The sequence below is a fragment of the Pseudochrobactrum albidum genome (genome assembly GCF_051851455.1).
Taxonomy (GTDB): domain Bacteria; phylum Pseudomonadota; class Alphaproteobacteria; order Rhizobiales; family Rhizobiaceae; genus Pseudochrobactrum.
Window position 1 is genome coordinate 345673 of record NZ_JBPVTR010000023.1, and the last position, 57306, is coordinate 402978.

General features: G+C 51.9%; 54 protein-coding genes and 1 riboswitch (2 of these 55 cut by a window edge). Of the genes, 25 read left to right on the plus strand and 29 right to left on the minus strand.

Annotation, left to right across the window (positions count from 1 at the left end; genetic code table 11):
* The 6 genes from ACSTTO_RS10640 to ACSTTO_RS10665 all read left to right on the plus strand — a co-directional run.
* Nucleotides 1-566, plus strand: partial view of a DEAD/DEAH box helicase gene (locus tag ACSTTO_RS10640; RefSeq protein ID WP_439273162.1) — the 3' end only. The gene continues 1264 nt to the left of window position 1, outside the view; the window shows 566 of its 1830 coding nt (coding positions 1265-1830); its start codon lies off the left edge, out of view; the stop codon is at nt 564-566.
* 142 nt (nt 567-708) lie between these two features.
* Nucleotides 709-1719, plus strand: coding sequence for an Ldh family oxidoreductase (locus tag ACSTTO_RS10645; protein ID WP_439273163.1), 1011 nt, complete (start codon nt 709-711; stop codon nt 1717-1719).
* Between the two features lie 97 nt (nt 1720-1816).
* Nucleotides 1817-2018, plus strand: a riboswitch (cobalamin riboswitch).
* Between the two features lie 168 nt (nt 2019-2186).
* On the plus strand, nt 2187-4070 hold the full coding sequence (locus ACSTTO_RS10650; protein WP_439273164.1) for a TonB-dependent receptor plug domain-containing protein: 1884 nt from the start codon (nt 2187-2189) through the stop codon (nt 4068-4070).
* 2 nt (nt 4071-4072) lie between these two features.
* On the plus strand, nt 4073-4984 hold the full coding sequence (locus tag ACSTTO_RS10655; protein ID WP_439273165.1) for an ABC transporter substrate-binding protein: 912 nt from the start codon (nt 4073-4075) through the stop codon (nt 4982-4984).
* Nucleotides 4981-5988 (plus strand): FecCD family ABC transporter permease, encoded by a 1008-nt coding sequence (locus ACSTTO_RS10660; RefSeq protein WP_439273166.1) that lies wholly within the window; start codon nt 4981-4983, stop codon nt 5986-5988. Before ACSTTO_RS10655 ends, ACSTTO_RS10660 begins: the two co-directional genes overlap by 4 nt.
* The gene (locus ACSTTO_RS10665; RefSeq protein WP_439273167.1) at nt 5985-6758 is read left to right on the plus strand and encodes an ABC transporter ATP-binding protein; all 774 of its coding nucleotides are present in this window, start codon (nt 5985-5987) and stop codon (nt 6756-6758) included. The genes ACSTTO_RS10660 and ACSTTO_RS10665 overlap by 4 nt, the downstream gene beginning before the upstream one ends.
* A 77-nt stretch (nt 6759-6835) precedes the next feature.
* On the opposite strand, the gene gyrB is transcribed toward ACSTTO_RS10665, so the two are convergent.
* The 5 genes from gyrB to ACSTTO_RS10690 all read right to left on the minus strand — a co-directional run bounded on the left by gyrB (nt 6836) and on the right by ACSTTO_RS10690 (nt 12555).
* Nucleotides 6836-9307: a DNA topoisomerase (ATP-hydrolyzing) subunit B gene (gene gyrB, locus ACSTTO_RS10670; protein ID WP_439273168.1), complete on the minus strand. Its 2472-nt coding sequence runs from the start codon at nt 9305-9307 to the stop codon at nt 6836-6838.
* A 285-nt stretch (nt 9308-9592) separates the two neighbouring features.
* Nucleotides 9593-10444: an S-formylglutathione hydrolase gene (gene fghA, locus ACSTTO_RS10675; RefSeq protein WP_439273169.1), complete on the minus strand. Its 852-nt coding sequence runs from the start codon at nt 10442-10444 to the stop codon at nt 9593-9595.
* A 5-nt stretch (nt 10445-10449) separates the two neighbouring features.
* Nucleotides 10450-11106 (minus strand): DUF1345 domain-containing protein, encoded by a 657-nt coding sequence (locus tag ACSTTO_RS10680; protein WP_439273170.1) that lies wholly within the window; start codon nt 11104-11106, stop codon nt 10450-10452.
* Nucleotides 11107-11130: 24 nt separating this feature from the next.
* Nucleotides 11131-12243 (minus strand): S-(hydroxymethyl)glutathione dehydrogenase/class III alcohol dehydrogenase, encoded by a 1113-nt coding sequence (locus ACSTTO_RS10685; RefSeq protein ID WP_439273171.1) that lies wholly within the window; start codon nt 12241-12243, stop codon nt 11131-11133.
* Between the two features lie 27 nt (nt 12244-12270).
* Nucleotides 12271-12555 carry a metal/formaldehyde-sensitive transcriptional repressor gene (locus ACSTTO_RS10690; protein ID WP_439273172.1) on the minus strand — a complete coding sequence of 95 codons (285 nt, stop codon included), beginning with the start codon at nt 12553-12555 and terminating at the stop codon, nt 12271-12273.
* Between the two features lie 191 nt (nt 12556-12746).
* Here ACSTTO_RS10690 and hrpB point away from each other — a divergent pair, with 191 nt between their 5' ends.
* From hrpB to ACSTTO_RS10705, 3 genes are all read left to right on the plus strand, one after another.
* Complete coding sequence (hrpB, locus tag ACSTTO_RS10695) at nt 12747-15242, plus strand: ATP-dependent helicase HrpB (RefSeq protein WP_439273173.1); 2496 nt, start codon at nt 12747-12749, stop codon at nt 15240-15242.
* 191 nt (nt 15243-15433) lie between these two features.
* Nucleotides 15434-16738, plus strand: coding sequence for an ActS/PrrB/RegB family redox-sensitive histidine kinase (locus tag ACSTTO_RS10700; RefSeq protein ID WP_439273174.1), 1305 nt, complete (start codon nt 15434-15436; stop codon nt 16736-16738).
* 260 nt (nt 16739-16998) lie between these two features.
* Nucleotides 16999-17562: an ActR/PrrA/RegA family redox response regulator transcription factor gene (locus ACSTTO_RS10705; protein WP_439273175.1), complete on the plus strand. Its 564-nt coding sequence runs from the start codon at nt 16999-17001 to the stop codon at nt 17560-17562.
* Nucleotides 17563-17598: 36 nt separating this feature from the next.
* Here the strand turns inward: ACSTTO_RS10705 and ACSTTO_RS10710 are convergent, their stop codons facing one another.
* The gene (locus ACSTTO_RS10710) at nt 17599-18093 is read right to left on the minus strand and encodes an MmcB family DNA repair protein (protein WP_439273176.1); all 495 of its coding nucleotides are present in this window, start codon (nt 18091-18093) and stop codon (nt 17599-17601) included.
* A gap of 144 nt (nt 18094-18237) precedes the next feature.
* Here ACSTTO_RS10710 and ACSTTO_RS10715 point away from each other — a divergent pair, with 144 nt between their 5' ends.
* The gene (locus ACSTTO_RS10715; RefSeq protein WP_439273177.1) at nt 18238-18858 is read left to right on the plus strand and encodes a L,D-transpeptidase; all 621 of its coding nucleotides are present in this window, start codon (nt 18238-18240) and stop codon (nt 18856-18858) included.
* A 125-nt stretch (nt 18859-18983) separates the two neighbouring features.
* On the opposite strand, the gene ACSTTO_RS10720 is transcribed toward ACSTTO_RS10715, so the two are convergent.
* Together ACSTTO_RS10720 and ACSTTO_RS10725 are read right to left on the minus strand one after the other, a co-directional pair.
* The gene (locus ACSTTO_RS10720; protein ID WP_439273178.1) at nt 18984-19550 is read right to left on the minus strand and encodes a NifU family protein; all 567 of its coding nucleotides are present in this window, start codon (nt 19548-19550) and stop codon (nt 18984-18986) included.
* Between the two features lie 73 nt (nt 19551-19623).
* Nucleotides 19624-20151, minus strand: a complete 528-nt coding sequence (locus ACSTTO_RS10725) for a universal stress protein (protein ID WP_439273179.1) — start codon at nt 20149-20151, stop codon at nt 19624-19626.
* Nucleotides 20152-20439: 288 nt separating this feature from the next.
* Between ACSTTO_RS10725 and ACSTTO_RS10730 the strand changes: the two genes are divergently transcribed.
* Complete coding sequence (locus ACSTTO_RS10730; RefSeq protein ID WP_439273180.1) at nt 20440-21186, plus strand: class I SAM-dependent methyltransferase; 747 nt, start codon at nt 20440-20442, stop codon at nt 21184-21186.
* A gap of 45 nt (nt 21187-21231) precedes the next feature.
* Here the strand turns inward: ACSTTO_RS10730 and trpS are convergent, their stop codons facing one another.
* The 4 genes from trpS to ACSTTO_RS10750 all read right to left on the minus strand — a co-directional run bounded on the left by trpS (nt 21232) and on the right by ACSTTO_RS10750 (nt 29465).
* Entirely contained in the window at nt 21232-22299 is a 1068-nt protein-coding gene (gene trpS, locus ACSTTO_RS10735; RefSeq protein WP_439273181.1) for a tryptophan--tRNA ligase, read from the minus strand.
* A 211-nt stretch (nt 22300-22510) separates the two neighbouring features.
* Nucleotides 22511-24112, minus strand: a complete 1602-nt coding sequence (gene murJ / locus ACSTTO_RS10740; RefSeq protein WP_439273182.1) for a murein biosynthesis integral membrane protein MurJ — start codon at nt 24110-24112, stop codon at nt 22511-22513.
* Between the two features lie 100 nt (nt 24113-24212).
* On the minus strand, nt 24213-27017 hold the full coding sequence (locus ACSTTO_RS10745; RefSeq protein WP_439273183.1) for a [protein-PII] uridylyltransferase: 2805 nt from the start codon (nt 27015-27017) through the stop codon (nt 24213-24215).
* A 132-nt stretch (nt 27018-27149) separates the two neighbouring features.
* Nucleotides 27150-29465, minus strand: a complete 2316-nt coding sequence (locus tag ACSTTO_RS10750) for an NADP-dependent malic enzyme (protein ID WP_439273184.1) — start codon at nt 29463-29465, stop codon at nt 27150-27152.
* A 392-nt stretch (nt 29466-29857) separates the two neighbouring features.
* Here ACSTTO_RS10750 and mutS point away from each other — a divergent pair, with 392 nt between their 5' ends.
* Nucleotides 29858-32560 (plus strand): DNA mismatch repair protein MutS, encoded by a 2703-nt coding sequence (gene mutS / locus ACSTTO_RS10755; protein WP_439273279.1) that lies wholly within the window; start codon nt 29858-29860, stop codon nt 32558-32560.
* Nucleotides 32561-32601: 41 nt separating this feature from the next.
* Here mutS and olsB read toward each other — a convergent pair whose 3' ends face one another.
* The 9 genes from olsB to sppA all read right to left on the minus strand — a co-directional run bounded on the left by olsB (nt 32602) and on the right by sppA (nt 39756).
* Complete coding sequence (olsB, locus tag ACSTTO_RS10760; protein WP_439273185.1) at nt 32602-33468, minus strand: l-ornithine N(alpha)-acyltransferase; 867 nt, start codon at nt 33466-33468, stop codon at nt 32602-32604.
* Nucleotides 33469-33663: 195 nt separating this feature from the next.
* Nucleotides 33664-34146 (minus strand): signal peptidase II, encoded by a 483-nt coding sequence (lspA, locus tag ACSTTO_RS10765; protein WP_439273186.1) that lies wholly within the window; start codon nt 34144-34146, stop codon nt 33664-33666.
* Nucleotides 34147-34176: 30 nt separating this feature from the next.
* Entirely contained in the window at nt 34177-35040 is an 864-nt protein-coding gene (locus ACSTTO_RS10770) for a TrmH family RNA methyltransferase (protein ID WP_439273187.1), read from the minus strand.
* Nucleotides 35037-36014 carry a class I SAM-dependent methyltransferase gene (locus tag ACSTTO_RS10775; protein ID WP_439273280.1) on the minus strand — a complete coding sequence of 326 codons (978 nt, stop codon included), beginning with the start codon at nt 36012-36014 and terminating at the stop codon, nt 35037-35039. The genes ACSTTO_RS10770 and ACSTTO_RS10775 overlap by 4 nt, the downstream gene beginning before the upstream one ends.
* 403 nt (nt 36015-36417) lie before the next feature.
* Nucleotides 36418-37392, minus strand: a complete 975-nt coding sequence (lhpI, locus tag ACSTTO_RS10780) for a bifunctional Delta(1)-pyrroline-2-carboxylate/Delta(1)-piperideine-2-carboxylate reductase (RefSeq protein ID WP_439273188.1) — start codon at nt 37390-37392, stop codon at nt 36418-36420.
* 147 nt (nt 37393-37539) lie between these two features.
* Nucleotides 37540-37758 (minus strand): hypothetical protein, encoded by a 219-nt coding sequence (locus tag ACSTTO_RS10785; RefSeq protein ID WP_439273189.1) that lies wholly within the window; start codon nt 37756-37758, stop codon nt 37540-37542.
* A 52-nt stretch (nt 37759-37810) separates the two neighbouring features.
* Entirely contained in the window at nt 37811-38143 is a 333-nt protein-coding gene (locus tag ACSTTO_RS10790) for a lipopolysaccharide assembly protein LapA domain-containing protein (protein WP_439273190.1), read from the minus strand.
* A 172-nt stretch (nt 38144-38315) separates the two neighbouring features.
* Entirely contained in the window at nt 38316-38603 is a 288-nt protein-coding gene (locus ACSTTO_RS10795) for an integration host factor subunit beta (RefSeq protein WP_439273191.1), read from the minus strand.
* A gap of 172 nt (nt 38604-38775) precedes the next feature.
* Nucleotides 38776-39756 (minus strand): signal peptide peptidase SppA, encoded by a 981-nt coding sequence (gene sppA / locus ACSTTO_RS10800; RefSeq protein WP_439273192.1) that lies wholly within the window; start codon nt 39754-39756, stop codon nt 38776-38778.
* A 455-nt stretch (nt 39757-40211) separates the two neighbouring features.
* Between sppA and lptC the strand changes: the two genes are divergently transcribed.
* From lptC to ptsN, 5 genes are all read left to right on the plus strand, one after another.
* On the plus strand, nt 40212-40865 hold the full coding sequence (gene lptC, locus ACSTTO_RS10805; RefSeq protein WP_439273281.1) for an LPS export ABC transporter periplasmic protein LptC: 654 nt from the start codon (nt 40212-40214) through the stop codon (nt 40863-40865).
* Between the two features lie 222 nt (nt 40866-41087).
* Nucleotides 41088-41744 carry an LptA/OstA family protein gene (locus ACSTTO_RS10810; RefSeq protein ID WP_439273193.1) on the plus strand — a complete coding sequence of 219 codons (657 nt, stop codon included), beginning with the start codon at nt 41088-41090 and terminating at the stop codon, nt 41742-41744.
* A 249-nt stretch (nt 41745-41993) separates the two neighbouring features.
* The gene (gene lptB / locus ACSTTO_RS10815; protein ID WP_439273282.1) at nt 41994-42767 is read left to right on the plus strand and encodes an LPS export ABC transporter ATP-binding protein; all 774 of its coding nucleotides are present in this window, start codon (nt 41994-41996) and stop codon (nt 42765-42767) included.
* Nucleotides 42768-43017: 250 nt separating this feature from the next.
* A complete protein-coding gene (gene hpf / locus ACSTTO_RS10820; protein ID WP_439273194.1) occupies nt 43018-43602 on the plus strand; it encodes a ribosome hibernation-promoting factor, HPF/YfiA family in 585 nt (194 codons plus the stop codon).
* A 480-nt stretch (nt 43603-44082) separates the two neighbouring features.
* A complete protein-coding gene (gene ptsN / locus ACSTTO_RS10825) occupies nt 44083-44547 on the plus strand; it encodes a PTS IIA-like nitrogen regulatory protein PtsN (RefSeq protein ID WP_439273195.1) in 465 nt (154 codons plus the stop codon).
* A gap of 135 nt (nt 44548-44682) precedes the next feature.
* Here ptsN and ACSTTO_RS10830 read toward each other — a convergent pair whose 3' ends face one another.
* Both ACSTTO_RS10830 and ACSTTO_RS10835 read right to left on the minus strand, forming a co-directional pair.
* On the minus strand, nt 44683-44934 hold the full coding sequence (locus tag ACSTTO_RS10830; protein WP_439273196.1) for a BQ00720 family protein: 252 nt from the start codon (nt 44932-44934) through the stop codon (nt 44683-44685).
* Between the two features lie 191 nt (nt 44935-45125).
* On the minus strand, nt 45126-45566 hold the full coding sequence (locus tag ACSTTO_RS10835) for an Hsp20 family protein (protein ID WP_439273197.1): 441 nt from the start codon (nt 45564-45566) through the stop codon (nt 45126-45128).
* A gap of 248 nt (nt 45567-45814) precedes the next feature.
* Here ACSTTO_RS10835 and ACSTTO_RS10840 point away from each other — a divergent pair, with 248 nt between their 5' ends.
* Nucleotides 45815-46750, plus strand: a complete 936-nt coding sequence (locus ACSTTO_RS10840) for a nucleoside hydrolase (RefSeq protein WP_439273198.1) — start codon at nt 45815-45817, stop codon at nt 46748-46750.
* 54 nt (nt 46751-46804) lie between these two features.
* On the opposite strand, the gene ACSTTO_RS10845 is transcribed toward ACSTTO_RS10840, so the two are convergent.
* Together ACSTTO_RS10845 and ACSTTO_RS10850 are read right to left on the minus strand one after the other, a co-directional pair.
* A complete protein-coding gene (locus tag ACSTTO_RS10845) occupies nt 46805-47686 on the minus strand; it encodes a ribokinase (protein WP_439273199.1) in 882 nt (293 codons plus the stop codon).
* Between the two features lie 39 nt (nt 47687-47725).
* On the minus strand, nt 47726-48268 hold the full coding sequence (locus tag ACSTTO_RS10850) for a DUF2244 domain-containing protein (RefSeq protein ID WP_439273200.1): 543 nt from the start codon (nt 48266-48268) through the stop codon (nt 47726-47728).
* Nucleotides 48269-48366: 98 nt separating this feature from the next.
* On the opposite strand from ACSTTO_RS10850, the gene nth reads away from it, so the two are divergent.
* The gene (gene nth / locus ACSTTO_RS10855) at nt 48367-49092 is read left to right on the plus strand and encodes an endonuclease III (RefSeq protein ID WP_439273201.1); all 726 of its coding nucleotides are present in this window, start codon (nt 48367-48369) and stop codon (nt 49090-49092) included.
* 63 nt (nt 49093-49155) lie between these two features.
* Here nth and ACSTTO_RS10860 read toward each other — a convergent pair whose 3' ends face one another.
* Nucleotides 49156-49881: a sulfate transporter family protein gene (locus tag ACSTTO_RS10860; RefSeq protein ID WP_439273202.1), complete on the minus strand. Its 726-nt coding sequence runs from the start codon at nt 49879-49881 to the stop codon at nt 49156-49158.
* Nucleotides 49882-50078: 197 nt separating this feature from the next.
* Here ACSTTO_RS10860 and ACSTTO_RS10865 point away from each other — a divergent pair, with 197 nt between their 5' ends.
* Nucleotides 50079-51098 carry an adenosine kinase gene (locus ACSTTO_RS10865; protein ID WP_439273203.1) on the plus strand — a complete coding sequence of 340 codons (1020 nt, stop codon included), beginning with the start codon at nt 50079-50081 and terminating at the stop codon, nt 51096-51098.
* 75 nt (nt 51099-51173) lie between these two features.
* On the opposite strand, the gene ACSTTO_RS10870 is transcribed toward ACSTTO_RS10865, so the two are convergent.
* From ACSTTO_RS10870 to hrcA, 3 genes are all read right to left on the minus strand, one after another.
* Nucleotides 51174-51833, minus strand: coding sequence for a trimeric intracellular cation channel family protein (locus ACSTTO_RS10870; protein WP_439273204.1), 660 nt, complete (start codon nt 51831-51833; stop codon nt 51174-51176).
* Between the two features lie 130 nt (nt 51834-51963).
* Nucleotides 51964-52614, minus strand: coding sequence for a nucleotide exchange factor GrpE (grpE, locus tag ACSTTO_RS10875; protein WP_439273205.1), 651 nt, complete (start codon nt 52612-52614; stop codon nt 51964-51966).
* 102 nt (nt 52615-52716) lie between these two features.
* The gene (hrcA, locus tag ACSTTO_RS10880) at nt 52717-53802 is read right to left on the minus strand and encodes a heat-inducible transcriptional repressor HrcA (RefSeq protein ID WP_439273206.1); all 1086 of its coding nucleotides are present in this window, start codon (nt 53800-53802) and stop codon (nt 52717-52719) included.
* A 227-nt stretch (nt 53803-54029) separates the two neighbouring features.
* On the opposite strand from hrcA, the gene rph reads away from it, so the two are divergent.
* The 5 genes from rph to rsmI all read left to right on the plus strand — a co-directional run.
* On the plus strand, nt 54030-54746 hold the full coding sequence (gene rph / locus ACSTTO_RS10885) for a ribonuclease PH (RefSeq protein WP_439273207.1): 717 nt from the start codon (nt 54030-54032) through the stop codon (nt 54744-54746).
* Between the two features lie 143 nt (nt 54747-54889).
* Complete coding sequence (locus tag ACSTTO_RS10890; protein WP_439273283.1) at nt 54890-55303, plus strand: VOC family protein; 414 nt, start codon at nt 54890-54892, stop codon at nt 55301-55303.
* An 11-nt stretch (nt 55304-55314) separates the two neighbouring features.
* Entirely contained in the window at nt 55315-55974 is a 660-nt protein-coding gene (rdgB, locus tag ACSTTO_RS10895; RefSeq protein ID WP_439273208.1) for an RdgB/HAM1 family non-canonical purine NTP pyrophosphatase, read from the plus strand.
* Between the two features lie 59 nt (nt 55975-56033).
* Nucleotides 56034-57209, plus strand: a complete 1176-nt coding sequence (gene hemW, locus ACSTTO_RS10900) for a radical SAM family heme chaperone HemW (RefSeq protein WP_439273284.1) — start codon at nt 56034-56036, stop codon at nt 57207-57209.
* A 69-nt stretch (nt 57210-57278) separates the two neighbouring features.
* Nucleotides 57279-57306, plus strand: the 5' portion of a protein-coding gene (gene rsmI, locus ACSTTO_RS10905; RefSeq protein WP_439273285.1) for a 16S rRNA (cytidine(1402)-2'-O)-methyltransferase. 860 nt of this gene lie beyond the right edge of the window; only the first 28 of its 888 coding nucleotides appear in the window; the start codon lies at nt 57279-57281; the stop codon falls past the right edge of the window.

Sequence of the window (57306 nt, forward strand, 5' to 3'; positions counted from 1 at the left end):
GCCGTGAGATTGAAAGCCGCCCCGCACCGGAGGATGTGTCTGATGCACCTGTGCGGCCACTGGGTGCGCCATCGCGCTCCAATGACCGTAACAGCCGTGATCGTGGTGAGCGCACCATGCGTGAAAACCGGTCCGGTTTTAACGGCGGGGCATGGTTCAGTTTGTCGGCAGGGCGTCAACATCGCGCTGATCCCAAATGGGTATTGCCACTGATTTGCAAGGCCGGACATATTTCCAGAAGTGATGTCGGCGCAATTCGCATTCTTGAAAACGAAACCCGTTTTGAGATCAATGGTGAAAAAGCGCAGGAATATTTCTCTGTTGTTGAAGAACAGGGCACCGGTGAAAAGGGGCTGACTATCCGCCTATCCAGCGCGCCGGAACAGGAAAGCCGCGGCCAGCGCCCAGACCGCTCCCGCTATGACCGCCGCGGTGATGACAAGCAAGGATCAGGAGCGCCAAAGGGCAGGGCGCGTTTTAAAGGCGGTGAGGGCAAATTTTTTGGCGATAAACCGAAGAGCCCGCGCAAGCCACGTGAAGGTGGCGAGCGCAAAAGCTTCCGCTGATTATTGGACTTTGAGAACCCGCTCTTTTTGAGCGGGTTTTTCTTATCAGGTTATAGACTTGCTGTTTTATCATGGCTGGGCTAGGTCTCTGATATATTAATCCGACTTTGGGCGGTGTGATATTCAGGGAGGATGCCATATTATGAGTGCAACAATCACAATCACGCTGGATGAGGCTTATAATCTGGCGGAAAAGACCTTTATCGGGCTTGGTCTTTCCGAAGATCATGCAAAAGCCAATGCGCGTTTGCTGCAAAACTGCCAGCGGGATGAATGTGATTCACACGGGCTTTATCGGGTTTTGAGCTGTGCGCAGACCATTAAAGCCAAAGCCGTGGTGACGGATGCCGTGCCGCAGGTGGAAGATCGCGCCGGCGGTATTGTTGCGGTGGATGCTAAAGGCGGATATTCGCTGCTGGCGCTCGAAAAAGCTTTGCCGCTTCTGGTGGAGAAAACCCGCAAACTTGGCATTGCCGCACTGGCGATTAATCATTGTGTGCATTTTTCTGCGCTGTGGCCGGAAGTGGAAATGCTGGCAGAACAGGGGCTTGTTTCTCTGGCTATGGTGCCAAGCCATGCATGGGTGGCGCCTGCGGGTGGCAAAACCGGTGTTTTTGGCACTAATCCGATTGCCTTTGGCTGGCCGCGTGCCGGCAATTATCCGTTTGTGTTTGATTTTGCCACCAGTGCTGCGGCACGGGGGGAGATTGAGCTTTATCGCCGTGCCGGTAAGCCGATTCCGGAAGGCTGGGCGGTTGATAAAGACGGCGCACCAACAACGGATGCGCAGGCGGCACTGGAAGGGGCGATGCTGACATTTGGCGGCTATAAGGGCTCTGCCTTGTCGGCAATGGTGGAATTGCTGGCGGGGCCGTTGATCGGCGATATGTTGAGCCTTGAATCTCAGGAATGGGATAAGGGGCGCGGTGCATCACCGCGTCACGGGGAAATTGTGATTGCCTTTAATCCGGAAAGTTTTCTTGGCGCGGCCATGGCGGAACATATGGCGCGGGCGGAGAAAATGTTCTCGGCGATTACCGCGCAAGGTGCGCGTCTGCCATCGCAGCGCCGCTATGAGGCACGTGAGCGCAGTTTGAAAAACGGCACGGTCACCATCCCGCAGAAACTTTATGATGATATTTGCGCCTTGTAACAAGATGCCTGGTGCAAACTGCGGCACAAGGAACACGCCACGCATGAAAATGCGTGGCATTTTTTGTATAGGAATTGACCTGTTTGCGGTGCATTGTTATCGTTTTTACGGAAAAGGTTTTGCCCGCGGCAGCAATCTGCCCGGCAAATGAAAAGGGAACACGGTGTTTAATCCGTGACTGCCCCCGCAACTGTATATGGCGAGCGGCCTCCGGTTAAGCCACTGCTTGAAAAAGCGGGAAGGCGGAGTGTCCGTGATGACCCGCAAGTCAGGAGACCTGCCTTTTCCGGTCACCAGCCGGTATGCGAGGGGTGTGCGGGCGCGGATATCCGTGACGGTGACATTGGAGAAATGTTGCCGCATGCGGATTACTGTTTTTTTTAAAAAATCAGTCTCAGCTGCGGTTTGTATAATGAAATTAAGGCAAGCTGTATCACAAGGAAGGCTTGTTTTTGTGGCGGGACAATATGACACGCAATTTATTAAACCTTAAAATAAATATATTGGCATTGGGTACGGCTCTGGTTGTTTGCAATTGCGGCACGGCTTGGGCTGAGGAAAAAAACCAACAAACGATACAATTGAAAGAGATTGTTGTAACCGCCGGCCGCACACCTTTGCAGGAAGGTAAAACCGGCCGTGCCGTAACTGTGATTACCGGCAAGCAGCTTGAACAAAATCAGGTGCGTTATCTGGCTGATGCCTTGCGTCTGGTGCCGGGTTTTTCCGTGTCCCGTTCCGGCACAAAAGGCGGGATGACCAATATCCGTGTGCGCGGCGCTGAAGCGGATCATTTGCTCGTAATGATTGATGGCGTCAAGGTAAACTCTGCCTCTGGTGAAGCGTATGATTTTGGAGCTCTGCAAACTGAGGATATTGAGCGTATTGAAATTCTTCGTGGTCCGCAGAGCGCTTTTTGGGGATCAGATGCTTTGGCCGGCGTCGTGAATATCATCACTAAAGGCGGCAAGCGTGACGGTTTCAAAGTTAGCGGAACCACAGAGGTCGGCAGCCAGAATTCATGGCTTGGCGGTGTGTTATTGCAAGGCGGTGCTGAAAATTACGATATGGCGCTGTCAGCGTCCTATCGTCGTACTAAAGGTTTTAACATCTCTAATTTTGGTGATGAAAAAGACGGTGATACTAACTTGACCCTGAATGGTAAGGTCAATGTTGATTTGTCTGAGGCTGCAAAGCTTGATGCAACTTTGCGCTATGTGAAGAACCGTACTGATTTGGATGATATGTTTTCACCAGATCCTATGCGTTCTTTAGGGGCTTTTGCAAAAAAGAAAGATTTAATCGGCAGTCTTGGTTTGACTATCAAGGGTTTAGATGATGCTCTGACACAAAAAATCCGATTGTCGGGAAGCGATCAGGATTACAAATCTTTTGAAGCTCGGGGAAATGGTAAAAATCGCAGTAAGCGTCTGTCTGGTAGTTATCAAGTATCCTATGTTTTTGATACGCCTTCTTTTGCGGTTGCTCATCATACAATTACTGGTGGCCTTGAATGGCAACGCGAAATTTATACAAATGTTCTTCGCCATGAACGTGAAACTTACTCTTTCGTTGGAGAGTATAATGGCGAATTTTACGATCAAATTTATTTAAATGTTGCCCTGCGTCACGATATTAATGATGAATTTAAAGATGCGACAACCTACTCTGTCAGTGGGGCGTGGGCTATTCCTGAAACGACTGCAAAACTCCATGCTTCATTAGGGACAGGGAACAAAAACCCTACTTTTTATGAAATGTTTGCTGATGAAGGTTGGTTGAGAGGTAATCCTGGTCTTACGCCTGAGAAAAGCTTTGGTTGGGATGTTGGTGTGGAGCACAAATTTTTTGACGATTTGCTTGTCTTTGACGTGACTTACTTCAATCAAAATTTAACTGATAAAATCACTTATGATGATCAATCTTTTCCAAATACATATTTTAACGATGTCGGTAGAAGTAAGCGCCATGGTGTAGAGTTATCCGCAACATTAAACTTGCTTTATGGATTTACTGCGGGGGGCACCTATACATATACTTCCTCGCGAAATCCTAAAGGCGAGGTTGAAGTGCGTCGCCCACGTCATTCCGGCTCTGTAAATGTGGCTTATACATTCTATGAAGACCGAGCCCGTCTGTTTGGGGAAGCAATCTTCAATGGTGAAATAAAAGATGCAGGTCGCACTCTAGACAAGTACACCGTCGTCAATATCGGCGGCAGCTATAAGTTCACTGACAAGCTGGAAGGCTTTGCCCGTATCGAAAATCTGTTCGATAAAAAATATCAGGAAGTCTATGGCTATAACACGCCGGGGCGCGGCTTTTTTGCCGGCCTGAAGGCATCTTTCTGAATATGGCGCGCTACCACGATTTGACTGGCTTTTTGAAAAGGCAGGCCGCTGTTGCGGCTTGTCTTTTGTGTTTTCTGAACCTGCAGGCAAGGGCAGAAAATGCACCGCAGCGCGTGGTGTCGCTCAATCTTTGCACTGACATTCTGGCGCTGTCGCTGGCTGATCCTGCGCAAATTCTCTCTGTCAGCCATATCGCTGCTGATCCGGTATCTTCGCCTGTGGCGCAACAGGCGAAAAAATATAATCTCAACCATTCAGGGCTGGAGGAAATATTGGCGCTGAAACCGGATCTGGTGCTGGCTTCCGTTTATACCGCGCCGGATAAGCTTGCCGCATTGGAGCAGGCGGGCATTCCCGTTGAACGCTTTGGCTATGCGCAAAATTTTGCGGATATTGTGCAACAGATTGCGCATATGGGAAATGTACTTGGCAGAAAGCCACAGGCTGATGCCCAGATTGCCGCACTTGATCAGGCATTGGCTGCTCTGCCTGAAGCTGAACCGGTGACGGCGCTGGTCTATGAGCCGAATGGCTATATCTCAGGCGCCGGTACATTGGCCGATGAGACAATGCGGCAGTTGGGGATCACCAATCTGGCGGCAACGGACAACAAAACCGGCGCAGGGCGCATCTCGCTGGAAGATCTTGTTCGCTTGAAACCGGATCTGGTGATTGAGCCGGAATTTTATGCAAAACCGGCGCTTGCCTATCAAAATTACCACCATCCGGTGATGGAGGCATTAACCAGCAGGGAGGGAAAAGGGCAGGCAGGGCACAGAGTGAGCAAAGTTTCGGTGCCCGGGCGCTATTGGTCTTGCGGCTCAGTCTATATATTGGAGGCGGTGAAAATTCTGCGTAATGCGCAATATAATCTCACCGCACAGGGCAGGAAAATAACAGGCCGGAAGCAATGACAGACCATAACAGGCGCTATTATGGCATATTATGCGCATTAACCCTATTGTCGTTCGTCTTATTTGTCTTGTCCCTGTTAACAGGGCCGTCATCAATCGGCGTTGTGCAAGGGATATATGGCCTTTTTGGCAAAGGCGATAGTGATATAGTGCTGATTATGCAGCAATTGCGCCTTCCCCGTGCCTTGCTTGGCGCTATGATCGGCCTGACATTGGGGTTGTCCGGTGCCGTTTTACAGGGTTATTTGCGCAATCCTCTGGCCGAGCCGGGCTTGCTGGGGGTGAGTTCTTCGGCATCACTTGGTGCGGTTCTGGCGCTTTATAGCGGTCTGTCGCTTTGGTTTCCGCTCAGCCTGCCTTTGATGGCATTGGGGTTTGCCTTTTTTGCCGTGGTGCTGGTGCAATTTCTGGCAGGCGGCAGCGGCTCAACCATCACGGTTATTCTGGCAGGTGTTGCAATCTCTGCCTTTACCGGCGCTTTAACATCACTTGCGCTCAGCCTTGCGCCCAATCCTTTTGCATTGATGGAAATCATATTCTGGATGCTTGGCTCTCTGAATGATCGTTCAATGGCGCATGTCTGGCTGGCGCTGCCTTTTATGGGGCTTGGCTGGCTGTGTTTGCTTTTTACCGGCCGTGCACTGGATGCATTGACTCTTGGGCAGGAGACCGCCGCGAGCATGGGGGTGGAATTGCGCAAAACGCAATTTCTGGTGGTTGCAGGCACGGCGCTGAGTGTGGGATCGGCAACAGCTGTTGCTGGGAGCATCGGTTTTATCGGCCTTGTTGTGCCGCATATTTTGCGCCCGTTTGCAGGGTCGCGCCCATCGCGCCTGTTGCCGCTCTCGGCGCTTGGCGGTGCGGTTATATTGCTGGCTGCAGATATTTTTGTGCGCGTTATTGTGCCGGAGAAAGACCTGAAGCTTGGTGTGCTCACCGCGCTGCTTGGCGCGCCCTTTTTTCTGCATCTGGTGTGGAAATTGCGCAAAGGAGCTGAAATTTGAGCCTGTTATGCGTAAAAAACCTGTCTGTTTTCCGCCAGAAGCGCCCTGTTGTGCAGCATTTGTCCTTTGCTGTCAGGCAGGGGGAGTTTGTTGGTCTGATCGGTGCCAATGGCGCAGGCAAATCAACGCTTTTGCGTGCTATACTGGCGCAGATACCTTATCAGGGCACAATCATGCTGAACGGCGAGGAGAGTGCGCATCTGTCAGGCCGCGAAAGGGCAAAGATCCTGTCTTATATTGTGCAGGATCGTGAGATCATCTGGAATATGCGTGTGGAAACTTTAGTGGAGCTTGGCCGCTATGCACGGCTGCCGCATCTGGCGGGACTGAGCGGGCAGGATCGCCAAAAGATAGAAGAGGCGCTGGAGGCGCTGGAAATCGCGCATTTGCGGGATAAGCCGGCACGTGAACTCTCCGGCGGCGAGCAGGCAAGAGTGCTGATTGCGCGTGCACTGGTGCAGGATACGCAGTTTTTGCTGGCTGATGAGCCGGTGGCAGGGCTTGATCCGGCCCATCAGATCGGGCTGATGCAGATATTCCGCGATATGGCGGCGAACGGGCGCAGTATTTTATGTACCATGCATGATCTGGGGCTTGCTGCCCGCTGGTGCTCGCGTTTGTTGCTGGTACAAGACGGAACACTGATGGCCGACGGCACGCCGGATGAGGTGCTGCAGCCGGAAATGATCCGTTCACTCTATGGCGTGGATGTCTATCATGCACAAACAGCAGACGGGTTGATTATCCAGCCCGTTCATATAGCCCGATAAAAAAGCCGCAGGTATAGCCTGCGGCTTTAAAAAATATCAGGCCGGAAAACTATCAGAATGGCCTGAATTTGCAGGGTTTATACGTCCAGATTGGCAACACTGAGCGCATTATCCTGAATAAATTCGCGGCGCGGTTCCACCTCATCGCCCATCAGGCGCGAGAACAGCGCATCAGCATTGGTGGCATCCGTCACTTTTACCTGCAGCAGCGAGCGGGCATTCGGATCAAGGGTTGTTTCCCATAATTGCTCGGCATTCATCTCGCCAAGGCCTTTATAGCGTTGTAGTGACAGCCCCTTGCGGCCGGCAGCAAAAATGGCTTCCAGCAGCTGGATCGCGCCGGAAACAGTTTCACTCTTGTCCTTGCGGCGCAAGACAGGCGGGGTCGCATAAATTTCATTGAGCTTTTCACTGAACCGATCAAGCTGACGGGCATCAGCCGAGCCAAGCAGCGCCATATCCAGCACTGCTGTATCCTTTACGCCGCGCAACATACGCTCAAAACGGAAACCTTCTTCAGGAGAATAGAAGCCGCTCCAGCCGCGTTCCATATCTTCGGCAATCATATCAAGCCGTTTGGCAACCGCATCAGCAAGTTCCTGTGCCCTTGCAGGATTATCAGAGGCCTCCACATTCATGGCGCCGGCAATCACGGCCTGCTCCACAACAGCACGATCATAGCGGGTGTGCAGGCCATTCAGCACCGTGCGCAGGTTGCGGGCATCATTGATAATCGATAGCAGGTCAGCGCCGGCGCGTACCTCGCCGTTACCAAGCTCCAGCGTTGCTTCCTCAAGGCCTGAATCAATCAGATAATCCTCAAAGGCAGCCTCATTTTTGATATATTGCGAGCTCTTGCCGCGCGTGACCTTATAGAGCGGCGGCTGGGCAATATAGACATGGCCGCGCTCGATCAGCTCCGGCATCTGGCGGAAGAAGAAGGTTAAAAGCAATGTGCGAATATGCGCGCCGTCAACGTCAGCATCGGTCATGATGATGATTTTATGATAGCGCAATTTATCCGGATTAAAGCCGCTGGTCTCATCCTTGCCGATGGATGTGCCGAGTGCGGTGATCAGTGTGCCGATTTGGTCGGAAGAGAGCATACGGTCAAAACGGGCGCGTTCCACATTAAGAATTTTACCACGCAGCGGCAAAATTGCCTGATTTTGGCGCGAGCGCCCGCCTTTGGCAGAGCCACCGGCTGAATCCCCCTCAACAATGAAGATTTCAGATTTTGCCGGATCACGCTCCTGACAATCGGCCAGTTTTCCGGGCAGTGAGGTAATATCCAGCGCGCCTTTGCGGCGCGTGAGGTCGCGGGCTTTGCGGGCAGCTTCCCGCGCGGCGGCGGCTTCGACAACTTTTGTCATCAATATTTTGGCTTCAGAAGGATGCTCTTCCAGCCATGTGGCCAGCGCCTCATTAACAAGGCTTTCCACAACCGGACGCACTTCTGAGGAGACCAGCTTGTCTTTGGTCTGGGATGAAAATTTGGGATCCGGCACCTTGACGGAAAGAACAGCGGTTAAGCCCTCGCGGCAGTCATCACCGGTGAGGCTGACTTTTTCTTTTTTGGCAATGCCGGAATTTTCCGCATAGCCGGTCATCTGACGGGTCAGCGCGCCGCGGAAGCCTGCCAGATGCGTGCCGCCATCGCGCTGCGGAATATTATTGGTGAAGCACAAGACGCGCTCATGATAGGTGTCGTTCCACCACATGGCGACCTCAACAGTCATGCCGTCTTTTTCACTGGAAATATAGATCGGCTCTGCCAGCATCGGTTTTTTTGATTGATCGAGATATTTGACAAATTCCTGCAAGCCGCCGTCATAATGCAAAATCTGCTCAACCACATCGGCATGGCGTTTATCAGCAAGCTTGATCCGCACGCCGGAATTGAGAAATGCGAGTTCCCGCAGGCGGCGCTCCAGTGTCTCATAGCTGAATTCAACCATGCTGAAAGTGGCAGGCGATGGCAGGAAACTAACCTCTGTGCCGGTTTCCTCACCGGCATCACCGGTGACTTTTAAAGGTGCATCGGCCACGCCATGGGTAAAGCTCATTTCATGGATTTTACCACCGCGGCGGATTTTAAGCTTCAGCCAGATGGACAGCGCATTGACAACAGATACGCCGACACCATGCAGACCGCCGGAAACCTTATAGGAATTCTGGTCAAATTTACCGCCCGCATGCAGCTGGGTCATAATAACCTCAGCAGCGGAGACCCCTTCTTCCTTATGGATGTCGGTCGGAATGCCGCGGCCATTATCAGTGACTGTGCAGGAGCCGTCAGAATTGAGGGTGACTGTTACCAGTGTGGCGTGGCCGGCCAGCGCCTCGTCAATCGCATTATCCACCACTTCGTAAACCATATGATGCAGACCGGAACCGTCATCTGTATCACCGATATACATACCGGGGCGCTTGCGCACAGCATCAAGCCCTTTGAGAACGCGGATGGAATCCGCGCCATATTCAGGATTATTCGCATTGATATCTGCGGAAAGGTTCTCGCCGTGAGGATTTTCAGTGGTCTCGCTCATGAAAGACTTTCGTTAGCGTTGCCGTAAGGCGCATGCCCTGCGGTTATATAAAAATCTGGTCTGATTATAGATTCTGGCGCACAGAAAAGTGCTGAAACGAATCAGGCTGAAATGATAGATTTAATATAGTCGCTGCGGGTGGATTTACCAAATTTTACCGCCAGAATTCAGCATAATTACCAGTTTTTATATCGGTTTTTACGCAAAGAGCCGCGCCTGCGGTATAAAGCCTTGCAACAGCTTGCTTTCCTCAGGCGCGGATTGGTTTTTCACTTCATGCTTTTATTATGTGGTGCTTGCAAAAACGCCCAGGCGTTGTGCATGCCAGCGTAAATGTTCATCCATAAAGGTTGAGATGAAATAATAGGAGTGGTCATAGCCCTCGCGCATATTGAGGGTGAGGGCAATGCCTGCTTTTTTACACGCCTCTTCCAGAAGCCACGGGCGCAGGCCATCATTGAGAAAACTATCCGCAGTTCCCTGATCAATCAGCAGATTTTCAATGCGGTGCCCGTCTTCAATCAGCAAGGTGCTGTCATAGGCGCGCCATGCGCTTTCATCCTGACCTAAATATTTTTCCAGCGCCGGTTTTGACCATCCGGCGGTGGAGGGCTGGGCAATGGGCGCAAAGGCAGAAACCGATTTAAACCGCCCCGGATTTTTCAGGGCAATGGTGATTGCCCCATGCCCGCCCATGGAATGGCCGGTTATGGCCTGCCGCGTCATATCCAGCGGAAATTTTTCTGCCGCGAGTTCGCTCAGCTCTTGTGTAATATAGCTGTACATGCGGTAGTTTTTGGCAAATGGGGCTTGGGTGGCATCAAGATAAAAACCTGCTCCCTTGCCAAATTGCCAATTATCCGGCTCATCGGGAATATCATCGCCGCGGGGGCTGGTATCCGGACACAAAACCGCCACCCCAAGCTCTGCGGCAAGGCGGCGATATTCGCCCTTATCCATCACATTTTGATGGGTGCAGGTAAGGCCGGAGAGATACCACAAAACCGGCACCGGTTTTTGCTCCGCCTGGGGGGGAAGAAATAGCGCAAAGGTCATGTCGCATTGGCAGGTTGTGCTGGCATGGCGATAAACGCCCTGCATACCGCCAAAGGCTTTGACTTTTGAGATGGTTTCCATGGTTGTTAACTCCCAAGGGCTACCACCACATTGACCGCAGCGGCAACCAGAACAGTATTGAAAAAGAAGGACACAATGCCATGCAAAATCACAATCCGGCGCATGGCGGGTGTCGTGACATTGGTGTCGGAAGTTTGTGCCGTCATGCCAACCACATAGGCAAAATAGGCAAAATCAATGCCCGAGGGTTCCGGCGTATCCGGAAAGCCCAGACCGCCGCGATAATGGCTGATATGTCCGGCATCGGTTCCGGCAGCTTCGTTCGGCTGCCAGTAAATATGCGCATAATGCAGCGCACTCATCATATGAATGGTTGCCCAGCCAAGCGGCACGGCTGCAAGCGTGACAGCCAGATCGGAAAATTCCGGCTTGTGTTGCTGGTTGATGAGAATAAACAGCAACACAACCGCCAGAATGGCCGTGGCAAATGTGACCAGAAAAATGAACCAGACCGGCTCATCGGCACTGGCGGCGTGTTTTTTCAGGAATGACGGGGTAAGGCGTGGCAGTGATGTGATTGCCAAAAGCAGATAGATGATAAAAAAGCAGTTTGCCCCGATAACCGGGGCAAGCGGGCTTTTAAACAGCCATGCAAGGAGGAACGCCAGCGCCCCGCCTGATGCGCCGAGATAAAAAGACCTATGACGACGCAGAAAAAACATCAGCTTATCTCCGCTTTAACCGCATCAGAAAGTTACCACCGAGCGGATGGATTTGCCCTCATGCATCAGATCAAAGGCGGTATTGATTTCTTCCAGCGGCATTTTATGGGTGATAAGATCATCAATATTGATCTTGCCTTCCATATACCAGTCAACAATTTTTGGCACATCGGTGCGCCCGCGTGCGCCGCCAAAGGCCGTGCCTTTCCAGACGCGGCCGGTAACCAGCTGGAACGGACGGGTGGCAATTTCCTTGCCGGCTTCCGCCACGCCGATAATGATGCTCTCGCCCCAGCCGCGATGGCAGCATTCTAGAGCCTGACGCATCACATCCGTATTGCCGGTCGCATCAAAGGAATAATCGGCGCCGCCATCGGTCAGGTCAATAATGGCCTGCACCACCTTGTCATTGCCGACCTCGCGCGGATTGATAAAATCGGTCATGCCGAATTTTTTCGCCATTTCCACCTTGGCCGGATTGATATCAACGCCGATAATCTTATCGGCTCCCACCATGCGCGCACCCTGAATGACATTAAGCCCGATACCGCCAAGACCAAATACCACAACATTGGAGCCGGGACGCACTTTTGCCGTATAGATGACCGCGCCGATACCGGTGGTAACGCCGCAGCCAATATAGCAGATCTTGTCGAAAGGGGCATCTTCGCGCACTTTGGCAAGGGCAATTTCCGGCAAAACAGTGAAATTGGAGAAGGTTGAGCAACCCATATAATGGAAAATTTCACCGCCATCACAGGAGAAACGCGTGGTGCGGTCGGGCATCAGCCCCTGGCCTTGCGTGGCGCGGATGGAGGTGCAAAGATTAGAGCGCTGCGACAGGCAGGTTTTGCACTGGCGGCATTCCGGCGTGTAAAGCGGGATCACATGATCGCCCGGTTTTAAAGTGGTAACGCCAGCCCCCACCTCACGCACAATGCCTGCGCCCTCATGGCCGAGAATGGCCGGAAACTTACCCTCAGAATCAAGGCCGGAAAGCGTATAGGCATCGGTGTGGCACACGCCGGTTGCCATGATCTCCACCAGCACCTCACCGGCTTTTGGTCCGCCGATCTCGATTGTTTCAATAGTGAGCGGCTTATTGGCCTCCCAGGCAACGGCTGCGCGCGATTTCATGGTTTTGTTCCTCTTAAAACAGTGTTTTTATTTTAGATATGAGCGGATAATCCGCATAAGCTGGTCTATTTCATTATCAATATCAGGCGGTGGCAGGGCTGTGGCTTCAGATGGCTGAAAAGTCTCTCGCAGATGGCTCTCCAGCACCTCCGCCATCAGGCCGGTGGCAGCACCACGCAAGGCGGCAAGCTGCTGCAAAAGCGCACCGCATTCCGTGCCCGCTTCAACCGCGCGCTCCAGTGCCTCCGTCTGCCCTTTAATGCGGCGCAGGCGTGTGAGAATGCGTTTTTTGGCTTCCGGTGAATGAGGCATGATGATCTACCGCTGATGATGCCTCCAGGGTACATACTATGGGGGAGTATGTCAATTGTCATGCTTTGCACGATCAGCCTGTGGTATCAATCTGGAGCAATCTGGGACGATCTGGGGCTCAGGAATAGTAAAACGCAATGTGGCTGTTTATACTTCGCCGCAATCAGAATCATTGATCAGGTGCATTGTTCTTGCTGCAAAATTTTGTTTCATCGCTTCCGTCTTTGCCTGTTTGTGAGGTCTTGCCGCAACTGGATCATGCCTTGCAGGCTGGCGGCTCTGCTGTGCTTGTGGCACCGCCCGGTGCCGGCAAAACAACTTTGGTGCCGCTGCATCTGTTGCAGGCAAATTGGCGCAAAGGCGGGCGGATCATCGTCTTGGAGCCGCGCAGGCTTGCGGCACGTGCGGCAGCCACGCAAATGGCGCGCCTTTTGGGAGAGGAGGTCGGCAAAACTGTTGGCTACCGCATGCGCCTCGACAGTCGCTACAGCGAACAGACGCAAATTCTGGTGGTGACAGAAGGTATATTTGCCCGCATGATTCTGGATGATCCGGAATTATCCGGCATCAGCGCCGTGTTGTTTGATGAGTTTCATGAGCGCAGCCTTGATGCTGATTTTGGCCTTGCACTGGCGCTGGATGTGCAAGGCGCTTTGCGCTCTGATCTCAAAATACTGGTCATGTCGGCAACGCTTGACGGGGCGCGGGTGGCGCAATTGCTGGATAATGCGCCGGTGGTGGAGAGTGAAGGCCGCAGTTTTCCGGTGGAAATCCGCTATCAGGAGCGCAAAAACGATGAGCGGATTGAAGAAGCCATGGCGCGGCTTATCCGCAGCACATTGGCAGATGAACAGGGCGGTTTGCTTTGTTTTCTTCCCGGTCAGGGCGAGATTGAGCGAGTAATGCGTTTGCTGGAAGGGCGTTTGGATGAGCATATCATGCTTTGTCCGCTTTATGGTGCAATGGAGGGGCGTGATCAGGATCAGGCGATCAAACCTGCTCCTGAAGGCAAGCGTAAAGTGGTGCTGGCCACATCCATTGCCGAAACCTCAATTACCATTGATGGCGTGCGGGTGGTGATTGACAGCGGCTTGTCGCGTCAGCCGCGTTTTGAGCCTGCAACCGGCCTGACGCGGCTGGAGACTGTGCGGGCATCGCAGGCAGCCATTGCCCAGCGCGCCGGGCGCGCAGGGCGCACGCAATCCGGCATTGCGATCCGGCTCTGGCATGAGGGGCAGACGGCCTCCCGCCCCAATTTTACCACGCCGGAAATTCTGGAGGCTGATCTGTCATCATTACTGCTCGATTGTGCCGCATGGGGCGTGCATGATGTGAGCGATTTGCGCCTGCTTGATCAGCCTTCGAAGGCCAGCTTAAAGGAAGCAGCCACCCTGTTGAAGCGGCTTGGTGCACTGGATGATAACGGACGGCTGACATTATCCGGTAAAAAGATCAGGAAACTGGCCTTGCCGGTGCGCCTTGCCCATATGGTGGCGCAGGCTGCCCTGCGCGGCGAGGCCTTGCAGGCAGCCGAACTCGCAGTGCTGATGACCGAGCGCGGCCTTGGCGGCAAGGATATTGATCTTGATATGCGGCTTTCCCGTTTTCGCCGTGATCGTGGCGAGCGCGCACAAAAGGCACGCAGGCTGGCACGTGCGCTGATTAAGGATTTTGCGCCGCAAAATGTGAACAATACACCAATTGCGCAAGCTGAGGAAAATATCCGTGCGGGTGCGCTTTTGCTTGATGCCTATCCTGACCGGGTGGCCAGGGCACGCGGCAATGGCGGGCAGTTTATTCTGGCCAATGGCCGCGGCGGCGAGCTGGATATGACCGAGCATTTATCGCGCGCCCCATGGCTGGTTGTTGCTGATCTGACCGGACGGGCAGGGGCGCAACGTATTCTTTCTGCCGCTGAGGTTGATGAAGGTGATATTCTCGCCCGTCTGGCAGGGCAGATTGAGGCAGGCCGCAAGATTATCTATGATCCGGAGCGCAAGACCTTGCGTGCGCGCGAGGCTGTGCGGCTTGGTGCGATAACCTTGTCAGAAAAAAATCTGCCAGCCCCTTTAGGCGAGGCGGCGGATCTTGGTATTATTCAGGCAGTGCGCCAATATGGGCTGGAAATATTACCCTGGGACAAGCAGGCTTTAACGCTGCGCCGCCGGCTTGGCTGGCTTTATCGCGGGCTTGGCGCGCCATGGCCGCCTATGGATGATGCTTATCTTCTGGCAAGGCTGGAGGATTGGCTGCTGCCATTTTTAACCGGTGGGGCGCGGCTTGATAAAATCAATCCGTCTGCGTTGATGAATGGGCTGCGCTCGCTTGTGCCATTTGATCTGCAACGGCAGATTGATGCGCTGGCGCCAACCCATTTTACTGTGCCGACCGGCTCTGATATTGCCATTAATTATGAGGGGGATGAGCCGGTTATTGCGGTGCGGGTGCAGGAATTATTCGGTCTTAACAGGCATCCTTCCATTGCCCGTGATACGGTGCCGCTTGTGCTGGAACTTTTATCGCCTGCACATCGCCCGATCCAGATCACGCGTGATTTGCCCGGCTTCTGGCAAGGCTCATGGGCGGATGTGCGCTCCGATATGCGTGGCCGTTATCCCAAACATGTCTGGCCGGAAGATCCGGCCAATGCTGCCCCCACACGACGCGCCAAACCGCGAACCGGCTGAATAATTCGGCCTTATTGTCCGGCAAAGTGCCAAAAGCCGGCATTCAGGCGCATTTTTGATGGGTATAGAAAATATAAGTGAGGATGTTTGACAGGAATTTCCCTGCGGCAGGATAGCGCAGTTTTACTTGCGTCGCTGTCGGTTTTGCCGCATAAGGCAATTTGCAGGCAGGATTTTACGGGGAAGATTGTATGGCCAATGGTGAATTGATTAACCGGGCTTCGTCGCAATCCCGCCGCCTGCGTTTAACAACACTTGTGCGTGTGCGCTGGTTTGCCATTGCCGGCCAGACGGCGGCGATTTTATTTGTTTCCCTGTGGCTGAATTTTGTTTTTCCGTTAGGTATCAGTTTTGCGCTGATTGCCGTTTCAGCCTGGCTTAATCTGTTTCTGGTCTTTCGTTATAATCTTAACCACCGGCTGGGTTTGCATGCTGTTTTGCTGGTGCTTGGCTTTGATATTGTGCAGTTGACAGGCCTGCTTTTTCTGACCGGCGGTTTGCAAAATCCCTTTGCTGTCTTGCTGGTGGTGCCGGTAATCATTGCTGCCACGGCGCTTTCGGTGCGCAGTATTATATTGCTTGGAACAATGGCGATTATTTGCGCCAGCCTGCTTGTACTGTGGCATTTGCCTTTGCCATGGTATAGCGGCGTGACGCTGGAACTGCCGCTGATGTTTGTGCTGGGTGTGTGGTGTGCCATTGCCTCCACGCTGATTTTCAGCGGGCTTTATGTTTATCGCATTGCAGAAGAAGCGCGCCTTCTGGGCGATGCTCTGAGCGCAACCGAGCTGGTCTTGCAGCGTGAGCAGCATTTGTCGGCGCTGGACGGGCTGGCTGCTGCCGCAGCGCATGAGCTTGGTACGCCGCTGGCAACCATTACGCTGGTGGTTAAGGAAATGCAGCGGGCCTTGAAAGATGATGACCGCTATTTTGACGATATTCAGCTATTATCCTCACAGGCGCGGCGCTGCCGCGAAATTCTGCAGCGCCTCACCAGCCTGTCTTCAGAGGGCGAGGAACATATGTCAAAACTGGCATTATCCTCTCTGATTGAGGAGGTGATTGCTCCGCATCGCCATTTTGGTATCCGGATCGAGGTTGAGAAAAACACCGGTCAAAAATCAGCTTTGCCCGAGCCGGTGGTGCGCCGCAATCCTGGTGTTATTTACGGCCTTGGCAATCTCATTGAAAATGCGGTGGATTTTGCACGGCATGAAACACAGGTTATCTGGGGCTGGGATGAGCAATCGGTCTATATTACCATTCGTGATGATGGCAAGGGGTTCTCACCTGATATGCTTGACCGGATCGGAGAGCCCTATATGTCGCGGCGCAGCGATGAACGCAATGGCGGCGGCCTGGGGCTTGGCCTGTTTATTGCCAAAACCTTGCTGGAGCGTTCCGGTGCACAGATCACATTTAACAACCGCCCTGAGCCTGGCCAGACCGGCGCGCAGATTTCCATTGTCTGGCCATATCAGGCGCTGATTGCCTAAAATGCGATTCTCTATAAGGGGGGCAGGTTTCATGACCGTGTCAGGTTCAGCCGGTGCGGCATGGCTGCCTGTCAGCTTTTGGCTGTGAACAAAATTCGCAAACCGGTGTTGCGGGTGTTTGAAATATGGCTTTTTTGAGTCAAATTTGCGTGAAATATGGTGAATTTGATCGTTTTCTATGAATATTTATATTGTATATTTGACTTTTTGACGCAGGCGCAGCAATAAGTAGAGTGTAAAAGACGAGTAAGGAATACCTGATGGATGATATGGGTCAGGATGATCACCTTGCCATCGGCAGTGATCCTTCGCTTCTTCTGGTTGATGACGACAAACCGTTTTTGCAACGGCTTGCGCGTGCTATGGAAAGCCGTGGTTTTACAGTGACAACTGCTGAATCCGTTGAGGAGGGCATTGCCGCAGTAAAACAAGCCGCACCGGCCTATGCTGTGGTGGATATGCGCCTTGGCGATGGCAATGGCCTTGATATTATCGAGGCTATTCGTGCAAAGCGGGAAGATACGCGCTCTATTGTATTGACCGGCTATGGCAATATTGCCACGGCGGTGAATGCAGTGAAAATCGGCGCCATTGATTATCTTTCCAAACCTGCTGATGCGGATGAGGTTTTTGCAGCACTGACACGCCGCGAAGGCGAGAAAATTGCGCCTCCGGAAAATCCTATGTCGGCGGATCGCGTGCGCTGGGAGCATATTCAGCGCGTTTATGAAATGTGTGAGCGCAATGTTTCAGAAACGGCACGCCGTCTTAATATGCATCGCCGCACATTGCAGCGTATTCTTGCCAAGCGCGCCCCGCGCTGATGCTGTTAAAAAAGAGTGTTTGCGCACTAAAATACCTTAGCCTGCATCATGCCGGGGCAGAGTAACACCTGCCATTTCGGCATGGGTGAGCCTGTTGGCGCTGGTTCTGGCCAATTGTAGCGTCAGGGCTTTTCGTGTTGCCGGGGCAAGTTTGTGCTCCGGCGCTTCCCTTAAGATCGCGCCGCTATAATTATCTGCAAGAATAAAGCCGCAATCCTGCGGAAAAATCTCCTGCGGCACCGCGCTGTGGGTAGCAAAAAACAACCGGTCGCAATAAGCGCGATAATCCGGCCATTTCTGGTCGGCTTGCCAGTCTGCGACAGAGGATTTGATTTCAATAATCCAGATTTCACCTTTGCGCGTCAGCCCCATCAGGTCTGCCCGCCTGCCCGAGCGCAGTGAAACTTCCGGTATCACCATAATATCCAGATCAAGGCATAGCCGTTGCACGCCGCGGCGTACCATGAGCGCGGTTCCGGATTGCCTGCCATCATCAAGGGGATGCTTATCAAAAGGCGAAATAATCGGCATATATTTATCGTATGAATATAGGTTCCGGATATTCTTGTTTGAAGCCTATCATAAAAGATTTTTATGGTTAATGTTTGATTAAACAAGCTTCAGTAAGCTTCATCGATCAATATATTTTGCAATAATGCTTTTCTGAGGGGCAACATGGTTTCCAGACAATTTCTATCGATAGGCGGAATTTTGCTGATGCTGGCAGCAGCCGGCTGTTCCGCAAGTTCACCATTGCATACAAGCACGGCATCTTATTCCAGTGTAACGGATGCATCTTATGTGCTGCCTGCCGTTCCCGCAACGCAGATTGATCCGCAATATCGCCGCCAGCTGGTAAAATATGAAACATCTGAAGCGCCGGGCACAATTGTGGTCGATACGCAGAAAAAGTTTTTATATCATGTCGAACCGGGCGGCAAAGCCATGCGCTATGGTATTGGTGTTGGCAGGGAAGGGTTTCAATGGAAGGGCAATGCCAAGGTTGCGATGAAGCGTGAATGGCCAACATGGACACCGCCTGCGCCGATGATCAGGCGCCAGCCTGAACTGGCAAAATATGCCGGTGGTATGAAGCCGGGGCTCAATAACCCGCTTGGGGCGCGTGCCCTGTATCTTTATAAAGGCGGGCGGGACAGCGGCTATCGTTTGCACGGCACACCGGAATGGTGGTCAATCGGCAAGAATGTGTCTTCCGGCTGTATCCGCCTGATCAATCAGGATATTATGGATTTATATAACCGCGCATCGGTTGGTGCCAAAGTGGTGGTGCTGTAACAAAAACGCAGAGATCGGGAATTTGGCGCGGTGATCGCATATCCTTCTCAACCAGAACTGTTTTTTAATACAAGAAAGGCGGCCGGAAAAAGGCCGCCTGTTATAATTGATATATTGAAAAAGCGTCAGATTGCTTCCACCTGCTGCACTTCCGGCACAAAATGCTTGAGCAGGTTTTGAATACCGTGTTTCAGGGTTGCGGTGGAAGAGGGGCAGCCCGAGCAGGCGCCTTTCATATGCAGATAAACCACGCCATGTTCAAAACCGCGGAAGGTGATATCGCCGCCATCCTGCGCCACAGCCGGACGCACGCGGGTTTCGATCAGCTCTTTGATGGTTTCAACAATTTCCGCATCCGCATCATCAAAAAATTCACCGGCGCTATGGTCGTGCCCCTGAGCCTGACCGGATGCCATAACCGGTGCGCCGGACATCATATGTTCCATAATAGTGCCGAGAATAGCAGGTTTAAGGTGCTGCCAGTCTGCGCCATCCTTGCTGACGGTAATAAAATCATAGCCGAAAAATACACCGGTTACGCCCGGCACGGCAAAAAGCTTGGCGGCAAGCGGTGATGTATCGGCTGCACTTTCCGCATCGCGGAAATCGGCAGTGCCTTCCGGCATAACAACCTTGCCCGGCAGAAATTTCAGGGTTGCCGGATTGGGTGTGGCTTCAGTCTGGATGAACATCGCAATGCTCCCGTGTTCTCTGGGGCTGATAAAGCGGCAGGGTAAGGCCGTGTTGAGCTCTTATATAAGCCTTTCAGGCCACTGCATCAATGTCATCATCAGAAAGATCTGAAGGAATAACCGTTACCGGAATGGGAAAGGGTGCGCCGCGCCCGGAGATGTACTGCACAAGAGGGCCAGGCCCTTCCTTGCCGGAACCTGCAGCCAGAACCAGAATGGCAATATCCTGATCTTCCTCAATCAGGCCATGGATCTCTTCAAGCGTCTGGCCTTCACGAATGATCAGTTCCGGTTCAATGCCATATTGCTCACGCAATTGGGCAGCATATTTATTCAATGCGCTTTGTGCCCGCTCCAGCGCTTCGGCACGCATAATATTGCCCACCCCCAGAAATTGCTGAAAATCCGAAGGATCAATCACAAACAACAAGACCAGTGCGCCGCTGGTGTTTTTGGCACGGCGCGAGGCATAGGCAACGGCCCGTCCGCATTCGGGCGTTTCATCAATAGAGACGAGAAATTTGCGGCGGTGGCCGGTTTCCCGGCTGAGACGTTTTGAAACCATGAGCGGGAATTTGCCATTCAACCGCGACGACTGCAAGATGGCAATTCTGTGACATGATAAAAAATATGCAGGTTTATGCAGAAAATAACAGGATTCTTTTATCAGTTTCATCGGGCAGAAAAGTAACAGTTGCGGGAAAAACCACTCTTTTGCCGGAAATCCTGTTGTATTTGCTGCGCAATTATGTTTTGCACAATATCGCTATCGTATCCGTTTTGATTGCCGTTTCACATTTCTGTGTAGCGGAATAATTTTTCGTGGCTAACAGATATTTAGCCTGATTTGCATCGCAGTCTGATGACTGCAAACCGGATATAGCAAAATATGACAAAAAATTATGGAAAACTGGCATCCCGTGTTTATGAGCTGGATAAGCCGGTCGGCTGTTCTTTTGGTGATGTGGAATTTTATCTTGAGCGCCTGAAAAATGTAACAGGGCCAATTTTGGAGCCTGCTGCAGGCAATGGCCGTATGCTGGTGCCGCTGGCACAGGCAGGGCATATGGTCAGCGGGTTTGATCTGTCTGCAGATATGCTCGATTTGTGCAAGATCAATTGCGCAAATTATGGTGTGAAGGCAGATTTGAGCCGGCAGGGGTTCACTACATTTCAATATCCGCAAAAATTTGCGGCCATTGTATTACCCGTGGGTTCCTTCCAGCTGATGGCTGATCCGGTTGAGGCGATAAGCTTTTTGCGCCGCTGTAAACAGGCACTGGCAGCGGGGGGAAAACTGCTGCTGGATATTGCAACTATTGACCGTTTTATGGATGACAAGCCGCGGGTACGGCGCTGGGCGGATGGAGATGATCTTCTGACTTTGCAGGAAATGCACATGGCCACGGATTATGTCGGGCAAATTGCAGCATCGCAATTGCGCTATGAATTATGGCGCGATACGCAACTGATCGCCACAGAGATGGAGCTGTTTTATGTGCGCTGGTGGGGCAGATATGAGCTGGAACTGGCGCTGCGTGAGGCCGGATTTACACAGATCACGATCTTCGGAGATTATAAAACAGGTGCCATTGACACAGGCTTAGTAGGGACGCTGACCTTTGAAGCGCAATAATAAAGCATAAAAAGAAAAGGCAGGGGATACCCTGCCTTTTGCATTTTAATTCTGCAGAAAACCGACAATATCGCGCACATGATGCATGGTTTCTTCGGCGATTACGCCGGCGCGTTCGCCACCCTCACGCAATATGCCGTCAATATAGGCCGGATCATTGACCAGACGGCGCATCTCCTCTGTAATCGGCGACAAGTGTGATACGGCAAGATCGGCCAGCGAGGCTTTGAATTCAGAGAATTGCTTACCGCCGAAATCACGCAAGACAGCCTGTTTGTCAGTGCCGGAAAGTGCGGCATAAATACCAACCAGATTATCGGCTTCAGCGCGGCCTGCCAGCCCTTCCACTTCTGAGGGGATCGCATCGGCATCGGTTTTGGCCTTGCGGATTTTTTTGGTGATGGTCTCCGCATCATCAATAAGATTGATGCGTGACAGATCGGAAGGATCGGATTTTGACATTTTTTTGGTGCCGTCCCGCAGTGACATGATACGCATGGCAGGGCCCGAAATCATCGGTTCAGTCATCGGGAAAAAACCGGACACGGTCTCATCACCAACAGCCATATCCACGCCTATGCCAAGCGAGGCTATGCGGCCGGAATAGTCATTGTTGAATTTTTGTGCAATATCGCGTGTCAGTTCAAGATGCTGTTTCTGATCATCACCAACCGGCACATGGGTGGCGCGGTAGAGCAGAATATCCGCAGCCATCAGGCTTGGATAGGCGAGCAGGCCAAGGGAGGCATTTTCACGGTCCTTGCCGGCCTTGTCCTTGAACTGCGTCATGCGGTTCATCCAGCCGATCCGGGCAATGCAATTGAACACCCAGGCCAGTTCCGCATGTTGCATGACGCGGCTCTGGTTGAAAACAATATTCTTTTTGGGATCAAGCCCCGCAGCCAGATAAGCGGCAGTGATCTCACGCGTGGATTGGTGCAATTCTGCCGGATCAGGCATGATTGTCAGCGCATGCATATCCACAACGCAATAGATACAGTCATGGTCATCCTGCAATTCTACCCAGCGTTTCAATGCGCCAAGATAATTGCCAAGATGGAGATTGCCGGTGGGCTGTGCGCCGGAAAAGATGCGTTCTTTGAAGGTGTTCATCAAGAATAGTCCCTGAAGCTGGTGGAGAGCTGGGCGAGCGTGATTACCGTGCTTTCATCTTTTGATAATCATAATGCTCTGGGGTTGCTTTTAAGATCGGCATATGTGGTTTGGACGCATGCTGCCGGTCTCGGGCTAAAAAATATCCGGAAGGCAGGGGCATAATCCTGTCTTCCGGATAGGATATTACTGCCAGAGCAAAGACCGGCAATCAAGCGGAAATATTGGTTTTCTCCGGCGCTTCACCGGCTTTTTTGCGGGCGCGCATATTGTTTCTTATCGCCCGCAGATTGGCGCCGCCAATGGCAAAAACAGTGGTGAAATAAATGATCATACTGCCAAGCACCATCAGTCCAAGGGTGGTTGCCTGCACCATCAGCCCTGCTTCACGGCTGAGGCAGGCTTCAAAATATCCGGCCGCATACCACAGAATTGCAGCCATCACCGCCGCGGCAATAATCAGGCGCGGAATACGGCTGATGAGGCCGGCATCATAATCCCAGTGTTTGCGCCGGATGAGCACCGCCAGCAACAACAAGGCATTGACCCAGCCGGCTGTAATTTCTGCCGTGGCAATGCCCGAAGCCCCAAGGCGCGGAAAGAGGATTAAGGCAAGTGAGACATTGACCACCACTGAAATACCAGCAAAAACCATAGGCGTGCGGGTATCTTCACGGGCAAAAAAACCCGGAATAAAAGCCTTGATCAGCACAAAGGCAGGCAGGCCAAGGCCGTAAATTGCCAGAATTTGCGAAACAATTAGCGTGGATTGAGGGGTGAATTCTCCCCGCTCAAACAACAGGCGCACCAGCGGTTCAGAAAAAACCAGTAAGGCTGCGGCTGCAGGCAGTGTCAGAAACAGGGTGAATTCAACTGAGCGGTTTTGTAAATCTCCTGCTTCCTGCCTGTTGCCCGCACGTAAAGCGCGTGACAGTTCCGGCAGCAGGACGGTGGCAACGGCAATACCGACCACGCCAAGCGGCAATTGATAAAAGCGATCGGCATAAACAAGAGAGGAAACGGCACCGGCCTTGCCGGAGGCAATATTTGTATTGATCAGAAGATTGATCTGGGTAATACCGCCGGTAATGGCTGCAGGCAGGGCTAAAACCAGCAGACGGCGCACATTGGGGGTTAGGCTGGGGCGGCGCAAACCTATTTTAATGCCCGCATGGCGCACGGCAAACCAGACAATAGCCAGTTGCACAAGGCCTGACGCCATCACGCCCCACGATAATGCATAACCGATCTGTAACGGGTTGTAATTTTGCACCCATGCCAAAATCAGAGCGCCAATAAGAATAAAATTGAGGAAAACCGGTGCAATAGCCGCTGCAAAATAGCGATGCAAACTATTGAGCATGCCGCCCATCATTGCCGCCAGCGACATGCAGGCAAGATAGGGAAACATGATCATCGCCAGATTGACGGTGTTTTCCAGCTTCACCGCATCATCGGTAAAACCCGGTGCAATCACCGTCCTGACCAGAAACGGCATGGAGAGTTCCATGGCAATGGTTAAGCCGAGCAGAATGGTAAACAGCACACCAAACACTTCTTCCGAGAAGCGTTTGGCGCCATTTATGCCGTTATTCTCAATTTCCTTGGCAAAAAGCGGCACAAAAGCCGCATTAAATGCCCCTTCTGCAAACAGGCGGCGGAATGTGTTGGGAAAACGAAATGCCGTGTTGAAAGCATCCGCAACGGGTCCGGTGCCAAGAAAGGCCGCCATCAGCATTTCCCGCGTAAAGCCGAAAATCCGGCTCATCAGCGTGCCGGAGGCAACGGTTGCAAATTTTTTCAGCAGGCTCATGAATTTATCTCATCGGTATTATCGAATATTTCAGTTTTCCAAAGAAATATTGAAACACTCTTATCTTTTGTTTTGCATATTTTTCCGGCGCATAGCCGTTTTATATTTTAGTCATTGCAAATACTTTACTATCGGTTGTTTTATTGTCATTGCCGTTTTTATCAAACAGGCTGAGCAGGCGTTTTTGAATATTGGCCTGTTTGGTATGACCGGTGATTTTCTGCCCATCAAGTCCGGTAACATAAAAAGTATCAATCACCTTTTCACCAAAAGTTGTAATATGCGCCGAGGCAATATTAAGGGAGAGATCTGAAATTGCTCTGGTAATTTCAGATAACAGGCCGGTGCGGTCGAGACCTTTGACCTCAATCACCGTGAATTTTTCTGATAAAGTATTATTGATATGAACGCGCGGGGTAACCTGAAAAGCCCGCGCTGAGCGGCGTGATTTTGCCCGCCGTGCCAGCACATCCGGCAAATGGGCGGTGCCGGCCAGCACTTCTTCAATCAATTCTCCTATCCGTGCTGCACGGCGCATTTCATCATCATTGGTGTCAAATTCACGGCTGATGAGAATGGTGTCCAATGCGCGCCCGTCGGTGGTGGTAAAAATTTGCGCATCAACAATATTGGCGCCGGCCGCAGCACAGGCTCCGGCAATGATTGAGAGCAGGCGCGGATGATCGGGCGAGAGGATTGTTAGCTCTGTCACGGCTTCAAATTCATGCGGCCGCGCCATAATATTGAAGATTTTGCCTGCCTCATCGCTGGCGCGGATGAAATTGGCATGGCGCTTCTGATCTTCATGAGGCACGGTGAGCATGTAATTATCATAATGGAGTGCCAGCAATTTTGTCCGCTTGTCCTCAGGCCAGTCGCCAAGCTGTTCTGCAAGCTGGCGGCGCGCCTGATTGCTGCGTTCTGTGTGGCTGGCTTCTGAAAATCCGCCGGTCAGAAGCAGTTCCGTCTCATAATAAAGCGTGCGCAGCAATTGGCCTTTCCAGCCATTCCACACTCCGGGGCCAACGGCTTTGATATCGCATATGGTGATCAATAACAGCAGTTTCAGCCGTTCGGTGGTTTGCACAATAGCGGCAAAATCGGCAATGGTTTTGCGGTCATTAAGATCGCGTGATTGCGCAATTTTACTCATGGTCAGATGTTCCTGCACCAGCCATGCCACCAGTTCTGTTTCTGACGCGTTAAGTCCGAAGCGCGGGGCTAATTTACGTGCAATGCGCGCACCGGCGATAGAGTGATCTTCCGGGCGGCCTTTGGCAATATCATGCAACAGCAGAGTTACATAAATCAGATGTCGGTCATTTTTTAGGGTTGGCAGCAGGCTGTGGGCGAGGGGATGCTCATTTTTCAGTGTCTCATGTTCAATCTCGGACATGATGGCAATACAGCGCAGCAAATGCTCATCCACCGTATAATGATGATACATATTGAATTGCATCATCGCGACAATCTTGCCGAAATCCGGAATGAACTGCCCGAGAACGCCGGATTCATTCATACGGCGCAAGGTGCGCTCAGGCGTGCGCGGCGAGGCAACAATTTCCAGAAACAGCCGGTTGGCTTCCTTGTCATTGCGCACATCGCTTCTGATCAGCTTGAGCGAGCGGCTAACGCGCTGGATGACATGGGGATGATATTGCAGCCCGTGTTTATCCGCCAGATAGAACAGGCGGATCAGATTGACCGGATCGCGCTGGAATACTTCATCATCGGCAATATTGATACGGTTGTTATCAAGAACAAAATCAGTGCTGCCGGCAATCTTGCGTCTTTTACGGGTAAGGGCAGAGAAAAATTTGCCAGTGCCCGGGGTTTCCTTGAGTTGCTCTTCTTCCAGCGCCGCACTGATGATACGGGTCAGGTCACCCACATCCTTGGCCACCAGAAAATAATGTTTCATAAAACGTTCAACCGCAGTTTGCCCCGGATGATCCGTATAGCCAAGGCGGGTGGCAATCTCGCGTTGAATATCAAAAGACAGGCGCTCTTCAGCCTTGCCGCATAAAAAATGCATATGGGCGCGCACCGCCCAGAGAAAATCATCAGCCTTGCTGAAAAGCTTTGCCTCATTGCGGGAAAAAACACCACGCTTGATCAGTTCTTCTGTGGAGTGGACGCGGTAAATATATTTGGCAATCCAGAACAGGGTTTGCAGATCGCGCTGCCCGCCCTTGCTTTCTTTTATATTAGGTTCAACCAGATAGCGGGTGGAGCCTGCTTTTTTATGGCGGATATCACGCTCAACCAACTTGGCCTGCACAAATTCCGCACCGCTATTGGCTACAATTTCCTGATCAAAACGGCTGGTAAGTTCTAGGTAAAGGTCGCGGCTGCCGGTGAGAAAACGCGCCTCCAGCAAGGAGGTGCGAATGGTCATATCCTCACGCGCAAGGCGGATTGCATCATCAATATTGCGGGTGGAATGCCCGACTTTAAGCCCCATATCCCACAGCATATAGAGCATATATTCCACAACCTGCTCGCCCCATGGGGTCTGTTTATAAGGCAGGAGAAAGAGCAGGTCGATATCAGAGCCCGGTGCCAGACCGCCGCGTCCGTAACCGCCCACGGCAATAATGGATAAGTGCTCAGCCTTGGAGGGATTGACGGAAGGATAGATATTCTCAAGCGTGAAATCATAAAGCGCAGTGATCAGGCAATCCATCAAGGCACTGATGCGCCTTGCACAGATAATGCCGCCGCCGTCCTGGAGGAGCATGGTTTCAGCGGCGGATTTGCCGTTTTTCCATGCGGTTTTGAGGATTTTAAGAACCTGATTGCGGATATCATCCCTGGAACTGTTATTTTCTGCCGCCGCTGTCAGTCCTGTTATGAGTGCCTGCCTGTCTATGATGCGGTCGAGGTGAAGATCGGACTGGCGCATGAGAAACGGTTCCGTAAAATCAGTAAGGGATGTGGGAACTGAGCATGATTTATACTGAAACGCAATGACGGGTTTTTAGCGGCGGAACTGCGGCCGGAATATTATTGCCGGCCGCGTTTAAATTCTCGCAATTCAGGTGGTTGCCGTATAGGCGGTAAAGGCGGCCATATTGGCAATATCCGAGTCTTTGGCGCTCAGGGGCACAATCTGCACCGCACGGTCGAGCCCGGTAAGCAGCGGGCCTATCAGCGTGGCGCCGCCCAGCTCCTGCAGCATATTGGCTGCAATGGATGCTGCATGATAATCGGGCATGACAAGCACATTGGCAGGCGCTGTCAAACGGGTAAACGGATAGGATTCCATCAGGCCGGCATTAAGCGCCACATCGGCGCTCATTTCACCGTCAAATTCGAAATCTACATGGCGCTGTTCCAGAATGCGGATGGCCTCCTGAATATTTTCCGAGCGGGCACCCGACATATGGCCAAAAGTGGAGTAGGCCAGCATGGCAACACGCGGATTATAGCCCATACGCCGCGCCACATTGGCTGCTTCTTGTGCAATATCGGCCAGTTCTTGCGCATTTGGCTGTTCATGCATGGCTGTATCGGCGATAAAAACTGTGCGCCCGCGGCATAATGCCAGCGAAATGCCGATCATGCGGTGCCCTGGTTTTACATCGATAACACGGCGCACATCTTCAATACTGGTGGCATAATTGCGGGTAACACCGGTGACCATGCCGTCTGCATCGCCCATAGCCACCATACAGGCGGCAAAATGGTTGCGGTCATTATTAATCATGCGCTGGCAATCGCGGAATAGATAGCCCTTGCGCTGCAGCTTTTCATAAAGATGATCGGCATATTCCGCGGTGCGTTTTGACAGGCGGGCATTGGTAATTTCAATACCAAGCTTTTCAAGATCTATGCCTGCCTGTGCCGCGGTTTCAAGAATACGCTCCTCCCGGCCAAGCAGGATCGCCTTGCCAAGCCCTTGTGTTGCAAAGGAGACCGCAGCGCGGATGACCTGCGGCTCCTCACCTTCGGCAAAAATTATCCGTTTGGTGTGACGGCGGATGCGGTCATAAATACCGGACATGGTTGAGGCGATCGGATCACGGCGGGCGGCAAGCGTGCGGGCATAGGCTGCAAGGTCTTCGATCGGTTTTCCGGCAACGCCGCTTTCCATTGCGGCTTTGGCCACAGCAACGGGAATGGTCGAGAGCAGGCGCGGATCAAACGGCACCGGAATAATATAATTGGGGCCAAAGCGCGGGCGGTTACCCTGATAGGCGGCAGCAACATCATCGGGCACATCGGCACGGGCAAGTTCAGCCAGGGCATTGGCCGCGGCAATTTTCATCGCATCATTGATTGTGCTGGCACGCACATCCAGCGCACCACGGAAAATATACGGAAAACCAAGAACATTATTGACCTGATTGGGATAATCGGAACGGCCGGTGGCAACAATCGCATCCGGGCGGATTGCGGCTACTTCTTCCGGCGTGATTTCCGGATCGGGATTGGCCATGGCGAAGATGATCGGATTATCAGCCATGGAGCGCACCATATCTTCTGTCAGTGCACCTTTTGCAGAAACACCGAAAAAAATATCCGCACCCTTCATGGCGTCAGCCAGTGTGCGCTTGTCGGTTTTAACCGCATGGGCGGATTTCCACTGGTTCATGCCCTCAGTGCGTCCTTGCCAGACGACACCCTTGGTATCACACAGAATCACATTTTCAGGTGCAAAACCCATAGCTTTGACCAGTTCAATACAGGCAATGCCGGCAGCACCGGCACCGTTGCATACCATTTTGGTGGTTTTAAGATCGCGGCCGGTAAGATGCAGGGCATTGATCATTCCGGCAGCGGCAATAATGGCTGTGCCGTGCTGATCATCGTGAAAAACCGGAATATTCATCAATTCGCGCAGGCGGCTTTCAATGACAAAACATTCCGGCGCCTTGATATCTTCCAGATTGATGCCGCCAAAGCTCGGGCCTAAATAGCGCACCGCATTGATGAATTCTTCCACATCGGTGGTATCAACCTCCAGATCAATGGAATCCACATCGGCAAAGCGTTTAAACAGCACCGCTTTGCCCTCCATAACCGGCTTGGAGGCCAGCGCGCCAAGATTGCCCATTCCCAGAATGGCGGTGCCGTTTGAAATAACGGCAACCATATTGCCTTTGGATGTATAATCATAAGCTCTGGCCGGATCATCGGCAATGGCTTTTACCGGCACGGCAACGCCGGGGGAATAGGCAAGGGAGAGATCGCGCTGTGTGGCCATGGGTTTGGTTGGTGTGATTTCCAGCTTGCCAGGCCGCGTTTTTGCATGAAAATCCAATGCTTCCTGTTCCGTCAGCGATGCGCCTTTGCCAGATGATGATACTGGTTTGTGAGCAGATATTGCTGCGGTTTTTTCAACAGTCATTGACCCCTCCGGTCGGTTATGCGGGCAAAATGGCATGGTTGTGCCATTTATGCGGAATGAGCAGATGCGCCCTGCGCTTTCTCATCTGGTTACACTATCAGGGCAGTCTGTTTATACTATGTTTTCTGAAATGAATATCGCAACATGTGAAAAGATTGCGCTCTTTAAAGGCAATATTTGAAAAAATTTGCAAATAATCAGAAATTAGCGGGGATATAAGCAACTGCCTGCTTCACATCGGTTTATCCCGCACTTTAAGGTATGGGGCAAATTTTGAAAATTAATTTCAGGAACGCGTGTATTCTCTTATGACAAGCCAACAGAAATCCCAACTGGCTGATGAGCCGCAGAGCAGCTATGATGCAGGGCTGAATGCGCGCCCCACACCGATGATGGAACAATATATCGAGATCAAGGCTGCCTATCCTGACAGTCTTCTGTTCTATCGCATGGGAGATTTTTACGAACTGTTCTTCAAAGATGCCATTGAGGCCTCTGAGGCGCTTGGTATTACGCTGACCAAACGCGGCAAACATCTGGGAGAAGATATTCCGATGTGCGGGGTGCCGGTGCATACTGCCGATGATTATCTGCAGCGTTTGATCAGCAAGGGTTTTCGCGTGGCTGTTTGTGAACAGGTGGAAGATCCGGCTGAAGCAAAAAAGCGCGGTTCCAAATCGGTGGTCAGGCGTGATGTGATCCGCCTTGTAACGCCTGGAACGCTTACGGAAGAAAAGCTGCTTGACCCGGCACAAGCCAATTATTTGATGATACTCGGCCGTGTGCGTAGCACACAAACCAGAAACGACGTGCGTAGCACACAAATTGAGCCCTCAGTAAAAGGCGGCGAGGCCGGCCGGCTGGCGCTGGCATGGATTGATATTTCCACCGGTCAGTTCCGTATGACGGAGACCAGCCCTGAAAAGCTCTATGCCGATATTATGCGTGTGGATCCGCGCGAGCTGATTGTTCCTGAAACGGCTTTTCATGATCCGCAAATCCGTCCGGTGCTGGATTTGCTGGGGCGCATTGTTATGCCTCAGCATCCGAGCCTGTTTGAGAGCACAACAGCGGAAGAGCGTATCAAGCGCTATTACGGGGTTGCGACACTGGATGGTTTTGGCGAGTTTAACCGCAGTGAGCTTTCTGCAATTTCCGGTGCGATTGCTTATCTGGAAAAAACCCAGATGGCCGAGCGTCCGCCCCTGATGCGCCCTGAGCGCGAGACGGACGGTTCATCCTTATTTATTGATCCGGCAACCCGCGCTAATCTGGAATTGATGCGCACACTCTCCGGCAGCCGTGAAGGCTCGCTGCTCAAAGCGGTTGACCGCACTGTCACCGGTGCCGGTGCAAGGCTTTTGGCAGAGCGTTTGACTGCGCCGCTGACCGATCCGGCGCAGATTGCGATAAGGCAGGAATCGGTGGCGTTGTTTCTTGCAGAGCCATTATTGGCGCAAGGGCTGCGTGCCGCTTTGCGTGGTGTGCCGGATATGCCGCGTGCATTGTCACGTCTGGCAGTGGGGCGCGGCGGCCCGCGTGATCTTGGTGCATTGCGGGCCGGTTTTCAGGCAGCTCAGCTGGTGTGCCAGCTGTTTGCAGGCAAGGATTTGCCGCAGGAACTTGCACAGGCCTGTCAGGCGATTGCCGCCTTGCCGGCAGATTATGCCCGCTTGCTTGATCAGGCTTTGGCAGAGGAATTGCCGCTTTTAAAGCGTGATGGCGGTTTTATCCGTACGGGGTTTCACACAGAGCTTGATGAAATGCGCCGGCTGCGCGATCAGTCACGCCGTGTGATTGCCGGATTGCAGGCGCAATATATGGAGGAAACCGGCGTAAAATCGCTCAAGATCAAGCATAATAATGTGCTTGGCTATTTTATTGAGGTGACGGCCAATACGGCCGCGGCGCTGACAGATACGGATGAAGCCAAAGCGCGTTTTATCCATCGCCAGACCATGTCCAATGCCATGCGTTTTACCACGCTGGAACTGGCGGAACTTGAAACAAAAATTGCCAATGCTGCTGATCGTGCATTGTCGATTGAACTGGCGATTTTTGATGATCTTATCCGGCAAACCGTCGAAAATGCTGATGTGATCCGCTCCGGTGCCGGTGCCCTTGGCGTGATGGATGTGTCTGCCGCACTTGGCATATTGGCCGATGAACAGGGCTATTGCCGCCCTAAAGTCGATAATAGTCTGAATTTTGCCATTGATGGAGGCCGCCATCCGGTGGTTGAGCAGGCGCTTAAAAAACAGGCCGCCAATCCCTTTGTTGCCAATGGTTGTGATTTGTCACCGCAAGGCACCCAGAAATTTGGCGCGATATGGCTTTTGACCGGGCCTAATATGGGCGGTAAATCTACTTTTCTGCGCCAAAATGCATTGATTGCGATCCTCGCGCAGATGGGGTCCTATGTGCCGGCCACATCTGCCCATATTGGCATTGTTGACCGGCTGTTCAGCCGTGTTGGCGCATCAGATGATCTGGCGCGCGGTCGCTCCACATTCATGGTGGAGATGGTGGAAACCGCCGCTATCCTTAATCTTGCCGGTGAGCGTTCTCTGGTTATTCTGGATGAGATCGGCCGCGGTACCGCAACTTTTGACGGCTTGTCAATTGCCTGGGCAAGTGTGGAATATCTGCATGAGCAAAACCGTTGCCGCGCGCTGTTTGCCACCCATTTTCATGAAATGACAGCCCTGTCGGAAAAATTGGGGCGGCTTGCAAATGTCACCATGCGGGTAAAGGAATGGGAGGGCGATGTGGTCTTTCTGCATGAGGTGGCCAAAGGCGCCGCTGACCGCTCCTATGGCGTGCAGGTGGCGCGTCTGGCAGGCTTGCCTGATGCAGTGGTGGAGCGGGCGCGCGATGTGCTGCATCGCCTTGAAGAGGGGGAAACCTCCGGTAAGGCGGAGAAGATAATTGATGATTTGCCGCTTTTTGCCGTAGCGGCAAAGCCGCGTGAAACGGCAAAACCGGTGCAGGATAATGTTTTGCTGGACGCCATGCGTGAGATCAATCCTGATGATTTGACACCGCGTGAGGCATTGGAGGCGCTGTATCAGTTGAAAAAACTGAGTCAGGCCTGATAACAAGCCCGCTGAAATTCAATTTGAGCGGGCTTGTTCAATCACACAAAACGGTCAGCTTCTGCACCGTAATAATTGATGTAGCGGCTGGAAATCCGGCTGACCGGCAGAATGATCAGCACATCGGTTGTGCCGAATTGATGATCCACCACTGCACCGTCACCAATCATTGCGCCAAGGCGTAAATATCCTTTAATCAGCGGCGGCATGGAAAACAGCGCCACTTTGGAATTGATTGCCTCTGCGGGCACCATATCCATTGAGCGGTAATGTTGCTGCAGTGCGCGCACATCCCATTCCGCATCTGCCCGGCAATTATGCTGGAGAAAGGAAAGCGCCAGCGCATGAGCCTCCGGCACTGTGCCATGGAAAGAGGCGCAGCCAAACATCACCTCAATCTTATGCTGGCGGCAATAGGACCAGATTCCCTGCCACAGCAATTCCACTGTGCGTTTGGAGCGGTATTCCGGCTTGACGCAGGAGCGGCCGAGTTCCAGAAACTGCAATTCCGGTTTACGTGCGGTGAGTTTGTTGATCTCATATTCACCGGCAGAATAAAAATTGCGGCCGGCGGCGATCATATCGCTGCGCATTAACCGGTAGGTGCCGACAAGCTGCTCGGCCTCGCCGCCTGCAATTGCCGTATCATAAACCACGAGGTGGTCGCAGACAGCATCATATTGATCTGCGTCCCATTCTTCAGGCTGGGCATTTTCGGCTTTTTGCGCGCCAAGTTCGGTATAAAAGACGTCATAACGTAATTTTTGCGCAATCCGGATGGTCTGCGGATTGTTGGCGATACGCACAATCAGGCTGCCCATGCGGCCAAGAATCCGGTCATCGGGCGATAAGGCGGCATCAGATAAAATAGCGCCAAGATCAAGCGCATCTGGAGATGTCTGTTTCATATGTGCATCATGCGCGTTCTGTGAAAAAAATCCAAGAGTTTGTGGCAAGATACACCCTCCGCCGGTATTGTCTGTATTTGAGTGTGTTCATTCAGCATCATGACGACTATAAGCTGCATATACAGACGAACTGCGTCAGCCATGTGACAAAAACTGCAGACAGATTATGCGCGGGCGTATTGGTTTAAGATATTTTCAGTGTTTTGGACGGGTGCGCTGCCATTGCAGAATTTCATCCAGAATGATCAGGCCGGCACCTATGGTAATGTAAACATCTGCCAAATTAAATACCGCAAAAGACCAGTGAGGCAGATGAAATAACACATAATCAACAACATAGCCAAGCAAGCTGCGGTCAATCAGATTGCCGACAGCGCCACCGATTATCAGGGCAAAGCCAAGACGGCTGATGTTGCGCTCTGCTGCTGTTGTCCACCATAAATAGGAGACAAAGCCAATAACCGCGATTGTCATGGCAATCAGCCCGCCATCATGCAGCCATGACAGCATGGAGAAGGCAATACCCTCATTATGGGTGCGAAACAGCGCCAGAAAGGGCAGAAGATCAATCTGTTGTTGATAGTCCATACCGCTCTCCACCAGAAATTTGACAAGCTGGTCGGAGGCGATAGCAAAAACAATGATCAGGGCTGACCATAGCCCGGCACGTTGAGACATTAGGATAAAACTCCTGTGCAGATATTGCCTTTACCTTTTATCCAGAACAAGGGCATCACGGCGGATTTCATAGAGCATAATGCCGGTGGCAATCGCAAGATTGAGCGAATCCGCCCGCCCTGCCTGCGGAATACGCGCCAGATGTGTGCAAATTCCGGCAAGCTCATCCGGCAACCCCTGCTGTTCATTGCCCATCAATAGCATAACCGGCTGTTTGTTATAAGGAATTGTGCGGTAATCTACAGCGCCTTTCAAATGTGTGCCAACCAGCATGGCTTTATAGGATTTGCGCCACCGGACAAACTCCTCATGGCGGGTGCGGTAGAGCGGCACTGCAAAAATTGACCCCATTGTGGCACGCACAGTTTCCAAAGAATAAGGGTCAGTGCAATCACCAATCAGAATAATCCCTTTTGCGCCGGCTGCATCTGCGGTGCGGATAATTGTGCCAAGATTGCCCGGATCACGCACACGGTCAAGGGCGATATAAGTGTCATTATTTTGCGGCTGCAGATGATCAAGTGTTGTAAATCGCTGGTCAAAGACGGCAGCCACCATTTGCGGATTATCCTTGCGGGTAATGGCGGCAATAACTTTTTCTGAAGCCTCCAGCACCAGACCGCCGCCGGCCTTGGTGCGGGCGGCCACTTTCTCCACCAGCGGATTGCCTTTGCCGGCTTTGGAAAAGACCAATGTGCGGATGTGCCAGCCCTGATCAATCGCATCAATCACCAGTTTCAGGCCTTCCGCCAGAAACACACCCTGCTGATCGCGATATTTCTTGATTGCCAGAGAGCGCAGCTCCTTAACGATCGGATTGCTCAGGCTTGTCACCTCTTTCACAAGGCCGGGGCGTGGTGTGTCTGTGCGGGAAAAATCATTATCTTTGGTCATGGTTGGGCAATCCAGCGGGAAAACATGGAAGTGGATAGGGCGCGTCCGGCCGAGCGTTCACGCAGGATCAATTCGCCCGATTCAATCAGGCCGCCGCGTCCGGTAAAGCGGTCGCGCATCAGCTCATGAATGGCAAAAAAAGAAGCGCGGATTGAATAGGCCGTGAGCACCACACTTAAAGCATCGGGTGAGAGAATGGCGCGGCACATATCCACCATCTGCGGCAGATTGTCAAAAAGTTGCCAGACCTCGCCATTGGGCCCGCGGCCATAGGCCGGCGGATCAAGCAGGATAATGTCATAAGTGTTGCCGCGGCGCTCTTCGCGCGCCACAAATTTGGTGGCATCCTCGCATATCCAGCGGATTGGCTTGTCATCAAGGCCGGCCAGAGCCTGATTTTCCCGCGCCCAGTTGATTGCCTTTCTGGAAGCATCGACATGGGTAACCTCCGCACCCGCATGGGCGGCAATCAGTGAGGCAATGCCGGTATAGCCAAACAGATTGAGAACGCGCACTGAGCGGTTGACCTGCTTTTTGCGGGCGTTACGCACTTGCTGCGCCATAAAAGCCCAATGTGCGGCCTGTTCCGGAAACACGCCGACATGGCGGAAAGAGGTGAAACGGCCAAAGAAGCGCACATCCTGCAGCATCATCGGCCAGGTTTCGCCCAATTGTTCTTTTGGAAAATGCCAGCGCCCCATGCCTTCTTCATCCGTGTTGCCGGTAAAGATCGCATCGGCCTTGTCCCACTCGTTCTGCGGCCATGCAGGCTGCCAGATTGCCTGTGCCTCTGGGCGGATGATGCGATAAGCGCCATATTGCTCAAGCTTGAGGCTGTTGCCGCTGTCGAGCAGCGCATAATCTTCACTCGGGCTGGTCTCAAGAATAATAGGCAGATTTTGCTGCGGCCGCTCGCCGCTCAGTTTCAGAAGCGGGCGGCTGGCAACAGCTGCTTCATTGGCCGGTTTTTTCAACTGGGCGGAATTTTCAGAAGCCGCAGGATTTTGCTCCGGTTTTGCAAATTTGGGGCGTGGTTTCCTGAACCCCTGTGAAGGTGAAGCCGCTGCGGTTTTACGGATATCACGCGCCTGCGGCGCTGCTTTGCTGCTTGTCCGTGCTGATGCGCCGCGATGCGATTTGGCGGCTTTTCCTTTTGGCGGTTTCACCCTGTTTGCTCCGGAAATAGTTGGTTATTGCAGGCATTTTGCCATCAACTGGTTTATTTGATGGCAAAATGCCTGCTGTTTCGTAGAGCATGGCGGCGTTTTGGGAAAGCTGAATTTAAATTTTAATATCCTATAAATGCATTTTTGCCCCTGAAAATCTGAAAAAACAGTCTTGGTTTCAGATTTTCAGGGCAGGAACCGGCTTTGAAGCTTAACCGGTCCGGCGGCGGCTTTTCTCATAAACCATAATGCCGGCGGCCAGATCTTCCATGGCTGCCCCTACGGATTTGAATAATGTAATATCCTCCTCACTCTCGCGGCCTTTAACCTGCCCGCGTGCCAGATCAAACAGATCGCCCAATATGTGGCTTTCCTGAATAATACCGTCTCGCAGTGGTTGGGTAATATCGCCGCCTTCTTGCAGCGCGCCTGCCTTGGTATCGACAAAAACCCGCGAGCGCAGCACTGCCTCATCATCGCTCTCGCGCATATCCGGTGTGAATGCGCCAACAAGATCCACATGGGTGCCGGGGCGCAAATGTTTCCCGTGAATCAACGGTTCTGTTGCCAATGTACCTGCTGCCACAATATCGGCCTCACGGATAGCGGCAGCGTGATCCTTTGCAATATAGGCATTATAGCCTTCATCGCGCAGCTCCCTGATTGTGGCTTGCGCCCGTTGCGGATTGCGCACACAAAGGGCAATGTCGGTTATCGGGCGTATGGCGCTATGGGCGCGGGCCAGATTGGATGAGACAGCGCCGGCACCCATGATGACAAGGCGTGATGCATCCTCACGGGCAAGGTAACGTGCTGCAAGGGCGGATGCGGCGGCTGTGCGCCAGCGGGTCAGGCTCTGTCCGTCAATCAGGGCTTTTGGTTCGCCGGTTATACCATCAAGCAGCAGATAAACGCCCATGACCGCCGGTTTGTTGATCAGCCCGTTATCCGGTGAAACAGTGACGATTTTTACCCCCATATAGCCCTGTGACGGATGCTCAAGCTCATGAAAATCCGACCAGGCAGGCATTAACAATAACATGGAGGGGGTGCCTTCAGGGCGCTCAACCGGATGATGGTGACGCACAGGCTGGATCATGCCGTTGTGAAAAGCCGCATCCAGCGCATCGACCAGCTCCGGCCATGTCATCAGGGCATCAACATCAGCAGCAGTAATATGGATCATCAGTAATCAGGCCTTATTTTATAATATCCTGCATGTCGTCTCCTGCAGCATGCAAGATCTTGGTTTTGACAAGTTGATGGTGGATTGTTCCCATGCCCGGCGGCAGGACTCAAGCGCGATACTGTAAAACTTGATGAAAAAACCAGATCACATCAGTGCCGGAGTTAAAGATATGGATAATGTGACGGCTTGAATTTCAATAAATATGAAAGACAATCTGTAAAAAAACTGGCAGCGGTCTGCGGTTATTTTTTGCAATTCGTATTTTGCTGAAGGGAAAGGCCTGTATCTGACTGCTAGCCGGATGATGATAGCCGGCAGGAAGACGCCGCTCTCAAGCACAATCATATTCATAGCCGCCATCATGGCATGATACCTGAAGCGCGGATGTGGTGTTGAAAACGCGCAATCTTATTGTTTATGTCAGCGATAAAGATGAAGATGACGGCAGGTTTTTAGCCTCTGCCTGTCTGGCGCGGTTGAGCAGTGCCTCGGCCTCAGCCTTGCGTTTGCGGGCAAGTTTACGATGCCGCCCTTGCGTGAACCAGATCAGCACGCCACCAATCATAATGCCAGCCAGAAAAGCGCCGAGCACCCAGATGAACAGGGGCGCTGTATAGGTCAGCGCCGGATTGCCCGGATTGAAAGGATCGAGCGTCACACTGACTGCGCTGCGGTTTGCCACCGAAAGCACAATTAAAATCACCGCAAGCGGCACCGCGATGATAAGTGTCAGGAAACGGCGGGTCATGTATCAATATCCGTTATCTGTTCTTAAAAAAAATTAGATCACCATCCGCACAGTTTCCGGATGGTGAAAAACCTGTCGTTCTTCCCGTTTTGGCTGCGCTATAGTGTTTTGCATCACTATAGCGCATAATATGTTTTTTAAAAAACGCATATGAAACGGGCAATATCGGCGCTTAGTTCTTGCCGTTATTCAGGCGGTCGCGCAGTTCTTTACCGGTTTTGAAAAATGGCACCCATTTTTCTTCAACATCAACCGATTCGCCGGTGCGCGGATTGCGTCCGTTACGGGCCGGCCGGTTTTTAACCGAGAAAGCGCCAAAGCCGCGCAATTCCACACGATTGCCCTCAGCCAGAGCTTCAGTAATCTCGTCGAAGACCGCACTGACAATATTTTCCACGTCACGCTGGAAAAGATGCGGATTGCGGCTGGCGATGATCTGTACGAGTTCAGATTTAATCACTGCGTTCGACCTCTCTGCAATATTAAAAATATATGCTCTCAACTTGTGATGACTGGCACTGCCATTTTAACAGTACAGATAATCATCAATAATACGGCCAAGCTCTTCATATTTCATAACGTATAGCGCCTTAAAAAGCTATATTGATACTTACTTTCATCCGGCTGTCATATCAGTCCTGTATTTTTTGCTCGCTGCCAGCCTGCCAAACTGAAAGCATCCCGTCAAGAAAGATGCGCCGGCTGATTTGCTCATCAATCAGCAAAGTGCTTTCATCGGCCAGCCCCATATTGCGCAGAAGCAGTTTGATAGCGGTTGAAGATAAAAGATCATTATAGGGTGATGTCTCGGCTTTCCATTCAATCACCGGCAGATCTTTGCTCAATCCTTTGCCTTGCAGCCATTTGAGGGATGTTTCCTGGTCGCCCAATGCGTCAATCAGCTGATGCTGCAATGCCTGACGTCCGGTATAGACGGAACCATTGGTGAGTGCCGGCAATTGATCGGCGGCAATCATCGGCCGGCGTTCTCTGACAAGCCCGACAAACCAGTCATAGGTGTCTTTGACTGTATTATCGATCATGGCTTTGGCTTCTTCGCTGGCCGGCGAGAAGAAATTTGGCTCGGCCTTGAGCGGGCTTGATTTGATGGTTTCAAACTTAACGCCGATTTTATCAAGCAGGCCGCTGATATCGGGATATTGAAACAGCACGCCGATTGAGCCGATGATGGATGTTTTATGGGCAACAATATGATCGGCGGCTATGGCTATCATATAGCCTGCAGAAGCGGCCAGTGTGCCAACCTGTGCCGCAACGGGCTTTTTGGCGGCAATTTTGCGCACGGCGTCATAAATTACCTCACCGCCGGTTGTCGTTCCGCCGGGGGAGCTGATATCAAGAATGACGCCCTTTACCATATTGCTGTCTGCGACATTTTTGAGGCGTTTCAAAAGTTCTTCATTATTATAAATAGTGCCGGTGATCGAAATTTTGGCAATATGTGGTATATTGCGCGACTGTCTGCTGCCGGTGAAATAAAATATGGCAGCCAGTGTGAGTGCAGCAACAAGCAACAGCGCGATGACGCGCCAAAAAGTGAGCTTGCGGCGGATGCGGCGGCGTTCAAGAACTGCATCGGCAATGTAAGTCATAAATTATGTCCGTGTTTTTGGCGTTTCAGAAATGCAGGAGAAAATTTCCGGTTGTAACCTTCAGGTTTAAAAGTGGCGGTGTTGTGTGTGGCAGGTGAAACTGTCGGCCATTCCTCATTTTCAGGCCAAAAGGGCTGTTATTTACTGTATTGCATAATATATGCAGGTTGGTATTTACGCTTTTGAACTTGTTTTGCGGCGGAGCCATCCCATTTATAGAGCAACTTGAGCAAAAGTGCGAAGCGGTTTTGCCTATATATAATGCAATGAAACAAATATTCGGAACGGCTCCGGCGTTATTATTCTAACCGGTGCCGCTCCGGCAGAACAGCAGGACAAGTGAGCGCACGGTTCAAAAATAATCGTGTCTTTCATTTATAAATATTAATACCTTGGATATAGACAACCGGCAAATTTACCGGTTTGAGGAGTTTCGGACTGTGTCAGACCATAAAATGGTTTTCGGGGCATCACAAAAAAGCAGTGCGGTTTTTCATGCCGCACAGCGCCATAGCATGCGCGTGCGTGTGCTGAAAATCGCCCTGCCGGTTACAGCCCTTATTATTGCGTTTATTTTCTCTTGGTTTACATTTCTGGCAGCCCCGGCCTCCACGGTCAAGGTGCAGATGGATCCGTCTGAAAATGGCAAACTGGTTATGACCAGCCCCCAGCTCAATGGCTATACCAAGGATAACCGTCCTTATTCAATGGTAGCCTCGCGCGCGGTGCAGGATGCCAAGCAAAATGGTGTTATTGCGCTTGAAGGGATCAGGGCGCAATTGCCGGTGGGCGATAAAAACAGTGCCGAGATTGATGCTGTATCCGGCGTCTATGACAGTGTGAATGAGCATTTGCAGTTTGATAATGCTTTTACTGTTAAAACCACTGACGGCATGGAGGCAAGGCTTGGTTCGGCCAGTGTAAATATGGCAAATGGTGAGATGAGCACCGACAAGCCTGTCGATATCCGCACTGCAAATGCACATATCCGCGCCGAGCGCATGAAAGTTCAGGACAATGGCAAGGTTCTGGTTTTTGAGGATAAGGTTCACCTGACAATCGAACCTGTTGAGACAACAAAGACAATGCCGGCGAAAAAGGGCAGCTGACCGGCTGCCGGTTTTGCCGGACGGGCTGACTGCCCGCAGATAGGGAGCCCGCAGACAGCGCAATTGCCTACACGAAAAAGTAATAGGCCTGTTATAGCCTGCAGGGCAGATATTTTATATTTTGCGCCAATAAGGCGCAGATCGCTCAAAATGGACAGGAACATATTGTTTTACGGTTCATCTTGCGATTTATATGAGCTCGGTTTTTTTGAGGGAGCAAAAATGATCAGGCAAAGGGCGTGCGGCGGGCTTGAAAAAGCTTCGGGCGATATAGTTTCAGTAAAATCTGACCGGCGCAATGCTGTGCTCTGCCGGTCTTTTGCCGCTGTGATCAGTGGTTTGTTGGTTTTTGCTCCTGCAGGCGTCCTTGCGCAGGAAGGCACGGCCCTGAATGGTCTGAAATTGTCAGACAGTAAAGAGCCCGTTGCCATTGATGCCGGAAAAATGGAAGTTCGGGACAAGGAAGGCCTGATCATTCTCACCGGAAATGTTGCTGTCCGGCAGGGGGATATTATTCTGCGTGCCGGCCGTATGCAGGTTCACACCGCAAAGCCTGCAGATGGCGGGGATAGGGCTAAAGGCGGTATCGGGGGCTTGAGTGGCGCGGGGCTGAATGCCGGCGGCATAGAAAAAATCGATGTGGATGGCAAGGTCTATCTTAAATCGGGTACGCAGGTCGCCACCGGTGACGCCGGCACCTATGATGCGAAATCGCAAACAATGGTGCTCACGGGCAAAAAGGTTGTGCTCTCTGACGGCGATAATATTGCCAGCGGTTGCAAGCTTATTGCCAATACCCAAACCGGCAAGGCTTTTCTTGAAAGCTGCAAGGGCAAGGCCGGGCGTGTTTCAATTATCCTGTCGCCGAAAAACGAGTAGAGGATTTTAACACGCGGGCGCATCCGGCATATTTTGCAAGCAACGCCTGAAGGCAATAGAAAGAGTAAGCCGCGATTTTTTACACGGACTGGCCGATTTGTAGATTGCGCGGAAATGAGAAAATCAAGATCTGCCGCGCTTTTCTTATGAAGCAGGCATTTCAGTAACCTGTTTGGAGTGCCATTGTTTTCTTCCGACGCGCAGACTGAAACGAAACTGAATGAAGCAACCGCACCGGACGGGCTGCAAATGCCGCCGGCTGAGGCAGGTCAGCGGCCGCCGCAGGCTGCCTCCCGCCTTAAAGGCACATTGGTGGCACGCAATATCAGCAAGAGCTATCGCGGGCGTCAGGTTGTCAATGGCGTTTCTTTTGGCGTGCGTTCGGGTGAGGCTGTGGGGATCCTCGGCCCGAATGGTGCCGGTAAAACCACCTGTTTTTATATGGTGACTGGTTTGGTGCCTGTAGATAGCGGCGCAATTGAGATTGACGGTTTTGACGTCACTTCCATGCCGATGTATCGCCGCTCACGTCTGGGGATTGGTTATTTGCCGCAGGAAGCCTCTATTTTCCGTGGCTTGTCGGTTGAGGATAATATTAAGGCAGTGCTTGAAGTGGTTGAAAAAGACCGCAAGAAGCGTGCGGTTGAACTCGATGCCCTGCTGGAAGAATTTCATATAACCCATCTGCGCAAAGCGCAGGCCATATCTTTGTCGGGCGGCGAGCGCAGACGTCTTGAAATTGCCCGCGCCCTGGCATCCCGACCCAATTTTATGCTGCTGGACGAGCCTTTTGCCGGTGTGGATCCGATTGCGGTTTCAGATATTCAGCAATTGGTGCGGCATCTGACCAGCCGCGGCATTGGCGTATTGATTACGGATCATAATGTGCGTGAGACGCTTGGTTTGATTGATCGCGCTTATATCATCCATGCCGGACAGGTTCTGACACATGGCCGGCCCAGGGAAATTGTTGAAAATCCGGATGTGCGCCGTCTTTATCTCGGTGATCAGTTTACGCTCTGATAAGCGAATCTCTCTGAGTTTGGCATATCTTCTGACGATATCAGCCCCATGTCAGGGCATTTTGCTGCACTGATATATGCATCATGCCGGATGCGCTTATATAGGCATTGATTGTGGCAAACAAAGAGCTGAGCCGCTATTATTTTACGATCATAAAAGTTTATTTTATTTTATGCGGGTTGGCTTTGCGCAATGCCTCAGCTTGTGATTAGATTGCTGTGTTCGAATATAGACAGCGAGGTACTGCCATATGAATCTCCGCGTTTCAGGTAAACATATGGACATTGGTGATGCTTTCCGCACCCGGATTGAAGAGCGTGTCCGTGATGTTGTTGGCAAATATTATGAAGGTGGCTATTCCGGTACAATTACAGTCGTTAAATCAGGATCCCGTTTTAATACGGATTGCACGCTGCATCTGGATACCGGAGCGACCTTGCAATCATCAGCCGAAGCGCAGGATCCGCAGTTTTCATTTGACGCTGCATCTGAAAAGCTGGAAACGCGTTTGCGCCGCTATATGCGCCGCCTCAAATCCCGTTCGCTTGTACAATCTGCGCGCAATAATTATCAGGATATTGCCTATAGTGTGATGGCGCCTGCACCTGATGCGGATGATGATTTGCCGGATGATTACGCTCCGACGATTGTTGCTGAATCCTCCGTGTCGCTGCGTACGCTCAGCGTGGCCAATGCCGTGGTGGAACTGGATCTGACCGAGCATCCGGTGCTTGTTTTCCGCAATGCAGGCAGCGAAGAGGTCAATATTGTCTATCGTCGGCCTGACGGCAATATTGGCTGGATTGACCCATCGCGCTCAGCACGGCAGGCATAAGGCAACAGACGCATTTGTGAGAAAATGCTCTGGTAATATTGGCGCCGTATGTGCAAAAACAGGCATATGCGGCGCAATCTCCGGCCTGTTCCCTTAACAACAGACAGCTTGTGGCTTATGCCGGAAATTTAATTTAACTTATTGAATTATTATAAAAATATTTCCCTGAAACATATAAAACTTAATATCTCTTGCTCTTTATGCCATTTGTATTATTCCTTCACGCTATCTTATGATAGGAATTCCTGAGTGACTGGTGTAGTCTGATTGGAAGCTTATACAAAGTGCTATCTGAGAAATGTGTTTTGTACACTTTTTTGATTTTTATTTGTGAGTGAAATCAATGTGTTGTGCATATTCTGCAGAAAAAGTGTGAGTAGAATCGCGAATTTGACTTGAGTATCTGTTGAATGGGCAGTAGACCACTGCACCTCCCGGTTACGGAGATTAATACTCCGCATGAGAGAAGGAATGGAGAAAATGGATCTTAGCGATCTGGTTCAGCCAGGGGCAATTATCCCTTCGCTGAAGGCAAGCTCCAAGAAGCAATTATTGCAGATCTTGGCTGAGAAGGCTGCCGAACTCACAGGTCTTCCCGAACGTGAAGTTTTTGAAACTGTTACCCAGCGTGAACGTCTGGGGTCGACCGGTGTCGGCAATGGCATCGCGATACCGCATGGCAAATTGCCAAATATTACCAAAATTACCGGCGTGTTCGCACGTCTTGAACAGCCGGTGGATTTTGAGGCTCTGGATGATCAGCCGGTTGATCTGGTCTTTTTGCTGCTTGCACCGGAAAATGCAGGGGCAGATCATTTGAAGGCTCTGTCCCGTATTGCGCGTCTGTTGCGCGATCCGGATATGGTGGCCAAGCTGCGCGGTACTGTTGATGCACAGGCGCTGCATTCATTCCTGATTGCGCCGCCTGCCTCCAATGCTGCCTGAAAAGCGGATAATCCGTGATTAAAGCGGGTTGATGATTAAAACAATGCCGCGTCTGCGATCTGCAGCGCGGCATGTTTATGATTATGGCAGAATGGATCTGCCGGATGCCAGATCACGCTCTGTGAGCGGGTGTTTTTAATGCAGCATCACGGTTTGCAATTCATGTTCCTGTGCGCCGGCCAATGCTGTGGCGCGCATGTCGGACAGCATGATCGGCGTACCGCTTGCCCCGAAGAGAGCCCAGAGTTCCATGCCCGGAGCCATAGGCGGCAGAGCCGGAAAACGACGGGAGAGATCCTCAGAACGGACTTTGCGCAAATAGGCGACTTCACCTTCGCCGAGATGGGCAAATTCAAATTCGGTGAAAATGTGTTTGTCAGCAGTCATTTCAGGCCTCCTGTCTTGACGGCTCAAGAGCGACGCCGCCTGTCGAGAGCAGATGCAATTGCATTTTATCCGCAGATAATGTTGCAATCACGATGCTGATTATAACAGCGAACTCCTAAAAGTTCTTTTATAATCATTATGAGATCAGAACCGGTAATTTTAAAAGACAATTACCGCAGATGCCGGAGCACTTATTCCTTCACATTGATGCGAATGCGTTTGACAAGCCGTTCCGGTTCCGGTCTGTCGAGATCAATCGACAACAGGCCGTTTTTAAGCTCCGCACCAATAACCCGCATACCGTCTGCCAGAACAAAAACACGCTGAAACTGGCGTGCAGCTATGCCGCGATGCAAATATTGCCGCTCGGTTTCATCTGTCTGGCGTCCACGGATAACCAGTTGATTATCTTCAGTTGTTACTTCCAGATCCTCATCTGAAAAACCGGCAACAGCCAATGTGATGCGCAGTTTTTCCGGAAGTGGCTGTTCAGAATCAGAAGACGGGCTGCGCAATCTTTCAATATTATAGGGCGGATAACCATCGCCGGATTTGGCGATGCGCTCCAGCGTCTTTTCCATTGTATCGAAACCCAGCAGCAGCGGGCTTGAAAAAGGTGTAATTCTGGTCATTGTTCAGTCCTTGTAAAGCGACCGGTTATTTAAGAGAAAACCCGTAAAGGCATTTTCCCTGTACTTTATATGGCTTGGCAAAAGCGGCACTTCAAGTGCCCTTATAAGAGAGGCTGCGCCGGTTTTTTAAAATTTCGCATTTATTGCAGTCAGGGGCTGAAAATATTTTCATATTATTTATAGTGCCGGCCAGTCATTGTGGCAAATTTGCATAAAACAGCATATTCTAAAAGAAAGGACAGGCAGGCATGGCCCGCAAAATAATTATTGATACGGATCCGGGGCAGGATGATGCTCTGGCAATTTTGCTGGCGCTGGCAAGTCCTGAACTGGAAGTGCTGGGTATTGTGGCTGTTGCCGGCAATGTACCGTTGCCGCTTACCTGCAAAAATGCATTGAAAATTGCCGAACTGGCAGCAAAGCCGCAAACAAAAATCTATTCCGGCGCCTGCAAGCCGCTGATGCGCCCGTTGGTAACAGCCGAGGAAGTGCATGGACGCACCGGGCTGGATGGCCCCGATCTGCCGGAACCGGTTATGCAATTGCAGCCGCAGCATGGTGTGGATTTTATTATTGAAACATTACTGCGTGAAGAAAAAGACACAGTAACGCTTTGTGCGCTTGGTCCTCTTACCAATATTGCACTGGCTCTTAACAAGGCACCGGAGATTGCATCACGCATTCAGGAAATTGTGCTGATGGGCGGCGGGTTTTTTGAGGGCGGCAATATTACACCAACTGCGGAATTTAATTTCTATGTTGATCCGGAAGCCGCTAAAGTGGTTTATGAATCCGGTGTGCCTATTGTGATGATGCCGCTGGATGTGACCCATAAGGCGCTGACAACGGCAAGACGCATTGAGGCATTGCGTGCTATCGGCACAAAAGCGGGTGATGCCTGTGCAGCGATGCTGGAATTTTTTGAGCGTTTTGACGAAGAAAAATACGGCACTGACGGCGGCCCGCTGCATGATCCGAATGTGATCGCCTATCTCCTGAAGCCTGAGCTTTATAGCGGCCGTTATTGCAATGTGGAGATTGAAACCGCATCGTCCCTGTGCCTTGGCATGTCGGTGATTGACTGGTGGGGTGTTACCAAACGGCCTAAAAATGCACTTGTCATGCGTGATGTCGATCACGATGGTTTTTTCACCTTGCTGACAGAGCGCATTGCAAGGCTTTAATCTGCAGACTTGTATAAAAAAGCCGGAATATCTTGTTGATATTCCGGCTTTTTATCAGGCGATTTCTGCCGCGTAAGGAATAGAGGGCTGTGCGCCGGTTTTGAGGCAGGCAAGCGAGGCAGCCTTGGCGGCACGTTCACAGGCTTCACGCAGAGATAAGCCGCTGTCAAGTCCGGCGGCCAGATAGCCGCAAAATGTATCGCCCGCACCCACGGTATCCACCGGCGTGATTGGCAGGGCAGGCAGCCTGTAATGCTCTTCAGGTGTTGCCACCATCACACCCTGTGCACCAAGGGTAACAATAAGCGTGCGGCCGTAATGTTCGGCAAAGTCGATCATTTTTTCCTGGCGGTCTGCGCCGGAAAGCTCAAGCTGGATACTGGCAAGGTCAAATTCCGTTTCATTGGCGATGATAATATCGGCACGGGGTAGCAGGTTTGCCGCATCATCCCGCCATGGTGCAATATTGAGAATACAGGTGGTCTCGCTGGCTTCGGACACAGCAATGGCTTTTTCCAGCGCGGGTAATGGAATCTCCATTTGCAGCAGAAGATAGCCGCCATCCAGGTCAGCCGCATTCACATCATCTTCTGTGATCAGGCCATTGGCACCAGGAATAACGATAATTGTATTTTCACCGCTGTCTTCCACGGTAATCAGGGCAATGCCGGTTGCCGGTCCGCGTGTGGCAACGCGCGACAGATCAACACCATCTGCACGCAGAAGTGCCACAGCCTGCGCGGAAAACGCATCATTGCCGACCGCTCCGACCATGCGCACTGGCACACCAGCGCGTGCTGCGGCCAGTGCCTGATTGGCACCCTTGCCGCCTGCTGCGGTGCTGAATTCCCGTCCGGTCAGGGTTTCGCCGGGTTCAGGCAGTTTGGGGCTGCGGGCGATGAGGTCAAAATTAATCGAACCGATAATCGTAATCATAAAAAATCCGGTGTTAGAGGAAGGATATAGTCACACTGATCAGCGGCGGCTGCGGCTCAGGGCATTGGTAAAAGCCGTTGCAAAATTTTCACGGTCATCGGGTGGTAAAAAACTGCCGATCTCCAGTATTTTGCCCTCGCTGCTCAACTGCATCTGGGTAATGCCGATATCATCTTTGCGGGTAATGTGAAACCGTGTCCGGAAAGGGTTGAACTGATAGGCGCGAATACGTCCCGAAGCGGAGATTTTTCTTATCTGTACACGCTCGCGGGATACAGAAATTTCCTCCCTTTGCCGCGCTGCATAATAATTAACGCGAAAGGCAAGATAGATGAGGGCAATATCCAGACCAAACAGCCCGACAACCGGCACAATAACCGGCCATGTGCTGATTTGCATAAACACCATGCCGATACAGGCCCAGAGCAGCAGCAGGCTCAAAATCAGAATCTGAAAGCCGCGCGCACTTAAGGAGCGGTGGGGTAATAATGTTGCACTGAAAAACTGTGCGCCGAAAGCGTCCGGATCAGCACCATCCGGATGATAGGATGCGTTCATGGCAATATCTTCTGTTATCCGCATGGTTTTGGCCTGTGATATATATCTGAGACGGCTTTAATATACCGGCTGCGGCAAGCTTGCAGATAGGCTTATAGGCTTTACCTTACTATATAAAGGCTATGCAGAACAACCAGATCAATTCAACCGCAAAACCTCAGCGCCGTGTAAGCGGCACACTTTATACACCGGCGGAAATTCATGAGATTTTCCGGCGTTTTTCCGTGCAGCGGCCAGAGCCGAAGGGCGAGCTGGAACATGTGAATGTTTTTACATTGCTGGTGGCGGTGGTGCTCTCGGCACAGGCGACAGATGCAGGTGTCAACAAAGCAACACGCGCCCTGTTTGCCCTTGCCGATACACCGCAAAAAATGCTGGATCTGGGTGAAGAGACGGTTGGGGAATATATCCGCACAATCGGTTTGTGGCGCAACAAGGCCAAAAATGTTATTTTGCTCTCCAGAGCCTTGATTGATCATTATAATGGTGAAGTGCCCGATAATCGCGATGCGCTGATGACGCTGCCCGGTGTCGGGCGCAAAACCGCCAATGTGGTGCTGAATATGGCATTTGGCCAGCCGACAATGGCGGTGGACACGCATATTTTACGTATCGGCAATCGCATTGGTCTGGCACCATACAAAACACCGGATGAGGTTGAGGCGAAGCTCATGAAAATTATTCCGGCTGAATTTATGATGCATGCCCATCATTGGCTGATCCTGCATGGCCGCTATGTCTGTAAAGCCCGCACACCGGATTGCAAAAATTGCGTGATCGCGGATATCTGCAAATCCGCGCAGAAGAGCAATGCGATCCCCGCGCCGTTGGTGCGCCTTGAGGAATAGTGCTTTGTAAAAAGATTATGATGGCCGCTACCGTTTGATATATCGTGCAGATGGCGGCCTGTTCTATAAGGGGGAGGGGAGCGCATGAGACGGTTTTTTGCCGCTCAAAGCTTTATGCAGATGCACCATCATGGCAGCAGCAAAAAGCGGTGTCAGCAAATTTAACAATGGCACAGCCATAAAAGCGGCAATCACCAGACCGGCCATAAATATGGTGATGCGGTGCTGTGCGCGAAAAGCTTTGGCGCCGGATTCACCGCGATAACGCATAGCGGCAAATTCAAAAAACTCCCGCCCAAGAAGATAGCCGTTGACGATGAAAAAAGCGATCAGATTCACGCCCGGTATCAGCAGCATTAAGAGTGCCAAAAAATTGCCAAGAAGCACAATCAGCAAAAATTTGAGAGAATAAATGACAGAATGAATGACGGGCATCGGCGTGCCCGCGGGGTCATTGCTGTAATCCTCACGCTCGATAATCTCTGCCACATCATCAAGAAACAAGCCTGCAACAAGGGCTGTTACCGGCGCAATCAGAAAAGCCAGTAAAAGCGCAAGAAGGAGCCCTGCCGCAATAGCGGCAAACAGGCCAAGCCAGCTTGTCCAGTCCGGCATTGTGGGCAATATGGTTTCAAACCACGGCCAGGCCAGCCAGAAAAAAAGCTGCCGCAGCAAAGCCCATAACGCGATCAGTGCCAGAAATGTCAGCCCGAGTGACTTCCATAAGACAGAGCGAAATTCCGCAGTGGGCAGGCGGTATAATGCTGCAAGGGCGGCAGAAAGGATCATTCAGGCTCCGTTATTGTAAATCCGGCCGGTTTGAGCGTTATGATTTCAGATAGGTAGCCCTGTTATATATGGCAAGGTGCAAAATTTACAGGGATCAAATCTGCGCCGGACTCTGGAAAAAAAGTGTTTCAGCGATTAAAGCTGATGAGGGGCAATGATGTGCGGCAGCATGATGCTGCCGTCTTTGCGAGATCTATATGGGAGTAAAGACCATTTCTGTCGCCAAATATGACGTATTGTGTATCGGTAATGCGATTGTCGATATTATTTCCCGTACGGAAGATGATTTTCTGGTCGAAAATGGCATTATCAAAGGTGCCATGAACCTGATTGACGGTGAGCGGGCGGAGCTGCTCTATGCGCGCATGGGGCCGGCCATTGAGACATCCGGAGGCAGTGCCGGCAATACGGCGGCAGGCATTGCCAGTCTTGGCGGGCGTTCTGCCTATTTTGGCAAGGTTGCGCTGGATCATCTTGGCAAGGTCTATGCACATGATATTCGCGGGCAGGGCGTGGCTTTTGATACGCCGCCGCTGCAGGATGGTGCGCCGACCGCCCGCTCCATGATTTTTGTAACACCGGATGGTGAGCGTTCGATGAATACCTATCTTGGCGCCTGTGTGGAGCTGAGCATTGAGGATATTGAAAGCTCCAAGGTAAGTGCAGCACAAGTGACTTATTTTGAAGGTTATTTGTGGGATCCGCCACGTGCCAAGGAGGCGATTTTGCTGGCGGCCAAAATTGCCCATGAACATGGGCGTGAAGTGGCAATGACCCTGTCTGATCCTTTTTGTGTGGATCGTTATCGCGATGAGTTTCTGGATCTGATGCGTTCGGGAACTGTTGATATCGTGTTTGCCAATGAGGCGGAGGTGAAGTCACTTTATCAGACCGCATCTTTTGAAACCGCGCTTGAGGCTTTGCGTGCTGATTGCAAGCTGGCAGCGGTAACCCGCTCGGAGCAGGGCTCGGTCATCATGCGCGGCAATGAGACTGTTCGGGTTGAGGCTATCGAGATTGATGCGCTGGTTGATACAACCGGTGCCGGCGATCTTTATGCCGCCGGTTTTCTCTATGGCTATACCAATGGCTATAATCTGGAAGATTGCGGCAGATTCGGCTCGCTTGCAGCCGGTATTGTCATTCAGCAGATCGGTCCGCGCCCGCAAAATAATCTTAAAGATATTGCCGCGCAGGCTGGCCTGCTGAAAACATAATTATGGCCGGCCTCCCGCCTGCCGCTAATATTTTGCCGTTTTCATAAAGTATTGCAGGGAGCCTGTGCTCCCTGTCTATTCGTCGCGCATAATGCCGTCGCGTTTCAGCTCTTCTTCCGTGCGCCCGCGTCGTGCTTTATGGGCGGGCAGCATCCAGCCATATTGCAGCGCCCCGCCGCGGATAAGAAAGGCAAGACCTGCGCCGCTGAGAACCGAAACAAGCGCCGGTGCGCCGGTTGCCTCAAGCCCTACAAAGCAGCAGGCGCCGGCCAAAGCCGCCGATATATAAATTTCACGGCGCATCAGCACCGATGGTTGCCCTGCCATAATATCGCGCATGACACCGCCAAGAGTTGCGGTAAAAACACCGGCAACAATTGCAACCCAGGCATTAAAGCCAAGTTGCAGGGCTTTTTCAGCCCCCATCACGCTGAACATCGCCATGCCTACAGCATCAAGCCATAATAAAAGCCGGTAGCGGGATTCAAAGCGGTGTGCGGTAAAATAGACCAAAGCGGCAGCACTGGTGCCAACCAGAAGATAGAACGGTTCGCGCACCCAGTTAACCGGCGTGTTACCCAAAACCAGATCGCGCACTGTGCCGCCGCCAACAGCAGTCATATTGGCTAGAAAGATAAAGCCGATAATATCCAGACGGCAACGCGATGCGGCCAGCGCACCGGTTGCGGCAAAAACAAAGACGCCCCCGTAATCGAGCACATCAATGAGCGTCATAATTTTCTCCGTTGCGGAAGTGTAACCTGTTTTGATGCATATTGGCCGGATTTTGATTAAAAAAACGGATGCAGGATAAATCTGCATCCGTTTTCATAGTGTATTACCCTGCAGTGCAGGGAAGGTTTGTTTATTCGGCTTTTGGCCCGCCGCGGGAAACGCCGACCATAGCAGGGCGCAGAACACGGTCGCCGATCGCATAACCGGTTTGCACAACCTCAACCACGGTATTATTCGGTACCTCGGTATTTGGTACTTCAAACATGGCCTGATGGAAATTCGGGTCGAATTTCTGCCCTTCCGGCGAGAGTTTGGTAACGCCATGGCGCTCCAATGCATTAAGCATGGCGCGTTCGGTCATTTCCACACCTTCGGCCAGTGCTTTCAGCCCCGTATCATCAGCCAGCGCATCGGCAGGGATGGCATCGAGCGCGCGGCGCAGATTATCCGAAACCGAGAGCATATCGCGTGCAAAATTGGTGGTTGCATAGGTGCGTGCATCCTGAATTTCACGGGCGGTGCGCTTGCGCAGATTTTCCATATCGGCAGCCAGACGCAGGATCTGGTCTTTCAGGGCATTGTTTTCCACCTGCAATTCAGCCAGCGGATTGGCAGCATCTTCTGCGTTTTTATCATCTTCCGCAGCCTCGGCAACAGCCTCGTCCTTGCGCGCTTTCAGAAAATCATCAGCGGCACGTTTCAGAGCTTCCCGGTCGCGCGGATTGTTGATGTCGCGCTGTTCCAGATCTGGTGTTTCGCCGTTTTTCTTTTCGTCAGCCATTCTTCTCTTCCGTGTTGAATCATATTGTCTGGGATATCGATGTTTGTGTGCTGAAAATCAAGACCACATCTCACCTCCCGGCAAAATAGCGGTATAATATTCTCACCGCCCCAGCAGGCGCGAGACCAGAGAAGCGGTATAATCAACCATCGGCACAATGCGGGCATAATTGAGCCTTGTGGGGCCTATAACGCCCAATGCGCCAACCACCCTTTGTTCTGAATCGCGATAGGGAGCCACCACCAGCGATGAGCCTGACAGGGAAAAGAGCTTGTTTTCCGAGCCGATAAAAATGCGCACGCCAGAGCCTGCCTCTGCCAGATCAAGCAATTGCAGCATACCTTCCGTGGTCTCAAGGTCATCAAAAAGCAGCCGCAACCGCTCCAGATCATCCTGTGCGGAAATATTTTCCAGCAGATTGGAACGCCCGCGCACAATCAGCCTCGTTTGCTGATCGCCGGCAACGCCGCTCCATACCGCCAGCCCCTGTTCCACAAGATGTCGGGACAGGGTATCCAGCGCCTGTTGTATTTCTTCTCTTGAATTTTCAATCTGGCTGCGGGCTTCCGCCAGTGTTTTCCCGTGAATATGGGTGTTGAGGAAATTACTGGCCTCAATCAGCTGTGATGCGGTGACACCGGCAGGCAGATCGATGATACGGTTTTCCACATCACCGTTTTGGGTTACCAGCACCGCCAGCGCGCGCGTCTGGTCAAGGCGTACAAATTCAATATGTTTCAGAGCGCCTTCCGCTTTGGTGGCCAGCACCAGCCCCGCACCGCGTGACAGGCCGGAGAGGATCTGGCTTGCCTCTGTCAATACATGTTCAACGGAATTATGATGCCCCGCGGCGCGAACCTGATGTTCAATACTGTTGCGCTCGGCCGCAGGCAGATCACTGACTTCCATAAATGCATCAACAAAAAAGCGCAAGCCCAATTGGGTGGGCATACGTCCGGCAGAAACATGCGGGGCATAAACCAGCCCCAGATGCTCCAGATCGCTCATAACATTGCGGATTGTGGCCGGCGACAGGGAGAGTGGCAGCAAACGCGACAAATTGCGCGAGCCGACAGGCTCACCATCATTAAGATAGCTCTCAACAATACGCTGGAAAATATCGCGCGACCGCTGATCCAGCACCTGTAAAGGGGCATGCATATTCTCAGCGCGCTCTGATCTCTTCATTCGTTCATTTGCTCCGTTCACAGGCAATATATAGGATATTGTGCTGTGCAGGCAAAGGGGGATGGCACAGGGGAATGCCATTGTTTGTCAGACAATAATATGTTTTCCCTTTAAATTTGGCCTGTTCAGGCTTAGAAGCAGGGCATATATCTTGCATAAGGCATGATCTTATCATTATTTGGCTGTGGCTATGATTGCCGGCAGCTTTGTTTTTAAAAGGAAAATCCATGCGTCCATCCAAACGCGCTCCGGACGAAATGCGTGCTGTCTCTTTTGAACGCGGTATTTCCAAACATGCTGAAGGCTCCTGCCTTGTTAAATTTGGCGATACGCATGTGCTTTGCACTGCAAGCCTGGAAGAAAAAGTGCCGGCCTGGATGCGCAATAGCGGTAAAGGCTGGGTAACTGCGGAATATGGCATGCTGCCGCGTTCGACCGGTGATCGTATGCGCCGTGAGGCTGCAAGCGGCAAGCAGGGCGGGCGCACTCAGGAAATTCAGCGCCTTATTGGCCGGTCTCTTCGTGCTGTTGTTGATATGCAGGCTTTGGGCGAATATCAGATTACCGTGGATTGCGATGTTATTCAGGCTGATGGCGGCACCCGCACGGCGGCAATTACCGGCGGCTGGGTTGCGCTTTATGATTGCCTGCGCTGGATGGAAGCCCGCCAGATGATCAGGGCGGATAAGGTGCTCAAAGACCATGTGGCGGCTATTTCCTGCGGTATTTATGAAGGTGTGCCGGTGCTTGATCTGGATTATCCGGAAGATTCGGGCGCCCAGACCGATGCCAATTTTGTGATCACCGGCCGCGGCGGTATTGTGGAAGTGCAGGGCACTGCGGAAGGCGAGCCGTTTTCAGACGAGGAATTTGCCGCTTTGATGCAATTGGCGCGCAATGGTATCAAACGCCTGGTAGATCTGCAGAAAATGGCGGTAGCCTGATTGATCAGGCCGTTTTCCCGCTTCTTCTGCCTATAGCGGCAGGGTTTTTACTGTAAGCGGATTATATAGTCCGCCTTCTTGTCGCAGAAGGCGGACTTTATTCCCTGATCAAGATCAACGGGAGGGTAGCCACTATGCAGCAATTGCAGCCTCGCTCCATATTGGAAACAGCTCTTTATGTGCGCGATATAGAAGAGGCTGTGTTGTTTTACCGGGATATTCTCGGGCTGGAACTGGCCTTGCCCTATAATCAGCGCAATGCATTCTTCCGCTGTGGTGCAGGTGTTTTGCTGCTTTTTAATGCGCGGGAAACCGTAAAACCGGTGCCTGAAGGTGCTCTGCCGGTACCGCCGCATGGGGCAACCGGTGCTGGCCATATGTGTTTTGCCGCAACCCGCGCGGAAATTGCCGCCTGGCGCCGGCATTTTTTGCAACATGGCATTGCCATTGAGCAGGAATTTGATTGGCCCAATGGCGCACATTCGCTTTACATCCGCGACCCTTCCGGTAATTCACTGGAATTTGCTGAACCGAAATTATGGACGAAAGCCGGATAATGGAAAATAATATGAGAGAGCTTGAAAAAGGTAAACTGGTTGTTGCAAGCCACAATGCCGGCAAATTACGGGAAATTGCCGATCTGATCGGGCCGTTTGGCTTTGAAACCCAGTCCGCCGGAGAGCTTGGTTTGCCGGAGCCGGATGAAACAGGCACAACTTTTGAGGAAAATGCCTATATCAAAGCCTATGCCGCGGCAAAAGCCACCGGCCTTCCTGCACTTTCGGATGATTCCGGCATGATGGTGGATGCGCTTGGCGGTGAACCGGGTGTTTATACAGCTAATTGGGCGGAATTGCCTGATGGCCGCCGTGATTTTGATATGGCAATGGGCAAGGTTCTGGACAGGCTGGCAGCAAAAGGCGCATTGCAGCCGCAACAGCGTAAGGCGCGGTTTGTTTCTGTTATCTGCCTGTGCTGGCCTGATGGCCATGCGGAATATTTCCGTGGCGAGGTGCAGGGGCAGGTGGTCAGCCCGCGCGGGTCAGATGGCTTTGGTTTTGATCCTCTGTTTCTGCCGGATGGCTATGACAAGACTTTTGGTGAGATGACAGCACAGGAAAAACACGGCTGGAAACCAGGTGATCGGGAAGCATTGTCCCATCGCGCCCGTGCCTTTCAGCTTTTTGCCGGTGCAAAACTTGGTAGCGTCACAATGGATGCAAGCTGATGCAGGCGCCTTTTGCGACCGGATTAGCCGGTCATCAGCCCCTTGGCGGCCCGGCTGCAATGGATCCGCTGCCAATTTTTCAGGCAGATGGCGATCATGCTTTCGGTATTTATCTGCATTGGCCGTTTTGCATGGCCAAATGCCCATATTGCGATTTTAATTCGCATGTGCGGCATCAGCCGGTGGATCAGCCGCGCTTTGCACGCGGTTTTCTGGCGGAGATGGCAAATTTGCGTGCACGTACCGGCCCGCGCATTGTGACCAGCATTTTCCTTGGCGGTGGCACGCCCTCATTAATGCAGCCGCAGACAGTGGGGGCATTGCTGGATGGTATTGCGGGATACTGGTCTGTGGCCGAGAATATTGAAGTAACGCTGGAGGCCAATCCGACCAGTGTGGAGGCAGATCGTTTTCGCGGATATCGGGCGGCTGGTGTCAATCGTGTGTCGCTTGGTGTGCAGGCACTGAATGACCGTGATTTGAAACGGCTTGGCCGGCTGCATTCTGTGGATGAGGCCAAGGCGGCAATTCATCTGGCGCGGGAGATTTTTCCGCGTCTGTCGTTTGATCTTATCTATGCCCGCCCTGATCAGGACATTGCTGACTGGAATGCGGAATTGCGTGAGGCGGTGGCGCTCGCCGCTGATCATTTGTCACTCTATCAGCTGACAATTGAGGAGGGAACACAATTTTATAATCTCTGGAAGGCAGGAAAACTGACCACTCCGGAGCCTGATCATGCTGCAGCCCTTTATGAAGAAACTCAGGCTGTGACCGAGGCGCTGGGCCTGCCTGCCTATGAAATTTCCAACCATGCGGTAAAAGGGCGTGAGTCGCAGCATAATCTGGTCTATTGGCGCTATGGTGAATATGCGGGTATTGGCCCCGGCGCTCATGGCCGTTTTCGTGAAAATGGTGTTCGCACCGTCACCATTACAGAAAAACATCCTGAAACCTGGCTTGAAAAGGTGGAAGGATGCGGACACGGTATTACAGAGGAAGAATATCTGACCGCAGAGCAGGAGGGGGATGAATTTCTGATGATGGGCTTGCGGCTGAGAGAGGGGGTTGATCTCAACCGCTATCAGAGACTGACCGGTCACGGCCTGAATTTGCCGCGTCTGGAACAGCTTAAAGAGCAAAATCTGCTGGAATTGCGTGATCAACGGTTTTTGCGCGCAACGCCGGATGGCGCTTTGTTGCTCAACAGGCTGGTTGCCGAATTGACAGCCTGAAGCCTTGGCACTTGTGAAAAACGGAAGCATTTGGAACAGGGATTTGTTGTGGAAGACAATTGGCAGGAAATGCGTGAATTTGTAGTGGGCGGAAAAA

Excerpts from the sequence above, each read along its gene's own strand:
- ACSTTO_RS10645 (WP_439273163.1), top strand. The coding sequence starts at position 709 with ATGAGTGCAACAATCACAATCACGCTGGATGAGGCTTATAATCTGGCG.
- ACSTTO_RS10650 (WP_439273164.1), top strand. The coding sequence starts at position 2,187 with ATGACACGCAATTTATTAAACCTTAAAATAAATATATTGGCATTGGGT.
- ACSTTO_RS10655 (WP_439273165.1), top strand. The coding sequence starts at position 4,073 with ATGGCGCGCTACCACGATTTGACTGGCTTTTTGAAAAGGCAGGCCGCT.
- ACSTTO_RS10660 (WP_439273166.1), top strand. The coding sequence starts at position 4,981 with ATGACAGACCATAACAGGCGCTATTATGGCATATTATGCGCATTAACC.
- gyrB (WP_439273168.1), bottom strand. The coding sequence starts at position 9,307 with ATGAGCGAGACCACTGAAAATCCTCACGGCGAGAACCTTTCCGCAGAT.
- fghA (WP_439273169.1), bottom strand. The coding sequence starts at position 10,444 with ATGGAAACCATCTCAAAAGTCAAAGCCTTTGGCGGTATGCAGGGCGTT.
- ACSTTO_RS10680 (WP_439273170.1), bottom strand. The coding sequence starts at position 11,106 with ATGTTTTTTCTGCGTCGTCATAGGTCTTTTTATCTCGGCGCATCAGGC.
- ACSTTO_RS10685 (WP_439273171.1), bottom strand. The coding sequence starts at position 12,243 with ATGAAATCGCGCGCAGCCGTTGCCTGGGAGGCCAATAAGCCGCTCACT.
- ACSTTO_RS10690 (WP_439273172.1), bottom strand. The coding sequence starts at position 12,555 with ATGCCTCATTCACCGGAAGCCAAAAAACGCATTCTCACACGCCTGCGC.
- ACSTTO_RS10700 (WP_439273174.1), top strand. The coding sequence starts at position 15,434 with ATGGCCAATGGTGAATTGATTAACCGGGCTTCGTCGCAATCCCGCCGC.
- ACSTTO_RS10705 (WP_439273175.1), top strand. The coding sequence starts at position 16,999 with ATGGATGATATGGGTCAGGATGATCACCTTGCCATCGGCAGTGATCCT.
- ACSTTO_RS10710 (WP_439273176.1), bottom strand. The coding sequence starts at position 18,093 with ATGCCGATTATTTCGCCTTTTGATAAGCATCCCCTTGATGATGGCAGG.
- ACSTTO_RS10715 (WP_439273177.1), top strand. The coding sequence starts at position 18,238 with ATGGTTTCCAGACAATTTCTATCGATAGGCGGAATTTTGCTGATGCTG.
- ACSTTO_RS10720 (WP_439273178.1), bottom strand. The coding sequence starts at position 19,550 with ATGTTCATCCAGACTGAAGCCACACCCAATCCGGCAACCCTGAAATTT.
- ACSTTO_RS10730 (WP_439273180.1), top strand. The coding sequence starts at position 20,440 with ATGACAAAAAATTATGGAAAACTGGCATCCCGTGTTTATGAGCTGGAT.
- trpS (WP_439273181.1), bottom strand. The coding sequence starts at position 22,299 with ATGAACACCTTCAAAGAACGCATCTTTTCCGGCGCACAGCCCACCGGC.
- murJ (WP_439273182.1), bottom strand. The coding sequence starts at position 24,112 with ATGAGCCTGCTGAAAAAATTTGCAACCGTTGCCTCCGGCACGCTGATG.
- ACSTTO_RS10745 (WP_439273183.1), bottom strand. The coding sequence starts at position 27,017 with ATGCGCCAGTCCGATCTTCACCTCGACCGCATCATAGACAGGCAGGCA.
- ACSTTO_RS10750 (WP_439273184.1), bottom strand. The coding sequence starts at position 29,465 with ATGACTGTTGAAAAAACCGCAGCAATATCTGCTCACAAACCAGTATCA.
- mutS (WP_439273279.1), top strand. The coding sequence starts at position 29,858 with ATGGAACAATATATCGAGATCAAGGCTGCCTATCCTGACAGTCTTCTG.
- olsB (WP_439273185.1), bottom strand. The coding sequence starts at position 33,468 with ATGAAACAGACATCTCCAGATGCGCTTGATCTTGGCGCTATTTTATCT.
- lspA (WP_439273186.1), bottom strand. The coding sequence starts at position 34,146 with ATGTCTCAACGTGCCGGGCTATGGTCAGCCCTGATCATTGTTTTTGCT.
- ACSTTO_RS10770 (WP_439273187.1), bottom strand. The coding sequence starts at position 35,040 with ATGACCAAAGATAATGATTTTTCCCGCACAGACACACCACGCCCCGGC.
- lhpI (WP_439273188.1), bottom strand. The coding sequence starts at position 37,392 with ATGATCCATATTACTGCTGCTGATGTTGATGCCCTGATGACATGGCCG.
- ACSTTO_RS10785 (WP_439273189.1), bottom strand. The coding sequence starts at position 37,758 with ATGATGGCGGCTATGAATATGATTGTGCTTGAGAGCGGCGTCTTCCTG.
- ACSTTO_RS10790 (WP_439273190.1), bottom strand. The coding sequence starts at position 38,143 with ATGACCCGCCGTTTCCTGACACTTATCATCGCGGTGCCGCTTGCGGTG.
- sppA (WP_439273192.1), bottom strand. The coding sequence starts at position 39,756 with ATGACTTACATTGCCGATGCAGTTCTTGAACGCCGCCGCATCCGCCGC.
- lptC (WP_439273281.1), top strand. The coding sequence starts at position 40,212 with ATGGTTTTCGGGGCATCACAAAAAAGCAGTGCGGTTTTTCATGCCGCA.
- ACSTTO_RS10810 (WP_439273193.1), top strand. The coding sequence starts at position 41,088 with ATGATCAGGCAAAGGGCGTGCGGCGGGCTTGAAAAAGCTTCGGGCGAT.
- lptB (WP_439273282.1), top strand. The coding sequence starts at position 41,994 with ATGCCGCCGGCTGAGGCAGGTCAGCGGCCGCCGCAGGCTGCCTCCCGC.
- hpf (WP_439273194.1), top strand. The coding sequence starts at position 43,018 with ATGAATCTCCGCGTTTCAGGTAAACATATGGACATTGGTGATGCTTTC.
- ptsN (WP_439273195.1), top strand. The coding sequence starts at position 44,083 with ATGGATCTTAGCGATCTGGTTCAGCCAGGGGCAATTATCCCTTCGCTG.
- ACSTTO_RS10830 (WP_439273196.1), bottom strand. The coding sequence starts at position 44,934 with ATGACTGCTGACAAACACATTTTCACCGAATTTGAATTTGCCCATCTC.
- ACSTTO_RS10835 (WP_439273197.1), bottom strand. The coding sequence starts at position 45,566 with ATGACCAGAATTACACCTTTTTCAAGCCCGCTGCTGCTGGGTTTCGAT.
- ACSTTO_RS10840 (WP_439273198.1), top strand. The coding sequence starts at position 45,815 with ATGGCCCGCAAAATAATTATTGATACGGATCCGGGGCAGGATGATGCT.
- ACSTTO_RS10845 (WP_439273199.1), bottom strand. The coding sequence starts at position 47,686 with ATGATTACGATTATCGGTTCGATTAATTTTGACCTCATCGCCCGCAGC.
- ACSTTO_RS10850 (WP_439273200.1), bottom strand. The coding sequence starts at position 48,268 with ATGCGGATAACAGAAGATATTGCCATGAACGCATCCTATCATCCGGAT.
- nth (WP_439273201.1), top strand. The coding sequence starts at position 48,367 with ATGCAGAACAACCAGATCAATTCAACCGCAAAACCTCAGCGCCGTGTA.
- ACSTTO_RS10860 (WP_439273202.1), bottom strand. The coding sequence starts at position 49,881 with ATGATCCTTTCTGCCGCCCTTGCAGCATTATACCGCCTGCCCACTGCG.
- ACSTTO_RS10865 (WP_439273203.1), top strand. The coding sequence starts at position 50,079 with ATGGGAGTAAAGACCATTTCTGTCGCCAAATATGACGTATTGTGTATC.
- ACSTTO_RS10870 (WP_439273204.1), bottom strand. The coding sequence starts at position 51,833 with ATGACGCTCATTGATGTGCTCGATTACGGGGGCGTCTTTGTTTTTGCC.
- grpE (WP_439273205.1), bottom strand. The coding sequence starts at position 52,614 with ATGGCTGACGAAAAGAAAAACGGCGAAACACCAGATCTGGAACAGCGC.
- hrcA (WP_439273206.1), bottom strand. The coding sequence starts at position 53,802 with ATGAAGAGATCAGAGCGCGCTGAGAATATGCATGCCCCTTTACAGGTG.
- rph (WP_439273207.1), top strand. The coding sequence starts at position 54,030 with ATGCGTCCATCCAAACGCGCTCCGGACGAAATGCGTGCTGTCTCTTTT.
- rdgB (WP_439273208.1), top strand. The coding sequence starts at position 55,315 with ATGAGAGAGCTTGAAAAAGGTAAACTGGTTGTTGCAAGCCACAATGCC.
- hemW (WP_439273284.1), top strand. The coding sequence starts at position 56,034 with ATGGATCCGCTGCCAATTTTTCAGGCAGATGGCGATCATGCTTTCGGT.